Source organism: Pseudomonas sp. R3-41 (assembly GCF_054161485.1).
Genome location: NZ_CP096421.1, coordinates 6,149,552 through 6,207,222 on the forward strand (window position 1 = coordinate 6,149,552; position 57,671 = coordinate 6,207,222).

A 57,671-nucleotide genomic window follows, 5' to 3' on the forward strand; every position below is an offset into this window, starting at 1 on the left:
ATTGGGGTATTGCAGTCGCAGCCAGAGCCAGTCGTCGAGCACCGTCCGCTCGGTAAAACCCAGCGCCAGCCCCTGCTGCACATCCTCCCAGAGCCGGCGGTAATCACGGCCGGTGGAATGGGACCATTGCCACGCGTGACGCTCCAGCAGGCAGCGCTGCAACTGGCCCTGCTGTCGATCGCTGAGGCCGTGCTCCTTCTCCAACGCCGCCACCGGCAATCCGGGGTTGGACAGTTGCTGCCAGCCCTGGCTGCCGATCGCCCGGTCGGCCCATGTGCCGCCGAACCAGCGCAACAGGCTGATCGGACCCAGCCAGCAACTGAGTTCATGGGCGTCGCAACCGTCGAAGAAATAGCTGGCGGTGTGCGGGTTGTAGTAATTCAACAAGGCTTTGTGATGCAGGCCCAGCGTCACCGTCAGCATGCGCCGCAGATGCGCCAGTAATTGCACCGCAGGCTGTGGACAGGCCAGCAACAGCCCTGGCCAGGCGCGCGGGTCCAGGTGGCAAAGACTCGTCAACGCGGGCGATTGGCGCAGATCCACCAACAGCGGGCCGTGGTCGCGAAGCCCATGCAGCTCAGTACCTTCGAACAGGGCAAAGTGCTGGGCATCGGCGAACTGCGCGTGAACACGCTGCACCGCCTCAGGCGCACTCGGTGCGTCCAGCAACAACCACTGCGGCGTCGATCCAGGCACGGCCACGGCGCTCATCGAGCAATGCCCGCGCCGCGGCCCATGAGCATGCGGCAGGTGCACCGGGGTTGGGTGCAAGGGTTGAAAGGCCCGCCTTCGGGCAACAGGCACAACAAGACCAGCGGCTCGGCCTCCCGCAGCGCCGACAACAGCACCGGATCGACCACGGATGGCCCAAGTGTTTCGCCCGAGAATGACTCATCCGCGCCCTCTACCGAGGCAGGCTCGCTCAGAAATGCACTGATCAACGGCCGATCCGGATCGCCTTCGATAAAGCTCACCAGCACCTCGGTACCGTCACCCATCGCGTCCACCCCGCCAGCCGCCAGCTCGGGCGCCAAAGGCAACCAGCAATGGCTGGGACTGGAACCTTCGCCCTGATAGACCCAGTCGAACTCCACCGCCACGCGCCCTGCCCCGAGCACCGGAGGCTCGTCAACCGCCACGACCCAACCGCGTTGCCGGCTTGCCATGCGGGGCTTGACCGGGACGTTGTCCGGCATGAACAGCACGCCCCGGGGAATGGCCCTGAAATGATTGCCATACATGCCCGCCTGGGCGCGATGCTCAACCTTGGTCAACAGCCAGCGCCGGTTCCAGCTGGCAAACGGATGGGCCGTCAGCGTCAGTATCTGGCCCGCGTGCAGGTTCGTCAGGTCGCTACGACCCTGGGCGACTTGCTGCCCCGCCACAGCGGTTTGCACGCTGAAGGTCCGCACCGCGGCAGTCGGCCCGTCGTCCGCATAGACCGCCTGGCCGGCAGGGGGAAAACTGTGCGGGTTGTCCGCGAACACCAGGCAATGCCCGTCGCGGGCGTGTTCGAAATGAAAGTGGATACCCGCTTGGGTGCACACGCGCTGGAGGAACTGCAGGTCCGATTCCCGATACTGGGTACAGAAATCCTGCGGTGGGTAATCGCCACTCAGGTCCAGGCACAGGCTGCGCCCGCTGATGCCATGGGCCTTGAGCACTTGGCGAATGATCTGCGGCACCGAGCGGGCGCTGAACACTCGCTGGTTGAAGCGCTGAGCCAGACAGGCCAGCCTGGGGCTGATACGCACCCGGCAGCCGGCGCCATGGGAATGCTGGACCCACTCATGGATCTGCCCATGAATGCCTCGGCCTGGCGCTCCGAAACTCAACCAGACGCTGCGGTACAGCAAGCCCGCCAAGTCCAGGCTCGGATCGAGCAATGGCAGCTCCGCTTCATAGACGAAGGGTTCGCTGATCGCTTCACTGCCCGTAAAAGCGACCACGTCAACGGGCTCGGGCAGACCGGCTATCTCCAGACGAAAAGCTGGCTCGCGGGCTGAATCGGACATCGGCGTTTCTCTACAGGAGGGGCGACCGGGGATTCTCGCCGACCGACATGGCCGCGTAGAGGGGCCAAGTACAAGTTAGGAAAGGGACTACATGAAATAAGGACATCGCCGATTAAATGAACCGGTGTGAAGAAATAGCCGTGGCATAAACAAAAATGCCCTCCGGGACTGTCCGAAAAAACCGCAATGTACGGTGTTTTTTCTGACAGCCCCGGCGGGCAGTGTTGATCAGCCAAGAGGTGGACCTGATGCAATCCTGTGGCGAGGGAGCTTGCTCCCGCTTGGGTGCGAAGCAGCCACAACGAATGGGTCCGCTGCGCAGCCCAGCGGGAGCAAGCTCCCTCGCCACAGTGAATCGCGCCAACCTTGAGGGAGCGGCTGTGGGGCTATCTTCTATCAGGACGACAGATACGACGAACGCGTCAGCCCCAAACGCAGCGCATCGAGGAACTGGGTGCGCTCGGCGGCGCTGATGCGGGCGCTGGCGCATTTGTCGCGGTAGTGCGTCATCAACTCCTCTGGCGACAAGTGCACGTAGCGCAGCATGTCTTCGATGGTGTCGTGGGTTTCGATGCCTGCGTGGTACACACTGCCGTCGGCGTTCTGGTAGATGTTCACCGAGTCGGTATCGCCGAACAGGTTGTGCATGTCGCCGAGAATTTCCTGGTAGGCGCCCACCAGGAAGATGCCCAGCAGGTAATCTTCACCGGGATTGAGGGCGTGCACCGGCAGGCTGGTCTCGATGCTCTGCTCATCGACGTACTGCTTGATCTTGCCGTCGGAGTCGCAGGTCAGGTCTTGCAGCACGGCGCGGCGCAGCGGCTCTTCGTCCAGGCGATGCAGCGGCAGGATCGGCAGCACTTGGCCGATGGCCCAGGTGTCCGGCAGGCTCTGGAATACCGAGAAGTTGCAGATGTACTTGTCGGCCAGCTTGTCGTTGAGTTCGTCCAGCACCTGGCGGTGCGAGCGCTGGCGGGCCTTCAACGAGTTGTGAAGGCGACGGCACACGGCAAAGTAGCACTGCTCGGCCAAGGCTTTTTCCGCCAGGGTCAGCTTGCCGTCGGCATATTGCGCCGCCACGTCGCTCATGTAGTGCGTGGCGCGCCAGTAGGTCTCGGTGACCATCTCGATGTCGGTGGGGCCCAGCAGGTCAACCAGCCATTGCACGGTTTCCGGCAGTTCCTGCTTGTTGTCGATCGCCGGCACGTCGTCGTTGTGTTTTTCGACGTCGGTCACCTGCACCACCAGCATCGCGTGGTGAGCGGTCAGCGAGCGGCCGCTTTCCGAGAAGATGTGCGGGTGCGGCAGGCCCTGGGCGTCGCAGAATTCCTTGAGCATGCCAACCACGACACCGGCGTAATCGTCCATGTCGTAGTTGATCGAGCTGGCATTGCGCGAGTGCGTGCCGTCGTAGTCCACGCCGAGGCCGCCGCCGACGTCGATGTGATCCACCGGCAGGCCGAGGTTGCGCAGCTCACCGTAGTAACGGATCGCTTCCTTGAAGCCATGCTGGTAGTCCGCCAGGTTGGCGATCTGCGAACCCATGTGGAAGTGCAACAGGCGGATGCCCTGGTCCAGGCCAGCCGCGCGGAAACGCTCGACCACCGACAGCAGTTGCGCGGCCGACAAGCCGAACTTGGACTTCTCGCCACCGGTATCGGCCCACTTGCTCGACGCCAGGGACGACAGGCGCACCCGCAGGCCGACCTGTGGCTTGACCTTGAGCACCGCGGCCTCTTCGATCACCAGGCCGACTTCGGACTCTTTCTCGATGACGATGAAAACGTTGTGGCCAAGCTTCTGGCCCATCAGCGCCAGGCGGATGAACTCGCGGTCCTTGTAGCCGTTGCAGACGATGGTCCCGCCCTTCGGTGCGAGGGCCAGCACCGCCAGCAGCTCCGGCTTGGAACCGGCTTCCAGGCCGATGGAGACGTTCTGGGTGGCAATGATGTTTTCGATCACCGCTTCCTGCTGGTTGACCTTGATCGGGTAGAGCGCGGTGTACTTGCTCTGGTATTCCAGGCGCGCGATGTTGCTGTCGAACGCGCCGGTGAGCTGGCGCACACGGTCTTGCAGGATGTCGGGGAAGCGCACCAGCAACGGCAGCGAGAGGCCGCTCTGGCGCAACTGGTCGACTTGCTCGAACAGGTCGATGGGCGAACTGCCTGGACCGTTCGGACGGACTTCGACGCGACCGGCTTCATTGATCGCGAAATACCCGGCCCCCCAATGGCGAATCCCGTAAACGCTGCGGCTGTCCGCAACTGTCCATTGGCTGCCATCGTCTTTGCGTGTGCGTCGTACGGACATCGAAGTCCCCTATAAAGAAGTCAAAATGCACCATCCGGTCGGAGGCTGGGGCAGTCTAGAGAGTGAAAATGACGAATTGCCTGTTAGCAAGGTAGACCCTGCTCCCAGCGATGAGTTTAGAAACCCGTTCAGAACAGGCTCTGTGAAAACCATGCGGGCGACCTCGGACGGCGAGTCCGGGTCAAGCCGAGGGTGGTTTTCACAGAAGCTGCTAGCCGCCGGATTTCTTTGCCTTGAAGCCGTGCTTGACCAGTTCCGCCAGCAGCAGCTCGACGTGATCGCCCTGGATCTCGATGATGCCGTCTTTCAACGCACCACCGGTGCCACAGCGTTTCTTCAACGTGGTGGCCAGTTCCTTGAGCGCGTCTTCGGCCAACGGCACACCGGTGATCGTGGTCACCGTCTTGCCGCCGCGCCCTTTGCTTTCCCGGCGCACACGGGCAATGCCGTCACCGGCGGGGATGGCGGTCTGTTTGCAGATGCAGGCATCCACCGGCTGACGGCAATCAGGGCAATGACGACCGGCGTCGGTAGAAAATACCAGGCCGCCCAGGGCGGCGAAGGATGCGGCTTTTTTGGCCACCGGCAATCCTCTTGGGAGGACAAAGACTGGTCGAGGGGAGAATGGGCCTCGACCGCGAAACCCCACTCAGGCAGGGGCAGCGCTACTGGACCGCAGACACGGTTCAGCTTGAAAAGTCGCGCAGTGTAACGGCAAAAAGGCGACTTGCTAAGGGCCAATCAGCGCCAATTTATAGCTTCTTTGCGACGCTGCCACCGTGGACGCGCAAATAGCGCTCAAGTGCCGCCAGGGAGTCCGGGCAGTAAGGCATGCGCTGGATTTCATCGAGCACCTGTTCGAGGGGCAGGAAACGCGCTTCGAGGACTTCTTCGGGTTGCAGGACCAATGGGCCGTCCCACACCGCCGAGAACGCCGAGCACCACAGGCGACTGCCGGGGTCTTCGAAATAAAAATGGTCATGGGCGGTCAGTTCCACGCCGCTCACGCCCAGCTCCTCCGCCAGTTCACGGGCCGCCGATTCGGCATAGGTCTCGTCGGCCTGGACCATGCCGCCCGCCGCCACGTCCCAGAACCCCGGGTAGATGGCCTTGCTCAGGGTGCGCCGGTGAACACACAGTTCACCGGCCGAGTTGAACAGCATGATGTAGGTGCCACGTCCGATCAGCCCGCGTTCGCGCAACTCCGAACGCACCAGGCTGCCGAGCAGGTTGTCGTGCTCGTCGACCCACGCGATCAACTCGGCATCCGAGGCCACTCGGTGAGCGACCTCCCGGGGGCTTTCGTTCATGGATCAACCCTGGTTCAGCAGTTGCCGCAAGTCGATGACCGCTGCGTTGGCCCGGGAAATGTAGTTGGCCATGACCAGCGAGTGGTTCGCCAACACACCGAAGCCGCTGCCGTTGAGGATCATCGGGCTCCAGACCGGTTCCTGGGACGCTTCCAGTTCACGAATGATCTGCCGCACGCTGACCGTGGCGTTCTTTTTCGCCAGCACATCGGCGAAGTCCACTTCGATGGCGCGCAGCAGGTGCGACAGCGCCCAGGCCTGGCCGCGGGCTTCATAGAACACGTTGTCGATCTGCAGCCATGGGGTCTCGACCACCTCTTCGTCCACCTGCGGCACCTGGCCCGGGGCCGGAACTTCGGTTTTCAGCGAGGTGTTGAGCTTGACCCGGCCAACGCTGGCCGACAGGCGCTGGGACAACGAACCCAGGCGCGTGCCGACGTCGCCCAGCCAGTTGTTCAAGTTGTCGGCGCGCGCGTAGAACAGCGCGCTTTTCTGGTTCGGGTCGGACAGCCGCGCCTGATAGCGGCTCAGGGAGTTGATGCCTTCCTGGTATTCGGATTCGCTGGAGGGCAGCACCCAGCTGCGGTTGTCGAAGTTGAAGCGCGGCTCGGCCTTGGCCAGGTCGGCGTCCTCGGCGGACTGGGACTGGGAGCGGGCGAAGTCCTTGCGCAGGGCGCGGCTCAGGTCGCGGACCTGCACCAGCACGCCGTATTCCCAGCTCGGCATGTTGTCCATCCACAGGCCCGGCGGGAAGCGGTCGTTGGAGATGTAGCCACCTTGCTTGGTCAGCAAGGTCCCGGCCACGGTCTTGAGGGTCTCGACCGTGGTGTAGCCCACCACCATCTGCCGACCGTCCTTCTCGGCCGCGGCCTGGGCGTTCTGCTGCACAGGGAACAACGCGGGCTCCTGGCTCCAGTACCAGCCGAGGGCAATGGTCACCAGCAGGTAGAGGGCGATCAGCGTGGCCAGTGCGCGGCTGAAAAAAAGCCCACCCAGGTAGCTGCGGGTGGCCGATTTCGGCTCGGCGGCGCGTTCAGGCGCGCTGCCCGCGCGGTTTTTCCAGTCCAGCATGGCGATGTTCCTTCAATCACTTGAGTTCTCGTGTCGACCACAACCCTACGCCATCGTGCCTGATTTGAAACGCGATAATGCGGCGCCAATCATGCCGGGCGCGACAGGGCAATCGAACAGCACTATAAAGGAAGCGTTGCCATCGGCCTACGAGACTGTCCAGTCACAAACTGAATTTCGCGACTGGACAGAATATTGACGTACGACACTCATGCGAGGGAAAAGAGGTGCTAGCATAGAGCCACCAGTCGATCTCAGCATGCACCCTAACTAGTAGTCAGGATATGACCGAGCCAGAAGACCCCAGCCGTGAGCGCCTCAAGCACCACTTTGCCCAGCGGGTAATTCATCAGGCTCGTCAGATCCTGGAGATTTGGCAGCGCCTGCAACGCAGCGAATGGTCAAGCACCGACCTCTCGGAACTCAGCGAAGCCAATCTGCGCCTGCTGCGCTTTGCCGAGCGCTTCGAACAGCCCGAGCACTCCCAACTGGCCCAAGGCATCAGCCAGTCGCTGCAAGCGGTGAATGCCAATCGTGGGCGCCTGAGCAGCCACCTGATCACCGAAATCAACCGCCTGATGCAGCGTTTGTCGCGCACCGGCCTGCGCCACGGCGACCAGCTCGAACAAACCTTCCTGCCGCCGCTGCGCAAACCCATCTACGTGATGCTGCAGGACCATGACCGCGCCGAGCGCCTGGCCAAGCAATTGGAATTCTTCGGCCTCAGCGCCCAGGCGCTGGACAGTGTCGCGGCGTTCCGGGCCTCGATGGTCGAGCGCCTGCCGGCGGCGATTGTCATGGATGTGGACTTCAGCGGCCCCGGCACCGGCCTGAAACTGGCCGCCGAAGCCCAGGAAGGCCTGGAGCAACCTTTGCCGCTGTTGTTCTTCAGTTTGTTGGAAACCGACACGCCGACACGCCTGGCCGCGGTACGCGCCGGCGGGCAGGAATTCCTCACCGGCACCCTCGAAGCCTCGAGCCTGCTGGAAAAGATCGAGGTGCTGACCTGCGTTGCCCAATACGATCCCTACAAAGTGCTGATCATCGATGACTCCCGTGCCCAGGCCTTGCACACCGAGCGCCTGCTCAACAGCGCCGGCATCATTACCCGCACGCTGATCGAACCGATCCAGGCCATGGCCGAGCTGGCGGATTTCCAGCCCGACCTGATCATCCTCGATATGTACATGCCCGCCTGCACCGGCACGGAACTGGCCAAGGTGATCCGCCACAATGACCGCTACGTCAGCGTGCCGATCATCTACCTGTCCGCCGAAGACGACCTGGACAAGCAGCTCGACGCCATGAGCGAAGGTGGCGACGACTTCCTGACCAAGCCGATCAAGCCTCGGCACCTGATCACCACCGTGCGCAACCGTGCGGCCCGGGCGCGCAACCTCAAGGCGCGGATGGTGCGCGACAGCCTCACCGGCCTGTACAACCACACCCACATCCTGCAATTACTCGAAGATTGCAGCTTCCGCGCCCGCCGCGAAGGCAAGCCCCTGAGCTTCGCCATGCTCGACATCGACCACTTCAAACGGGTCAACGACAGCCACGGCCACCCCATGGGCGACCGGGTGATCAAGAGCCTGGCGCTGTTTCTCAAGCAACGCCTGCGCAAGACCGACTTCATCGGCCGTTACGGCGGCGAAGAGTTCGCCATTGTCATGCCCGACACCGACATCGACGCTGCCTGCAAGGTGTTGGATGAGATTCGCCAGCGCTTTGCCGAAATCCATTACCCGGCCCAGCCCCATGATTTGTGGTGCACCTTCAGTGCTGGCGTGGTGGAAATGAGCGATGACTCCGACAGCCTGATGATGGCCAGCCAGGCGGACGAAGCGCTGTATCGCGCCAAGCACGCCGGACGCAACCGGGTACAGAGCGCCCGTCAATCAAAGCAAAGTGCCACTTTTTCATCGGAATCGACTGATTCAGTCATAAACCTGTAACTCAAGCGCAATAAATTCAGGCACTTACGATTCTGCCCCCGGTAGACCCTTGATGCGCCTGAAGCTGCTGACCAATCTCAACACCCTTCTTTTAGTTGCCGTTTGCCTGGGCCTCGGGGCCACCCTATGGTGGTCGCAGATCGCCCTGGAGCGGCCCTACTTGCTGATGGAGCGTTATCTGGGCCTGTCGCGGCAGTTCCAGGGCGAAGTGGCGCGCAACATCGAGGACTACCTGGCCAGCGGCGACGCCTTGCGCCTGAGCGCGGCCACCCAGGCCTTGGAAACGCTGCAAAAAGACCTCGACCAGTTTCCCCTGGAGCTGGCCAAAACCTTGCGTCCGAGCCTGTCGAACCTCGATAGCTTCGGCAAGACCGATCTGCTGGCCGCCGGCAAACTGGCCGGCGATCCGCAGGCGTTGCTGCTGCAGGCCGAGCGCGAACTGAGCGCCAGCCTCGATCAACTGGCCCAATACGCCAACGGTGCCCCGGCCTACTTGCCTCCCTTGTTCGCCGCGTCGCAGCACCTGGGCCGGTTGTCCCTCACGCGGGACAAACTGGTCAGCAGCGGCCGCAGCGAACTGGCCACTGATGTCGAACGGGAACTGGCGAGCATCCGTATCGAAGCCGAACGCCTCGACAGCCTGCCGCTGCTGGGTGTCACCGCCAGCAGCGATTCGGGCAGCGACGATTTCGCCGCGCTGATGGGCCTGGAGACTCAGGAAAAAGCCGCCGCCGAAGACGCTGGCATCGCCCTCAAGCGCGAACTCAACAGCCTGCTCGGCCGTTATCCGGCGGAATTGACCCGCACCCGTGAATTGATCCAGAAACGCACCGAGCTAAGCAGCGCCACGCACCTGAAAATCACCGACGTGCAAACCGCGATCGATACCCTGGAGCCGGCCGTGCGGGCCCAGCATGGGCAGATCCAGGGGGAGGTACGCTTGATTCAGGGGGTGATGATCGGCCTGATCCTGCTGATCGCACTGTTGATCGACACCTTGCAGCGACGCCTGGCCCGCACCTTGACGCACCTGGCTCCGGCCCTGTCGACCTGGGCCGAAGGGGACTTCAGCCGGAGCATCCACGTGGGCGCCAGCAACCGTGAAATGCAAGACATCGAGGCTTCGCTCAATCGCCTGCGCGCTTATCTGGTGGACCTGGTGGGCACCATTCGGGTGAATGCCGAACAGGTCGCGGGCAGCAGCCGGGCCCTGGCCGATCTGAGCGGCGAATTGCACAGCGGGGCCGAGCATCAGGCCGGCGACACGGCGCTGATCCGTGATTCCCTCAGCGAACTGGAAGCGACGATCCAGCAAGTCGCCGGCGACGCCAGCCAGGCCGCAGACGCCAGCCGCAGCGCCGGGCAAGCAGTGGAGCAAGGGCAGAAAGTCATCGGCCTGAGCCTCACGGGCCTGCACGCGCTGGTAGGGGAAGTGCAAGGCAACGCGCAGATGATCGAACAACTGGCCGAGGAGTCGGCCACTATCGGCGGCGTGCTGACGGTGATTCGCTCGATTGCCGACCAGACCAACCTGCTGGCCCTCAACGCCGCCATCGAAGCAGCCCGTGCCGGGGAAATGGGCCGGGGTTTTGCGGTGGTGGCCGAGGAAGTCCGCTCCCTGGCCCAACGCACGGCCGGCGCCACCGCCGAAATCCAGACCCTGATCGCCCGCCTGCAACTGGCCGCGCGCCAATCGGTGGACGGCATGCGCGCCCAGGTCGAACACGCCGAAGCCACCGCCAGCCAGGCGCAAGCGGCCGACGGTGCCCTGGATGAAATCGTCGGCGCCATCCAGACCATCGCCGACACAGCGGTCCGCATCGCCGACGTCACCGCCCAACAAAGCGGCGCCGTCAGCGAAATCCGCGACCATAGCGAGCGGATTCACCAACTGGGCGGGGACAACCTGCTGCGCATCGGCCAGGGCCGGGAGCAAGGCGACCATCTCTTGGTGCTGGGCGGGCAATTGCACACCGCAGTCCAGGCGTTTCGGGTTTAGCACCTAGAAACGGTATGGCTCACTGTGGCGAGGGAGCTTGCTCCCGCTCGGCTGCGCAGCAGTCGTAGAACCTGCCTACTGGTTTTTTCCGACACACCGTGTTGGATGGTCTTGGGGCTGCTGCGCAGCCCAACGGGAGCAAGCTCCCTCGCCACCGGGTCGATTCCGAGAGAAAGTGAACACTCACCGTCAACCGCCACCGCCTGTGGGAGCGAGCTTGCTCGCGATATCGGTGGGTCAGCTTGCATTGGTGTTGGCTGTGCAGCCGTCATCGCGAGCAAGCTCGCTCCCACAGGGGTTCGGTTTCCAACCGTATGACCGGATCACGGGCCTGGGTCATAAATTTCGCGCAAACATCGGTCATCGTGCTGGCTATTGCCGAGAACTGGACAGTCATTAAGGCTTTGCGGCATAGTCGCCGGGTTCTGATACCTGCTCACAGATAACAAGGAACAGCAGATGGCGACCCTATTGGTCCTGCACGGACCCAACCTGAACCTGCTGGGCACCCGCGAACCGGGCGTCTACGGCGCCGTGACCCTGGCCCAGATCAACCAGGACCTGGAACAGCGGGCCCGCAACGCCGGCCATCATTTGCTCTATCTGCAAAGCAACGCCGAATATGAATTGATCGACCGTATCCATGCCGCGCGTGGCGAAGGCGTGGACTTCATTTTGATCAATCCAGCAGCTTTTACACACACAAGTGTCGCATTACGTGACGCGCTGCTGGCGGTGAGCATCCCATTCATCGAAGTGCATTTGTCCAACGTGCACAAACGCGAACCTTTCCGCCATCACTCCTACTTCTCCGATGTAGCAGTGGGAGTGATCTGCGGCCTTGGCGCCAGCGGTTACCGACTGGCCCTGGAGGCCGCCCTAGAGCAGCTTGAGAAACAGGCAACAGCTTGAACAACAAGCGTTAAGCGCCCCTGACCGACCCTTGGGAGTTGATGATTCATGGATATCCGTAAAGTTAAGAAATTGATCGAATTGCTGGAAGAGTCCGGCATCGACGAGCTTGAGATCAAGGAAGGCGAAGAGTCCGTACGCATCAGCCGCCACAGCAAGACCCCGGCCCAGCAGTTCTATGCACCGGCCCCGATGCAGGCTCCGGCCGCCGCGCCAGCTCCAGCAGCCCCGGTTGCCGCCGCAGCCCCCGCCGCACCGGCAGCACCAACCTTGAACGGTACTGTCGCGCGTTCACCAATGGTGGGCACGTTCTATCGCAAGTCTTCGCCATCCTCGCCGTCCTTCGTTGAAGTCGGCCAGACCGTGAAGAAAGGCGACACCCTGTGCATCGTCGAAGCCATGAAGATGATGAACCACATCGAAGCTGAAACCAGCGGTGTGATCGAGTCCATCCTCGTCGAAGACGGCCAGCCGGTTGAGTACGACCAACCGCTGTTCACCATCGTTTGAACCGCGGGGAGCCTTTGATGACTGCGAAGTTGGAAAAAGTTCTGATCGCTAACCGCGGTGAGATCGCCCTGCGGATTCTGCGTGCCTGCAAAGAGATGGGCATCAAGACCGTCGCCGTTTACTCCAAGGCCGACAAAGAACTGATGCACCTGGGCCTGGCGGACGAATCCGTCTGCATCGGTCCGGCGTCGGCTGCGCACTCCTACCTGCACATCCCTGCGATCATCGCCGCTGCCGAAGTGACCGGCGCCACCGCCATTCACCCTGGCTACGGCTTCCTGGCGGAAAACGCCGACTTCGCCGAACAGGTGGAAAACTCCGGTTTTGCGTTCATCGGTCCGAAAGCCGACACCATCCGCCTGATGGGCGACAAGGTGTCGGCCAAGCACGCCATGATTGCCGCCGGCGTGCCGACCGTTCCGGGTTCCGACGGGCCGCTGCCTGAAGACGAAGAAACCGCTTTGCGCATCGGTCGCGAAGTGGGTTATCCGGTGATCATCAAGGCCGCTGGCGGCGGCGGTGGTCGCGGCATGCGCGTGGTGCACAAGGAAGAAGACCTGATTTCCTCGGCGAAACTGACCCGCTCCGAAGCTGGCGCGGCGTTCGGCAACCCGATGGTCTACCTGGAAAAATTCCTGACCAACCCACGTCACGTCGAAGTCCAGGTACTGTCCGACGGCCAGGGCCAAGCCATCCATCTGGGCGACCGCGACTGCTCGCTGCAACGTCGTCACCAGAAGGTCCTCGAAGAAGCGCCAGCACCCGGCATCGACGAGCAGGCTCGCCAGGAAGTCCTGGCACGTTGCGTCAAGGCCTGTATCGACATCGGCTATCGCGGCGCCGGTACCTTCGAGTTCCTCTACGAGAACGGTCGTTTCTACTTCATCGAAATGAACACCCGTGTTCAGGTGGAGCACCCGGTTTCGGAAATGGTCACCGGTATCGACATCGTCAAGGAGATGCTCAGCATCGCCGCCGGCAACAAGCTGTCGTTCACCCAGGATGACGTGGTCATCCGCGGCCATTCGCTGGAATGCCGGATCAACGCCGAAGACCCGAAGACCTTCATGCCAAGCCCAGGCACGGTCAAGCATTTCCATGCCCCGGGCGGCAACGGCGTTCGTGTCGATTCGCACCTGTACAGCGGCTACGCCGTTCCGCCGAACTACGATTCGCTGATCGGCAAGCTGATCACCTACGGGGCGACCCGTGAAGAAGCCATGGCGCGCATGCGCAATGCGCTGGACGAAATCGTAGTGGACGGGATCAAGACCAATATCCCGCTGCACCGCGACCTCGTACGTGACGAAGGCTTCTGCAAAGGCGGCGTCAACATCCATTACCTGGAGCACAAGCTGGGTAACCAGCACTGATGTTCCAAGGGATGTAGAAAAAGACCCCGGCTCATTTGAACCGGGGTCTTTTTTTTACAGCGGTCTCGGAATCAAGGATCAGGTCAACACAACCAGCGAGAACTCGTTCATTTCAAGTTGCGCCGCAGTCGCCGGCCTGCCCTGGCGGGTGCGAACAGCACCATTGGCATTGACCACCAGCGGTTCACTGCGCACGCGCGCCATGAATTTACGCGCACGCGTCGATACGGGGTCGGAACTGTTTTTCGCCCGAGCCAGCACCGGGATGTAATAGCGCTCGACCAGGCTCTGTGATGTCTTGAAGACCGATGTGATACCGTTTTTTAGATCCAGCGAAACACCGTAGGTATTGCCAAAGCAAGACGAATACGACCAGTAATCCCAGGTTGGCTGGAAGCCTTGGCGCCTCATCACCTGCCTGACCGGCTCACCAATGTCCGCCCCCGTCAGCCAGTCTCCGCCCACCAGGGTGACACGAACGTCTTTCGCAGGTCCGCCCAGGCGCGACGTTACAGCCTTGATGCCTCGCTCGATGAGTTTTCGAATGTTGTGATCGAAATGAATGACTGCCCCCATCCGGGTGGCGGGGTTGTACATCGACGCGACCACACAGGTCTGTGCATTCAACGAGAACAGATAATTGTCCGTCGCCGCCTCGCTGAACCTGGCTACGACGGTCTCGCCCTGCATCGCCCCTCTCGTCACGCTGGGGGGGATGCGCCCGGGAAATGCCTCCCGCAAATCATCGACTCGTCCCAAATAGCGCACACCGTCATTGCCGCCCCTCAAGCCGACAATGTTATGCGCCCACTTGCCATTCGCCATTCTGCGGATGGGCAGTTTGTATAACGCGCCGGGCCGGCTGGCGTCCACCAGGCACACGCCACCGAAATAAGGGTCTTCCTTGACTTGGAAATACCGGCCTCGGCTCCGAATGTAATAGGCGGCTCGCGGTTGCGATACGCTGGGCGGGCTACGGTAGGTCCCATAGAAGATACCCTCCTCGGTTACCGGCTTCAGGTTCTCGGGCGTTGCCTTGACTGCCTGCCCTGGCTTCAAGCGCAGGGGCTGGACCAGCGGCCCGGCTTCTTTGGCAGCGGCCGATGGCGCGGTTCTTTTCAAGCGCTGCGCCGACAACGACAGGGGCCTCAGCGCAAGCTTCAGGTTCATCGCCGTCCGCCCGAGTACTGCCGCCATGCTGGCCGCTCCCAGCACGGCGAACAACGCCCCCCAGGACACGGCCAGCCACTGTTCAAGTGCCTCCTGGGTATCGCCTCGCACATGTGCCACGATCGCCTGCCTGGTACTGATGCCGATAAAGGTGAGGTCCAGCAGCAAGACAAAGGGCGGATAGACCATGCACACGGGCACAGCCGCAAGCAGCAGTCCTTTGATGACCTGATGCTTGATGACCTCGGCGCGACTGGTGGTGACATCCTCCACATCGGTTATCGCGCGCTCGATGCAGGCGTCGAACTCTGCACCGATGTCGACCACCCGATTGAACTCTCGCAATGTATCGACGCGCGAAGAACCGGCCGCCAGGGCTCGCAGCGAACCGCCAACCTCGGAACGCGCCGTCAACGCTACCCGCTCCAGCACATAATCATGCAACCGCGCGGCGATGCCCCCGGCGAACGCCAGGTAGTTGCGAAACAGGATGCCGTCCGGGGCATCGGGCATGTAGAGCCAGTAGGAACCCTTGGGGTCAAAGTAGGCAAACACATAGACGCCCAATACCACATGCCCGCCGACGGTAAACTTGAGCACACCTTCACGTGTCACGGCCGTGCCGGGATATTTGGCTCGGTCATCAAGCCCGTTGTCGCTCAATAGCGTGACTTGGCGGGTGAGCCATTTGAATTGATCAGCGCTTAACAAAGACTGGCCATAGGCGATACGCAAGTCACGATCCATCCTCGCCAACAGCATGTGGCGACAAGCGGCGCGACGCTTCGAGTATTCCGGCGCACGGGTGTCGAGGAAGCCGGCGCGAACCTGCCTGGCGTATTGCTCGCCCAGGTACGCCCTGCGAATGTAGCGCGCCAGGTCAGCACTGCGGACCTGCTCCAGCGCCTGCCCAACCGAGGAGCGCACACCTTTGTTGGGATTATCGATGCCTGAGTTATCGTCATAGCCATGAATCGCCAATTCCAACAAGGTGGCGACCTTTCCCTGGCCAGCCAACCCTGGCTGGTAGTCGATAAGCACCGTTTCGGGATCCACGGGCTCGTACACGCCCTTGCTACGCATGTAGGGTTCAATCGCCTGCGCGACGGTACGTTTGGCGAAGCTCAAGAAGACTTCATAATCAGCGAGTTGATCATTGAAAACCTGCTGATGAACCCGGAACTCCTGGCCCAAGCCACTGATGTTCCGTCGCGACTCCAACGGCAACGCCGAATACCAACGAGGCGACTCGCTCATATCCACCTGCATCAGGTTATGGCGCAACCCCGTTAGCACAGCATGTTCGAGGCATGCCGCGAAACCTCGTACCCTCCCCCTGGGATCAGCGTTCAAATCCCATAGGGTTGGTTTCTCCGTCACGTTGACGAAGTATTCCCGGCCCCTGGAACGATCGACCGGTGAAAGTTGCTGTAATAAATACTCGCGACCGGCTTCGGCTGCGGTCCAGCCTCCGATTTCCGCACTGACGGCCCGAAGCGAAGCCAACCTGATCCATTCCTGGCCATTTGGCTTGCCTGGGGCATACAACAACAGCTGGCTGGCTTCCCCACGCACGTCCTGACGGTAAAACAGCAACAGATCGGCGCAGGTCAAGGCACCGGGTAACTGAACGTTGGAGACTTGCAATCCGCCCAAGGTTTGCGCCGAGGGCTCACTCCCCCATAACGCGTTGAGCTCACCGTGGCTGACTACCGTCATCTGACCGGCGCAACGTGCGACATACGCGCTGTACTTCACCCGCGCCATGAACCAATCGAGCATGGCGTCCTTGAGGTCCGCGCGGTTATATCGGCTCGACAATGCGGGCAAATAGTCAGCCGACGCATCCACTACAGCCAGCAATTGGCTGATGAACGCGGGTGCCAGGGGCTGGTTGCGTAACATGTCGCCATTTTCCACCAGCAATACCGAGACGGCATCTGGCCTGATCAGGCCCGCTGCCACCCACTCGCTCAGGCTATTGGTTCGCACGGGTTGGCCAATGACGGTTCGCCACTGCAATTGCACGCGGACATTATCCGGCTCGACATCCATGTCCAGCTCATGCCTGATGTAGTCCTTGGCCTGACGTCGGGCGAATGCTTTCAGCGAGCCGAAGCCGTCGAGCAAATCGTCGACCAGAGCCTGCGCTTGCACGGCGTGCGATTGCAAAGTCTCCAGCCAGTTTCGATCCACTTCGCCCAGCCAGCGTAGCCAATCAGGCAATTGCACGCGCGCCAACGCCGCCAATTGCTGCCGCTCCTGCTGGGTTGCCAACGTGGTCCATTGCACCAGCCGACGCCAGGAAACCTCTAGCTCCTCAATCTCCGCGCGCAGTGTTTCAACGTCCATTGCGGCCAATCGATCGGGTTGGAACATCGCGTCGACTGCCGTTGAATGGCGGGTGAGCTGCTCGCCGATGGACGCTTCAAGGGAGGTATCATCGACTGCCATCCTCCAATGTCGTCGCAGGTAATCCTTGTAGTGGTTGATGAAGCCCGAGACAGTCCCCTCCACCATCTGGGCAACGGCATCCCGGCGCTCCGCCGCAAACCCAAGGTCAGCCCCCCCAGGCCAGCGATACGGCGCATCTCGTTGTTCCTCATAATCCAAGGGTGCCTGGTCGACCATCCGTTGCAGGACCGTGTCGAGCAACGTGGCGATGTAATGTGAATCGACGTTGCCTTGCTGATAACGAGTGCGAAGTTCAACCAGCAGGTACTCTTCCAGCACCTCCAGCAGCCCCAACTGGGTTCGCATTCGTGCACCGATGACGGTTTGCCAGCGCGCCCACTTTTCCAGCGTCAACTGGGGCGAGGGGCCCCTTGACGCAGATACCAGCACCGCGCCATCCCTGTTTCGCTGCCACTCGGTCGTATTGTCCATGCACATCCTTCCCTGTTGTCTGGACCCGCACCTTATCCACCTCGCGACAGGCTATTGGCGTACATATATATATCGGAACACCCATCCGGACCTTCCAGGCCTCCCTTATCCACTTTGATGGCGACCTGGCGTACACTGCGCGCCTTTGCAGCCCCGCTGCTGCCCCCTGTCGATTTTTTCAAAGGTGCCCGCCATGCCTTGGCTGCAAGTACGTCTGGCCATCAGCCCGGAACAAGCCGAAACCTACGAAGACGCGTTTCTTGAAGTAGGTGCCGTATCGGTAACCTTCATGGACGCCGAAGACCAGCCGATCTTCGAGCCGGAGCTCAACACCACGCCGCTGTGGTCCCACACCCACCTGCTGGCCCTGTTCGAAGGCGGCACCGAGGCGGCCAGTGTGCTTGCCCATCTGGAACTGCTGACCGGCGGCCCGCTGCCCGAGCATCACAGCGAAGTGATCGAGGACCAGGACTGGGAACGCAGCTGGATGGACAACTTCCAGCCGATGCGTTTCGGCCAGCGCCTGTGGATCGTCCCGAGCTGGCATGCCGCGCCGGAGCCGGATGCGGTCAACCTGTTGCTGGACCCGGGCCTGGCGTTCGGCACCGGCACCCACCCGACCACCGCGCTGTGCCTGGAATGGCTCGACGGCCAGGACCTGAAGGGTTGCAACGTACTGGACTTCGGCTGTGGCTCGGGGATCCTGGCGATTGCCGCGCTCCTGCTGGGCGCCAAGGAAGCGGTCGGCACCGACATCGACGTCCAGGCCCTGGAAGCCTCACGCGACAACGCCGGTCGCAACAACATCGCCGAATCCCTGTTCCCGTTGTACTTGCCGCAGGACTTGCCCCAGGTCCAGGCCGACGTGCTGGTGGCCAACATCCTGGCCGGCCCGCTGGTGTCCCTGGCGCCGCAACTGTCGAGCCTGGTCAAGCCGGGTGGACGCCTGGCACTGTCGGGCATCCTCGCCGAACAGGGCGAAGAAGTCGCCGCCGCTTATGCCGCGGACTTTGACCTGGACCCGATCGCCAATCGCGATGGCTGGGTGCGCATCACCGGACGTCGGCGCTAGAATGAGCGCCTGTATCCACCGGATTGCCGCATGACTGACAGCTTCGTCACCCAGTGCCCGCATTGCCACACCCGTTTTCGCGTCAGCCATGCTCAATTGAGCGTGGCCCGCGGGGTGGTTCGTTGCGGCTCGTGCCTGCAAGTGTTCAATGCCGCACGACAGCTGCTGGAACAACGCACGGGCAAGCCAGTCGCGCCCGCCGTCGCGCCGCCCGCCAAGCCTGCCGCCGAAGCCCCACCCCGGGCCATCAGCCAGAAACAATGGAGCGCCGCCGAGCTGGACCTGGACGACCTGGACAAGGAACTGGCGCGCCTGGAGCGACGTGACAATCGCGCCCCAGGCAGTGCCGGTCGGCGTCGGGAAGACAACCTGAGCGCGCAACGCGATTCGCTTTCCGGCGAACAACAAGCCTGGCCCGACAGCCTGTACAGCGAAACCTCGGACGAACCCGTCGAAACCGTCCTCGATACGCCCTTCGAACCGTTCGAACCCCACGAACCGGCGCGGCCGCCGCGTACCGAACCGTCCCTGTCCCTGGCCCTCGAACCGCTGGAACCGGACGACGAACCCGTCGCCCCACTCCACCTCGCACCGGACGACGAGCCCGAAGAACACCTCGAGCGCCTGTCCGCTACCGACGACCACGACGACGAACCCGAGCCACCGCTGCCACTGCGCAAGTCACGGGAGCGCCAGGAGCCGGGCATACGCGCCGAAGCCCTCCACGACCTGGACGACGACCCGTTGCATCTGGACTGGCGCAAACGTCGTTCGCCCTGGGGCCGACGCCTGTTGTGGATTCTGCTGATCCTGCTCGCCGCCGCAGCCCTGGGTGGCCAGTACATCGCCTACCATTTCGAAGAACTGGCCCGCCAAGACCAGTACCGGCCATGGTTCCTGCAAATCTGCCCGACCATCGGCTGCGACGTACCGTCCAAGGTCGACATCGCCAAGATCAAGAGCAGCAACCTGGTAGTGCGCAGCCATCCGGAATTCAGCGGCGCCCTGATAGTGGACGCGATCATCTACAACCGTGCGCCCTTCTCCCAACCTTTTCCGTTGCTGGAGCTGCGCTTTGCCGACCTCAACGGGCACCTGATCGCCAGCCGCCGCTTCAAGCCCGGGGAGTACCTGGGCGGCGACCTTGAGGGCCGCGGCGAAATGCCGCCGCAGACGCCCATCCACATCGCACTGGATATCCTGGATCCGGGCCCCAAGGCGGTGAACTACAGTCTGAGCTTCCATTCCCCCGAATGAAGCCGGCCAGGGTCGGCCAATTGACGGCAGCTTTCTGACTGACCCCACCCAGACCAAACCGCTGGCGATAACAAAATAGCTGTTCAGATTTTATCCAATTCGATCTTTATCCAGTCATCGAGAGCGGGTATCATGCCAACCCTTTTTCGAAGTCTCATGATCCGGCCCCACTTCAGGGAAGTCCTATGTCGGCGGTACGCATCGGCCCATATACATTGCAGAACGGCCTGGTTCTCGCCCCCATGGCGGGCGTCACCGACCAGCCCTTTCGTCAGTTGTGCAAACGATTGGGCGCGGGCCTGGTGGTTTCGGAAATGGTCACCAGCGACATGAGTTTGTGGAACACCCGCAAATCGCGTCTGCGCATGATCCACGAAGGCGATCCCGAGCCCCGCTCGGTACAGATCGCCGGTGGCGACGCACAGATTCTGGCGGAGGCGGCCCGGGCGAACGTCGAGCTGGGGGCGCAGATCATCGACATCAACATGGGCTGCCCGGCGAAGAAGGTCTGCAACAAGGCCGCCGGCTCGGCGCTGTTGAAGGATGAAGCGCTGGTCACCGAGATCCTGCAGGCAGTCGTCGCCGCAGTCGATGTGCCGGTGACCCTGAAGATCCGCACCGGGTGGGACCGGGAGAACAAGAATGGCCTGGTGGTGGCGAAGATCGCCGAACAGGCGGGTATCACGGCGCTGGCGGTGCATGGCCGCACCCGTGCCGACCTGTACACCGGCGAGGCCGAGTACGACACCATCGCCGCGATCAAACAGGCGGTGTCGATTCCGGTGTTTGCCAACGGCGACATCGATTCGCCGGAGAAGGCCCGGTACGTGCTGGACGCGACCGGTGCCGATGGGCTGTTGATCGGCCGGGCCGCCCAGGGGCGGCCATGGATTTTTCGTGAGATCGAACATTACCTGCGCACCGGCGAAAAGCTCGCTGCGCCGCAGTTGTCCGAAGTGGAACGTATTCTGCTAGAGCATCTGGCCGCGCTACATGCCTTCTACGGAGAAGTCATGGGCGTACGCATCGCTCGCAAGCATGTGGGCTGGTATCTCGCAACCCTGCCGGGCGCCAGGGAGTTTCGCGCCCGTTTCAATCGTTTGGATGGTACGCAAGCACAATGCGCCGACGTTCAGGCGTTCTTCGCTGAGCGTTACAAGAGCCTGACAGGGGACGAAGGGGTGGCCGCATGACGATGATGACCGAGACTTTAGTGAGTGGAACAACACCCGTGAGCGACAACGTGAATTTGAAACAGCACCTCAATACGCCCAGCGAAGAAGGCCAGACCCTTCGCGGGAGTGTCGAGAAGGCGCTGCACAATTATTTCGCCCACCTTGAAGGCGCTGCCGTCACGGATGTGTACAACCTGGTGCTTTCCGAAGTCGAGGCGCCTCTGCTCGAAAGCGTGATGAACTACGTCAAGGGCAACCAGACCAAAGCCAGTGAGCTGCTGGGCCTGAACCGCGGCACCCTGCGAAAGAAACTCAAGCAGTACGACCTGCTGTAAGCATTCAATCGAACCAGAAAGGCGCCCGCATCAAAAACGGTCGCCTTTTTTGCTGACTTCCCTTGCTTTTGATGGAAATTGAAATGACCGACCAGACCACCCGCCTGCCGATCCGCCGCGCCTTGATCAGCGTTTCCGACAAGACCGGGATCCTCGAATTCGCCCGCGAGCTGCAACAGCTGGGCGTCGAGATTCTCTCCACCGGCGGAACCTTCAAGCTGCTGCAGGACAACGGCGTCGCCGCAGTGGAAGTCGCGGACTACACCGGTTTTGCGGAAATGATGGACGGTCGGGTCAAGACCCTGCACCCAAAAATCCACGGTGGGATTCTCGGCCGTCGCGGCATCGACGATGCCATCATGAACGAACACGGCATCAAGCCAATCGACCTGGTAGCCGTCAACCTCTACCCGTTCGAAGCCACCATCAACAAGCCTGGCTGCGACCTGCCGACCGCCATCGAGAACATCGATATCGGCGGCCCGACCATGGTCCGCTCGGCGGCCAAGAACCATAAGGACGTCGCCATCGTAGTCAACGCCAGCGACTATGCCAGCGTGCTGGAAAGCCTCAAGGCCGGTGGCCTGACCTACGCCCAGCGTTTCGACCTGATGCTCAAGGCCTTCGAACACACCGCCGCCTACGACGGCATGATCGCCAACTACATGGGCACCGTGAACCAGGCTGCCGAAACCCTGGGCACGGAAGGCCGCAGCGAATTCCCGTGCACCTTCAACACCCAGTTCGTCAAGGCCCAGGAAATGCGCTACGGCGAGAACCCGCACCAGAGCGCGGCGTTCTACGTGGAAGCCAAGCCCGCCGAAGTCGGCATTGCCACCGCCACCCAGCTGCAAGGCAAGGAACTGTCGTTCAACAACGTTGCCGACACCGACGCCGCGCTGGAATGCGTGAAGAGCTTCGTCAAGCCGGCCTGCGTGATCGTCAAGCACGCCAACCCGTGCGGCGTGGCCGTGAGCCCGGACGCCGAGGGCGGTATCCGCCAGGCCTACGAACTGGCCTACGCCACCGACACCGAGTCGGCCTTCGGCGGCATCATCGCCTTCAACCGTGAACTGGACGCCGAGACTGCCAAGGCCATCGTCGAGCGCCAGTTCGTCGAAGTGATCATCGCCCCTTCCGTCAGCGAAGAAGCTCGCGCCATTGTCGCCGCCAAGGCCAACGTGCGCCTGCTGGCCTGCGGCCAATGGTCGGCCGACCGTGCGCCGGCCTGGGACTACAAGCGCGTCAACGGCGGCCTGCTGGTCCAGAGCCGCGACATCGGCATGATCGGCAGCGAAGACCTCAAGGTCGTGACCCAGCGTGCCCCGAGCGAACAGGAAATCAATGACCTGATCTTCGCCTGGAAAGTCGCCAAGTACGTCAAGTCCAACGCCATCGTCTACGCCAAGAACCGCCAGACCATCGGCGTCGGCGCCGGCCAGATGAGCCGCGTGAACTCGGCCCGCATCGCCGCCATCAAGGCTGAGCACGCCGGCTTGCAAGTACAGGGCGCGGTCATGGCCTCCGATGCATTCTTCCCATTCCGCGACGGCATCGACAACGCGGCCAAGGTCGGCATCACCGCAGTGATCCAGCCGGGTGGCTCGATGCGTGACGCTGAGGTGATCGCTGCAGCCGATGAAGCCGGCATCGCCATGGTATTCACCGGCATGCGCCACTTCCGTCACTGATCCAACCCGATCGAAATGTGGGAGCGAGCCTGCTCGCGAATGCAATCTGCCAGCGACGTTGATGTTGGCTGACACACCGCTTTCGCGAGCAGGCTCGCTCCCACATAAAGCGCTCCAGCAGCGCCTTATAGAATTTGAGGTTTTTGAAATGAACATTTTGATCATTGGCAGCGGTGGCCGTGAACACGCCCTGGCCTGGAAAGTGGCCCAGGATCCCCGTGTGCAGAAGGTTTTCGTCGCACCGGGCAATGCCGGCACCGCCATCGAAGCCAAGTGCGAAAACGTCGCCATCGACGTCCTGGCCTTGGAACAACTGGCCGATTTCGCCGAGAAGAACGTCTCGCTGACCATCGTCGGTCCGGAAGTGCCGCTGGTCGCCGGCGTGGTCGACCTGTTCCGCTCCCGTGGCCTGGACTGCTTCGGCCCAACCGCCGGTGCCGCGCAGCTGGAAGGCTCGAAAGCGTTCACCAAGGATTTCCTGGCGCGTCACAAGATTCCGACCGCCGACTATCAGAATTTCACTGAAATCGAACCGGCCCTGGCGTATCTGCGCGAGAAAGGCGCGCCGATCGTGATCAAGGCCGACGGCCTGGCCGCCGGTAAGGGCGTAATCGTTGCCATGACCCTGGCCGAGGCCGAGGACGCCGTGCGTGACATGCTCGCGGGCAATGCCTTCGGTGACGCCGGCTCCCGCGTGGTCATCGAAGAGTTCCTCGACGGCGAGGAAGCCAGCTTCATCGTCATGGTCGATGGCAAGAACGTCCTGCCGATGGCCACCAGCCAAGACCACAAGCGTGTCGGCGATGGCGACAGCGGCCCGAACACCGGCGGCATGGGCGCCTACTCCCCGGCCCCGGTGGTGACCGCACAGGTGCACCAGCGCGTCATGGACCTGGTGATCTGGCCTACCGTGCGCGGCATGGCCGAAGAAGGCAATGTCTACACCGGTTTCCTCTACGCTGGCCTGATGATCGACAAGGCTGGTAACCCAAAAGTCATCGAATTCAACTGCCGTTTCGGCGATCCTGAGACCCAGCCGGTGATGCTGCGCCTGCAATCGAGCCTGGTCCTGCTGGTCGAGGCTGCGCTGGCCCAGGCCCTGGACAAGATCGAAGCCCAATGGGATCCGCGCCCAAGCGTCGGCGTCGTATTGGCCGCTGGCGGTTACCCGGGCGACTACGCCAAGGGTAGCGCGATACAGGGCCTGGACGCCGCGGCCCGGCTGGAAGGCAAGGTGTTCCATGCAGGCACGGCATTGAAGGATGGGCAAGTGGTCACGGCCGGCGGTCGTGTGCTGTGCGCCACCGCCTTGGGCGCCAGTGTCGACGCAGCTCAGCAGCAGGCCTACAAGCTTGCCGCCGAGATTGACTGGGAAGGTTGTTTCTACCGCAAGGACATTGGCTACCGTGCCATTGCCCGCGAGCGTGGCGAAAATCTGGAATAACCCAGCCATTCAGCCAGGCAAGGGTCTGCGGCCCTTGCCTGACTGTTCCGGCGCCGCGCATAGTTATAATCTGGCATCAACCTACGAAGGGATTTCGCCGTGCGCTGGCTCAGGATTGCCATAGGCTTTACCGTCACCCTGCTGACGTTGCTCTGCATGCTCCCGGCCCAGGCCGCGCCAGGCAGTGGCTGGGCGGTATTGCTCGACGAGCAGGGCGACCTGACGCTGAGCGATATCCGATCCGCCCGCTATACCAATCAATTCAGCCCCATCGACCTGGACCGCCTCAAGGCCGCCGAGCCTGGTGGTGCATTGTGGCTGCGTTTCCGCCTGGCCCCGGACAGGCACGAACAGATCCTGCGCATCTTCGCACCCGACCTGTCACGCCTGAACCTTTACGTGCTGGACGGCGACGCCCTGGTCGAACAACAAATCAGCGGCAATGTCACGCATACCGAACCGTCGGTGCCCAGCAGTGACTTCATATTGCCCCTGCCGCGCAGCGACAAGTCGCTGGACGTCTACCTGCGATTGGCCTCGCGCCATGAACTGCGCCCCTACGTCACGTTGCAATCGGCCGTCACAGCGGCGGCCGATCAGAACCAGACACTGATTTATGGGCTGCTGTTCGGCTGCATCGCCATGCTGATCCTGCACAACCTTACCCGCTACGCCTATACCCGTTCACGCAGTTGCCTGTGGCTGGCCGCCTGTGAAGGGCTGCTGATGCTCAGCCTGGTGCTGTTGCTGAACCTGGCCGGCCCCTGGCTGCCCGACTGGCCGGCGGTGCAGACGCCCGGGGCCTACCTGGCATTGTTGCTGACGGCGCCTTGCGGCCTGATGTTCGCCTACCGCTTCTTCGCGCCCTTGGGCCCGCACCCGTTGAACCGGCTGCTGCTGGGGGACATTGTGTTCGTCATGCTGTGCAGCCTGCTGCTGTTGTTCGTCAACACGCTGCCACTCAATATCATGACCTATGCCCTGGTGGCCCTGGCCGGCCTGAGCATGCTGTTCGTCAGCGCCTGGCACTGGCAAAAGGGCTACCGCCCGGCCCGGCTGTTCGTCGCGGCCATGGTGGTCTTCAACCTGGGCACGTTGATCATCCTGCCGGCGTTGCAAGGGCTCACGGAGGTCGCACCCCAAGGCTTGATCATTACCCTGCTGGTCTTCATCTGCATCAGTGGCCTGTTGATGAGTGTCGCCCTGGGCGAGCGCCAGCGCTCGATCAACGAAAGCCGTTTCAGCCTCAGCCGCGACCTGGCGGCGAGCAATGCCGAAATCAATGCCAAGGCCGAATTCCTGGCGAAGATCAGCCACGAGATCCGCACCCCGATGAATGGCGTGCTGGGCATGACCGAGTTGCTGCTGGGCACGCCGCTGTCGGTCAAGCAGCGCGACTACGTGCAGACGATCCATAGCGCCGGCAATGAACTGCTGACCCTGATCAACGAGATCCTCGACATTTCCCGGCTCGAATCCGGGCAGATCGAATTGGACGATGTGCAGTTCGACCTCAATGCCCTGATCGAGGATTGCCTGAGCATCTTCCGCGCCAAGGCCGAACAGCAGAACGTCGAGCTGATCAGTTTCATCCAGCCCCAGGTACCACGCGTGATCAGCGGCGACCCTACGCGGCTGCGCCAGGCATTGCTGAGCCTGCTGGAAAATGCCCTGAAGAAGACCGACGAAGGCGAAGTGCTGATCGTCGTCGCCCTCGACGAACGCAGCCATCAGCCCCGCCTGCGCATCGCCGTGCAGGACAGCGGGACGCCGATGGACGCAGAGGAGCGCGACACGCTGATGCACGCCGAGCTGCACAGCAAGAACTTCCTCTCGGCAACACGCCTGGGCGGCAATCTGGGCCTGGTCATCGCCCGCCAACTGATCATCCTGATGCACGGGGAATTCGGCATCAAAAGCGGCAGCAACCAGGGCAGTACCCTGTGGCTGACCTTGCCGCTGGACCCGGATCGCCTCGAACACCCGACTTCCGATCTCGATGGCCCGCTGCAAGGGGCACGGGTGTTGATCGTCGACGACAACGACACCTGCCGCAAAGTACTGGTGCAGCAATGCAGCGCCTGGGGCCTGAACGTCAGCGCGGTGCCCTCGGGCAAGGAAGCCCTGGCACTGCTGCGCACCAAGGCGCACCTGCGCGATTATTTCGACGTGGTGCTGCTGGACCAGAACATGCCGGGCATGACCGGCATGCAACTGGCGGCCAAGATCAAGGAAGATCCGAGCCTGAACCACGACATCCTGCTGATCATGCTCACCGGCATCAGCAACGCGCCGAGCAAGATCGTGGCGCGCAACAGCGGGGTCAAGCGCATCCTCGCCAAGCCGGTGGCCGGCTATACCCTCAAGACCACCCTGGCGGACGAACTGAACCAGCGCAACCGGGGCCAGGCGACGAGCATGCAAGTGAATGCAGGCCCGCCCATCCCGGTGAAAGTGCCGAGCGACTTCCGCATCCTGGTGGCCGAGGACAACAGCATCTCCACCAAGGTCATCCGCGGCATGCTCGGCAAGCTCAACCTGCAACCCGACACCGCCAGCAACGGTGAGGAAGCCCTCAAGGCCATGAAGGAGCAGCGCTACGACCTGGTCCTGATGGACTGTGAAATGCCGATCCTTGATGGTTTTTCCGCTACCCAGCAATTGCGTGCCTGGGAAATGGGTAACCAGCGCACCCGCACGCCAGTGGTAGCGCTCACGGCGCACATCCTGGCCGAGCACAAGGAGCGCGCCCGCCAGGCCGGGATGGACGGGCACATGGCCAAGCCAGTGGAGCTGTCCCAACTGCGCGAGCTGATCGAACACTGGGTAGCCCAGCGCGAACAGCAGAACAAGACCGCCGCGCATTCGTCCTAGGCCTGCGCTAGTGTCCTATATCACAAATACTGTTCCTTTTTGACGGCGTCTGTTGTCGTCATGCTGCGTTGCCGCTCCTCGCCATAGCGGGCTATGACTCGTCGCGGCGCCTTGCCTGACGAAAACAGCCACTCGTCAAAAAGAAACGTATTTGCGAAACAGGACACTAGAAACCGAAGCCTTGTTCAAAACTCCAGTGCATGGATATTGCGGGTTGTTTCGGCGATAACGGACGCCCGCACCCGTTCCCGAAACGTTGAATAATGCAGTGTGCTGAACGTGACAATCGCCATTTCTTCGAGGCTGGTTTGCACCACCTCTTCGATCGGCCAAAAAAGAAAGGTCGAAACCGTTCTACGAATGCTGAATTGCTTGTGATAGAGAGCGATTTCTATTCGTCCTGACGATTTCGGTAGGCAAGGGATCACTTGGAAGAATGCTGATTCCTGCTGCAGGCTAGCTCGTTCGAACACCTCAAGGGCATCGGGATGTCGTTTCAGGGCTCCGATCGATTCAATCGCCGGCTGCGCGAAGCGCTCCTCGAATGACTGGGACAGTTGATGGGAAACACTTTCGGCCATTGATCCCTCGCCAGGCTGTCCAGACCTGAGCGGGCGCGCCGAATCCCACCCCAGGTACCTGAGCTTGTTCGTGTAGTAGCTGAACCAGTCGCCCACCAATCCGTCCCGGTAAGCCGAGCGTGTCGCCAACTGGGCGTACAGGTTGCTCAGGCAGATGTCTTCGCGATCCTGACGGGACAAGCCCTCGCCAAATGAAACGAGACTGCCCGCCACCACGGCCGCTCCTGTGGCGTCGCTGCTATACAGCGCCTGGTCATGATCCTGAAAATATCCGGCACTCACGGGGCTACCTCCGCCGGATCGAGTTCAACAGCGCTCGAAATATCAAAGATATGCTTCGCGGGCTTATCGCCCAGTTTTTGAACGATCGCACCGCGGAGCTGTTCGTAAAGCTCTTTCGATAAGCAGGCCTGGAAGCACTTGGACTGAACATTCCCCACAGCATTGGCGACCGACAGACACTGCCCAAACGGGTTGGAAATATCAGCTTGCGAAGTCTCGTAGTTCAGGTAGACGCTGCTTAGCAGGGTCCCCGGCTGGGCCAGGATCACTTGCAAGCAGATCCTGGCGGCAGATTCGTCGTTTGCTTGTGGCAGCACGACGTGCTCGCGCAACTGCTTCATGGCCGGCAGGGTTCCGGGTAGTTTCGCGATACGATCCAATAAGCAAATGACTTCATCGGCAGCCGTTTGATCGGCAAACTCTTCCAACCGTCGTCCCAGCCATTGCGCTGTAGTTAAGTGGCATTCTTCATCAGGCAGGAAGTTGCCCCATGCAACAGTCTTCTGCAGCCAGGCATTTTTCAAGACTTCACGATACGCTTCATACCATTTCGACACCATGGCATAACCCGGGTACTTTTTATGGGCGACTAGTTGCGCAAACAACAGGGACTCCAGTACATCGTTTTTCTCCTGCTCTGCCATACTCCGCGACAACATCACTACTGCCCCGGCATTAATAAAAACCGAATAACGATCATTCATTGCATTCACCCTTTTTTATGGTTGGCGACTACAACGTAGCCGCCTTAGAGGCTATACAAAATCAGAGTTCGTACGCTTCGATTTTTTTCTGGGCGCGATCGCCCAGTCTTTCAATAATGATATCGCGCGTACGGTTAATAATGGACGGCACCATGGTCATATGACTTTCACCGCGATACAAATCGACCGAGCTGCTGTCCCAATTAACGAACAAGACTTGAGTCTGGTTGGAGCGCTTGATGAAACGCACCGCACCCAGCGCCAGGATGACTTCGCCATCCGGCGTCTCATGGCAGGTTGCTACACCAAAACCACCCGCACCGGACTCTTGGAGGTTCTGATCAAACACCCGAAGCGGCTTGTCACGGCCCTGCAACGCAGCGATTGCATCACCGGCGACCTTGAGCATCAACACTGAGGTGGGACCGGGAATGGCAGCTGCCGCCACCGCCGAACCGAGAATCTGCAACACCAGTTCATCCATAGTGAAGCTTTTGCCCGAAGCCTTAACCGTGTCGTAGTACTTTTTCAGGATCACCCAACCGCAATCCTGCATGACCTGCAGGAAGAGGTGATACCACTCCTTGCCTTGATGGTCATGGGGAAATGCCTTGTTAGCCACTAACGAAGCAAACAGATAAGAATGCTGGATGTCCGCCTGGTTCTGTTCAGACATGCCTGAAACAAAAGCCAGGATACTGTCACCCACGATCGATGCACGATCCGGTTTTTCCGTTTGCTCAACGAACTGGGCGCTACGAACTACAGGCGCCTGCGAAATTATTTCAAAGTCATCTGGCGATACATCGTAGGACTTCAAGCGATTAACGCGATCAGCCAGAGTCAGCACGGAATCATATTTAATGCTCATACTATTTCCTTTTTTGATAAAAGATCCTCCATGGATCCGAAAAGCGAACTTACGCAACCCCCTTCACAACAACAAGTGCACAACTGTAACCGTAGATAATCCGATCCAACTCGCTCATTTAAAATCGGCACAGTCATGAAGTTGCGTTTCGTCCCCACCGCGCACCGACAAATACCCCGACGCCTGATAGACTTCACCTCAAATTCATTCGTCGTGAGCCTCAACCATGCTCCATGTGCTGTTCAGCGTTTACTTGAAGATGCTGGTGCTCTACAGCCCCTTCTTCGTCCTGTCCTGCTTTATCGGGTTGACTCGCGGCTATTCGCGCAAGGAACAACGCCGCCTGGCCTGGAAGGTGGCGACCGCGACGCTGATTTCCAGCGTGTTGCTGTATTTGTTCGGGCGAGTGATTTTCAGCGTGTTCGGCATCACCGTGGACGCATTCCGGATCGGCGCCGGCAGTGTGCTGTTCATTTCGGCCCTGGGCATGGCCCAGGGCAAGTCGGCCGTGCAGACCGACAATGTGCAGCAGGACGTGACCATCGTCCCACTGACCATTCCGTTGACCGTCGGCCCCGGCACCATCGGCGCCCTGCTGGTGATGGGCGTGAGCCAGCCGCACTGGGACGACAAACTCATGGCCATCATCAGCATCGCCCTGGCGAGCTTCACCGTCGGTGTGGTGCTCTACCTGTCCAGCCGCATCGAGCGGATTCTTGGCGACCAGGGCTTGCAGATTGTCAGCCGCCTGATGGGGCTGTTTGTCTGCGCCTTGGCGGCGCAGATCATTTTTACCGGAGTGAAGGGCTACCTGGTGCCCTGAAGCAAAGCCACTTACCCAGCGACTGGCGCCGACGCCAGCAGCTCCTCCAGGGTTGCACTGCCAGTCGCACCAAGGCCCCTTAAGCGCGCCACGAACGTCGATACCGGGCGCGATTGCGCGTCGTTGAAGCCGAGGCCTATTTCACCGCGCAAGACCGGATCGGCGGAACATGCATCACGCAGGATCAAGCAGCGCTCACTGTCCGGATCGACAATGACCAGGTGCGCCTGGACGATCTCGAACACGAGTTTTCCAGGCTCATCGAATGCCCAGATCAACGTGCTCGCCGTAACGGGTACCTCACCCAAGGCATGGCGACAGTCGACAATGACCGACTCCAGCTTCAACCACACCGCTTTCGTCAAATGGCAGGTCACCGCGCCCTGGCCCATACGCAGGACCAACCGGTTGACCTCATCGGGAATCAGCGGCAAGAGGTCGCGGCTGACCTTCTCCCCCTCGACCACCAGCACCTGGGCGCTGCGCTGGACGTAATCGAACGGCCCGATGCTGCGCTTTTCCGGATAGATCCGCACCCGCCCATCCTGGTGCTCGTGCAGGAGCACGTTCTCCCGTGCTTGCGTGCCCAGCAACGTAAAGTCCTTGGGCAGGTTCTTGCCGGTGACTCGCAGCAACCGGGCACTTTGCACGTCATACCATTGCAGGCTTCCAGGCTCGGACTCCACCGACACGAATTCGTCATGTTGCGCAGCGTCCAGCAATCGCTGGAGGGCGTCGACCAAGTGCTCGCCCTGGGCGAGCACCCAGGCGTGGTTGACCCCAGTGATGGTCGCCATTTCCTGATGCCCCAGCGCCAGCGACACACCGTCCACGCTGATCCCGCGCAAGCCGCTGCCTTCGGGGGTGACGTCGGCGAACCGCCAGCCCACCCACTCGCGCTGATAAGCCGGCAGGCTAGCGCCTGGCAACAGTTGCGTGCCGGTGTCGAATACCTGATTCAGTTGCTGTGGGTCGAAGAATACCTGGCTCAATATTTCGCCGCTCGACCTATCGAACAGCCAGACCGACTGATTATCCGGCGCCACGCCCAGCAAGCGAACGTCCTTGTCGAGCCCCGGGTCGCACAACAACAATCGGTGCTTCACGTACCAGGCACAGAGGTTACCGTCACCGGCGGCATTGCGCAGACCGGCAATGGCAAAATCCTTGCCCGGGTATTGCTCGGCCAACGGTTCAAGCGCTTGCCACCACTGCGCACGCCCCTTGAGCCAGTGCTCGCTCACGCCGGCAAACTGCAGCGCGTCTTGCGCCACCAGGTTGAAGAACAACCCGTTTTCATCGAGCGCCACGTAGCCCCCTTCAACGGCCAGGATCTGCTTGAGCCCATCTGGCTGCACCCATTGGCGTGTCCAATGCGCCGTACCGTCCTTCACGCTGCGTTGCAGTCGGCAAAGTGTCTGGTTGGGGGTGACTCGCTGATAGATGAAGAACACGTCGCTGTCGTCCGCCATCGGCAAGAGCATCAGCCCGTCCAGCTTCTTGATCGAGTCATCCCAGCCACGGGCATGATGTTCGGCGGGTTGCGCAAGGATCAGGCGTCGATCGCTGCTGCGTACCCACGCCATGTCTCGGGAATTGGGGGCAATCGTCCAGCAGATCGAAACGTACGGCGCCGGCTGCCAATCGACCGTGGCGAGCCCATTATTCGAAGGTCCGGCGGGCAGTCGCAGAAAGTCGCCGAGCACGGATGACCACTCGGCCAGGGTATCGTTGGCCGATAGCAGCGCCTGCAACTGCGGTGCCGTGTCGTAGGTGACGGAACTCAACAGCAACTGCCCGTCATGAATCACGTATCGGTATTGCCGGACGGTTTGATTGTCGACGATATATTCCTGCACGACATGAATCACACCATGGGCATCCGCCTCGATACTACGAATGGTGCTCTGGCCGTCCTGTATGAGTAACAGATAGCGGCACTTGAGCAAGCCTGTGGCGCACTCCGTCTGCCAGATCTGCAGTTCCTCGGGATCGTAGAAATAGGCGAAGCCATCCAGGACCACCGACAGTTGCGGCTCGCCGAGCACTTCACTGTCGTCGCGAATGTAGAGGAAGCGGTCCTCGGCCGCGTCATACCAGGCCGTGGTGTAGCTCGGTTGCAGGGGATCGTCGAACGGAACCAGATAGCGATGGATAGGCGTATACGGCAGCGCCAATCGATGCTCGCGCGCAAGGGCCTTGTAGTGCTCGAGCAACGCTTGCTCATCGAGCCCCTCGGGCGCCGTCTGCTCGACAAGGTCCAGTTGGCGCTTGTCCCCGGTGACGCTGAACAATTGGTCGGCCGTACGGATCAGCACTTCCTGCCGGCCGTCTCGGGCGACATGGACGGCGCCGATGTACAGTTCACCGGAAGGCTCGATCCGAATATCGCTTTCATTGGCCCAGGTTGCCTGCAACAGCCAGCGACAATACGTCAGGTTCGGCGCGATAAGCCTTATGTCGGCCCCTGGATTGAGCATCACGGTACAGCGCCCGCCCGCGCCCCTGAGCCAATAGGACAACTTGCCTTGCCAGGCATCTGGCAGGACGGGAACCACCAGTGTGCGCTCCAGCACATCCAGATTCACCCGGATGACCGTTTCGCCATACACCGGGTTCAGGCGATTGAGAATGTAGTCGGAGGGAAACGAATAGAACGAGAACAGAAATAGCCAGGAGCCGTCCGCTTGCTGTTTCTCCAGCCGTCGGGCCGTGTCGAAGCCCCGATCATGCCGCAAGCGGGCGAAGGGCAGCGCCTTGTATTCATACCCGTAAGTGGTTTGCGGTGTACAGGGCAGCACGATGGGTTGTCCGGCGGGCGGGGCGAATCCGATCTGCCTGGGTAGCCCCAGCTCCCGGCGAATATCGATGGCTCGCGCGTCATCGGGATCGAAACCCGGCACACCGAAATGATCATGCAAGGGATACAGCTTTGGACTGTTGAGCTGCAACGTTCCGTCGTTCAGATCGATGCTTTTAATCAGCAGTGAAGGACGCGCCACCCACGCGGCCAACTTGTGATCATAGGCGTAGCCCTCGCCACGATAGGCCTGCTCCAGGTCATCGAAAAACTGACCGACTTGCCGGGCCTCGCGGGCGATGGTGGCAAATCCCTGGGCCAGCGCGGCGACCCCGACGGCCAAGCCACCGAGAATCACGCCCGCACCGCCGAGTACCGCCGCGGCGGTCGATGCCCCGGCCAACCCAGCCCCGACGCCGCCCGCCGTCAAGGCCAGGCTGGCGGAATCGAATGTCAGCTGGGTACCGAATTGCGCGGTCTCGATGCCGGTTTGCGCAGTTTTCAACTGGTAGATATCAAAGCCAACATTGGCCAACCCCAACACAGCGCCGACGCCTTCGTTGGCTGCATGTCCTAAGGCCTGGCCGACAATCGGCGCGCAAGTACGGGCAATGATCCGTTCTTCCACCAGAGCGGTGCGGGCCAACTGCACCAGGCCCGCCACGTCCACGACATTGCCGTGCACCAGTTGCGCATAGTTGACGTACGCGTGCAGGCGCACGGCGGTGGTCAGTGTCCGGTCGTCCCCTTCGCGTCCACGTAAGGCATTCATCAACGCCTGGATGGTGAAACCGGCGTTGAGGGTATGGACGCTGCCGGCTTCGGTCGGGTCCAGGACGCCGCCCGTCTGCACGGGTTTGCGCGCCAGGGTCGAAAACTGTTCCGACAGCCAGCTCTTGATCCGCAGTAGGCGTTGATCGTCGCTGAGCACGCGGACCGGCTGTTGTGGGTGCGCGGGGTCGATCAGGCTCACCCGATATTTGCCTTGCGGCGTGATCTCCAGCGTTTCGAACAAGGGCACCAGCGGCGTCGTCGAGCCATGTAGCTCCTGCAAACCGACCGTCGCCTGGGCGATCTGCTGGCCCCACCAGTGGCTGTCCAATTCCAGCAAACTGCTGCCCAGGTGCGCGTTGTCCACCAGGGACCTTCCATGGGCACTGTTCAGGCGCCGGCGAATCGCAAGGGCCGGTTTTCCTGGCAAAGGTTCGGGCTTGAGCAACTGCGCCACGGTGAAGCCCTCGGACAATTCCAAGCTGGCGATCTTTTTGCTGTGCAGATCGATCAGATCGAATTCCGGTCGAGCGTCAGGGCCATAGGCAGCGTAATAACGGGCCATGCCCTCAGTCCGGAAAAAATGCTCCAGCCCACGTTGCAGCCCATCCGGGTGGTCGAATTTGCACAGGCCGAAGTTGGGGTCGAAGAAATGATAAGCGGCACCTTCTGCGCTGACGGTCTTGGACACCAGCATCGAATGGTTATCAGAGTTGAGCATCAGCGTACGGGAGCCGCTGTAATGCTCGAGCAGGTCCCTGACCTGGTCCAGGTTCGTCAGCCCCAGGCGCGTTCCGACGTCACCCAGCGGCACGTCCCGCAGCGTCTCCAGCGTTTGCACAAAAGCCTGGGAATCGGCCTGCCCGGGTTCGAGCACCGCCAGGTAGAAACGTTCGCGCAAGTGCCCGGAAGAAACCTCACCCTTGGCCAGTGCTGCGCTCATCACCAACGCCAGGGGATAGCAGCGCCCGCCAATCGCCTCGCCATCGCTGTTGAGCAGCAAATCCTGAGGGAGCATTTGCACGCCGCTGTGGCCGAACCCGTCCAGCACTTGCCCGGAGCGTTCGACGACTTGGAGACGGTGTTCAAGGGTCGCCACTTTCTGGATCCGTGCAACATGACGGCCCCACTGGAATAACGTTCGCGCCTGTTTCAAGGCCGTTCTCTTCAACTCCAGCGCACTGTCGGACGGCAGTGGCGCATCCGCCGGATCGCTCGACAGGCCGCCCATGAACTCGGCCGCCTTGCGCTTGAATAATTGCCGCTCGATGACCGCGTAACGGCCGGCTACGCCCTGTTCGACAACGCTATTGGCCAAGTTCTCCAGCTCACTCGTAGCCGTGTTGAAGCTCGAGTTCTCCAGGGTGTCCAAGCCGAGCAACACGCCCAGCGACAGCCTTTGCACAGGGCTGGCCTCAATGACGCGCCGGGTGCCACCGGCGATCTCGCCCAAGACGTCGTCGATTCCCAGGCTTTGCATTTTTGCATCGCTCAGGAACACCGGCACCAGTGCATCGGCAGGCTGACGCCGGATACGCTGGCGATCATCGAAACTCAGCGGCAGCGGCTTCTCGAAACGTTTTTCGCCATCATGCCCCTGGCTCATCGCTTCGATGAACGGCTCGCCGAGTCCTTCGACCAAGCGCTCCAGCACATCGGTCAGCAACACGGCTCGGCCTTCGATCAGTGGCCAGCCCTGTTGGAACTCAACGGTTGAATGCTTGAGTAACTGGGCGATGTCGCCGTTGTAGCGTGTGCGGTACTGACCTTCACGCCAGCGTGCCTGCTCGTTGGCGAGCCATTGTTCGGGTTGGTTGCCATTTTCTTTCCAGGAATGATCCTGCTCTTCTTCGGTGGCGCTGTTAATCGTCAGGTGGAGGGCAACACCCGCCTCCTCGCGCAAGGTCTTGGCAACCGCCGCGCTCAAGTGCGCGTTCGCGTAGTCGGCCATACCATCGCGCATGGCACCGGGGCCTGTCAGATGGAGAGTGCCCTCGGTCTCGAAGCGAATACCGTCGCCGAAGTGGGTCGCTACGGCCGATATCCGCGCTAGAGTCCTGAGTACTTCGCCCATCGGCAGATGGCTCAGCGATCCATTAGTTTTTTCGAAGACTTCTTCCACCAGACCCAACATGCCCGCAACGTCGCTCAATGCAACATCGCGCTGGGCAGCCAGCTGAATTGACGCTTCAACCAACTCATGGTTGGAGCCCAGACGATCGATCACGCTTTTGAGAATCTCGGCGCCCGAATGGGCCATCAGAAACGAATTGTTCAATGATCCCTCCACAGCCAAGGCCCGCAGCGCGAAAGGTCGAACCAGCCTCTCTGCCGGCAGTTCGAAGACCTCGCTCAAGCTTGGCCGGCTTTGCGCGAACGCCTCCAGTGCCGACAGATGCTCGGCGGGAATATGCACGCGATAACGGGAGGAAGCCTGGCGACCCGGCATCCATCCGGGGTTCTCGTTCAGCAGCAATTGCAGGGTCCCCAGCCGGGCATCATAGCTAAACCCGCTGATGTCGACGCCGCCCAGGGTTGTCGATAACGGCGGAAGGTGGTCGATGTCGGTATAACTGCCACCTTCGGTAAACAGGACTTCGGCACGCACCACATCCGATGCCGCCGCCATATTGCCGAGCAAGCGCATCTCCCTGTCATAGACCTCCTGCAATCGCAGCGAAACCGCGCCAACGGCGAGGTCACGCAACGCGAAACCGTCCATGTCCAGGACACTGCGACGATTGCGTTCCAACTGTTGGCGCAAGGTTTGTGCATCCTGCCCGTAGGCGCGGGACAGTAAATCGATCCGGGCCTCGTCGGCTGATCCGCCCTTCGCCACAGCGGCAATGATATGGGCCTGCATCTGTTGTTTCAAAACAAGGGCATGTTCGTTGTACAGGGCACCCAGCTCAACCTCACTAATATGTTCATCCACGCCGTGTAAAAAAACATTGGCCTTGGCGGCTTCAACAATAAGCTTATTGGTTTGCCAGGCCAGTAGCGCATCGCTGTCATACCAAAGACTCAGGGTATAACCCTGCCGGGCCAATACGTGTCGCCACACATTGAGGTAATCGCGTTGAATGTCGCCGAGGCCACCGCCGAGCCAGACAAAGTGCAACGTCTTGGACACTTCCGTGGGTAACTTCTTCATCAGCTCAGAACTGAATTGAAGGCGCGCTTCATGCGCTTCGATTTTGTCGTATATCTGCGGCAGGTCAATTCCGGCCACGACGGGAGCGGACACCCGCTCATCCTGGCTGCGCTTGACCCTGCGGCTGCCCAACAGCTGAGCCAGCATGTGCTTCAAGAGCCCCAATGGCTCGAGCAGACTGTGGGAATCCGGCATGCCGACACAGGCAAAGTAATAACGGATGATCGCGTCGTAGTGCTCAGTGTTCTTATAGGGCAACAGTGCCCGCTCGAGGTCGGCCAGTTTGAAAAGGCTGATAAAACCGAGCGCACTGTCGTCCGTCTTGATGTTTGCTTCCTGCATAAAGATACTCCTTGGCCTGTTCCGTTAAAAACAGGCATATAAGAACGGCGCCGCCAGAGCATGTTCCGGCGACCGGTTATTTAATTCGATATTTTGCCAAACGCTTATAAGCGCATGCCGATAACTTAACAGGCACGCAAACTAACGCTTAAGAACAAACAATTCAAATGGGAAGGCTTTCAATGCGTTTCAAAGGCGGACAAAATATATAACTTGCTTTTTACTTATCGGATCGACAAATAAGGAAAGCGTCGATAACGCGATCTTGAAGCCCCCTATTTATCCTGTGGCGAGGGAGCTTGCTCCCGCTGGGCTGCGAAGCGGCCCCCAACCTGACACCTCTGTGCATCAGGTAGATCGAGTCGCTGCTTTTGGGGCTGCTGCGCAGCCCAGCGGGAGCAAGCTCCCTCGCCACAGTAGCTCCCCCCACCACAGAACAGTGTTGCGGTTCAAGAGGCCGGTTTGGCCCCATACCAGCGAGGCGTATACACCCAGTTTCCACCGGATGCACGCGGGAACACACAGGTGGTGGAGGAGCCGATCAGGACCATCGTGCGCATATCCACCTGCTCGGCGGTGAGCTGCCCCAGCGTGGTGACACGCAGGGTCTGGCCCGGGCGACCAATGTCGCGCCCCAACACCACCGGCGTCTGCGGTGTGCGGTGCTGGCCGACGATCTCCAGCGCACGCCCCAATTGCCAGGGGCGCGCACGGGAAATCGGGTTGTAGAAGGCCAGCGCCAGATCGGCTTCGGCAGCCAGGTCCAGGCGTTTTTCAATGATCGACCAAGGCTTGAGATTGTCCGACAGCGACATCACGCAGAAGTCATGCCCCAACGGCGCACCGGCCTGGGCGGCGGTGGCGAGGGACGCGGACACGCCCGGCAGGATCTCCAGCTCAACCTGGTGCCAGGCCGGATCGCTGGACTCGTGCAACGCTTCGAGCACCGCTGCCGCCATGGCGAACACACCCGGGTCACCGGACGACACGACGATCACCGAACGGCCTTGCGCAGCCAACTCAAAGGCGTGTCGGGCGCGCTGCATTTCTTCGCGGTTGTCGGTGCAGTGCAGCACTTGATCATCGCGAAACGGGCCGGCCATGCGTACATAGGTTTCGTAACCCAGCACATCGGTGGCCCGCGCCAACTCGGCTTTCACCGCCGGCACCATCAACTCGGCAGCGCCCGGCCCCAGGCCGATCACCGCCAGGCGTCCGCGCGGGCGGCCGATTTGGGCCACATCCAAGGGTTGAGCGGCAACGGCGATGGCCAGGTTGTCCGTCGTCGAAACAACGGTCGCGCCCGGTACCGAACTGCGGGCCAAGGTGGCGGCATCGCCCGTTGCAGCCACAAAGCGCAGCGCCACCCCGAATTCCAGCGCCGCTTCACGCAAGACCGTGCTGCCCATCAGCGTATCCGCCGCCACCAGACACGCCAGGCTCCGAAGCGCCACGTTCGCTTGCTGCAAAGCGGCACGAACGGCGCCCGGCAGGTCAGCCAACCCGGCGCTCACCACCACCGCGACACTGCGCGGATAAATCAGCAGTTCGTGAGTGCTCGCCTCACGCTCGGCATGGCCGACGTGGATCGTGCGCCGCGCCTGCGGGTCTTGCGGCAACTGCGCCTGATCCAGCCACGGCGCCGCGCCTTCGATACGCACCGGCTCACCGGCCAGCAAGTCGGAGACGAAGCGCTTGCCCTGCTCCAGGTCGCCGAGGCTGTAGCCGCTTGGCGGATTGAGCAGGCAAGTGCCGAAACGCAATTCGCCGCTGGTGGTAATGGCCGGCGCGACTTGCAGCGCTGCCGCGATGTCCCGGGCCATGTCATTCACCCCGCCCAGGCCGCCCAACAGAGGCACCACGGCGCTGCCATCCTCGGCCACCGCCAGCACCGGCGGCTCGGCGCCTTTTTCCAGCAACAGCGGCGCCAGGGTACGGATGACAATGCCCGCGGCGCACAGGGCGATGATCGGTGTGTCCTGTTGGTAGAGTTCGCGCAACGTCGCGCCAAATTCCAGGTACTGCCGATCGCCCTCGACCCGCCCGGCCAAGCCGTGGATCAGGGCGTCGGGGTAGCGCTGCTGGATCCGTCGAGCCGTCGCCAGGCTGCCGGGGCCGAGGATGACGATGGCCGGCGTCTTGGCGGCCATCAACCCTGCCACCGTTCGCCCGGCACGATGATCAGCGAGAAGTACGGCGAAGACATCGGCTCGACGTCATCCAACGGCACGATTTTCTGGTTGGCCATGGTCGCGCGCTCGACATACAGCGCCCGTCCGTCCATGCCCAATTCCTGAAGCACTTGGCGAACCTTGGGGAAATTGCGCCCCAGCTTCATGATCACCGCCGCATCCGCGTCGGCCAGGCGACGCTTGAGATCATCGTGAGGCAGGACGCCCGAGAGCACCGACAGGCTCTGGTTGCGATAGACCAGCGGCGCACCGAGCACCGAGGCTGCGCCGAGCATCGAGCACACGCCGGGGATGACTTGGGCCTCATAACGCCCGGCCAGGCGATCGTGCAGGTACATGTAGGAACCGTAGAAGAACGGGTCGCCCTCACAGATCACCGCCACGTCGCGACCGGCGTCCAGGTGCACGGCCAACTGCTCGGCGGCGGTGTCGTAGAAATCGGCGATCACCTGTTCATAGGACAGCGGCGCCGGCAGCACCTCGGTGGTGACCGGGTAGACCAGCGGCAGCAATGTCTGCGCGTCCTGCAAATGCGCCTCGATGATGCCGAAGGCGTTGCCTTTCTTGCCCTTGGCGACGAAGTACGCCACCACGGGCGATTCGCGCAGCAGGCGCAGGGCCTTGACCGTAATCAGTTCCGGGTCACCGGGGCCCACGCCCAGGCCGATCAGACGTCCAGGCTGCTGCATCATTCAACCTCCGTAGCGAGGGCGTTGACGGCGGCGGCGGCCATGGCGCTGCCGCCCAGGCGGCCTTGCATGATCACGAACGGCACGCCCCGGCTGTTGGCCGCGAGCATCGCCTTGGACTCGGCGGCACCCACGAAGCCCACCGGAAAACCGAGGATCAAAGCCGGCTTCGGCGCGCCGGCGTCGAGCATTTCCAACAGGTAAAACAGCGCGGTCGGCGCGTTGCCGATGACCACGACGCTGCCTTCCAGGTGCGGACGCCACAACTCCAGCGCCGCCGCCGAACGGGTGTTGCCCAGTTCCAGGGCCAAGGCCGGCACGCTCTCGTCGCGCAAGGTGCAGATCACCGGATTGTTGGCCGGCAGGCGAGCGCGGGTCACGCCTTCGGAGACCATCCGCGCATCGCACAGGATCGGCGCACCGGCGGCCAGCGCCTGACGCCCGGCCGTGCCCGCGCCCTCGGAAAACTGCAGGCCATCAATGGCCTCGACCATGCCGCAGGCGTGGATCACCCGCACCGCGAGTTTCTCCAGATCGGCCGGAATGCGCGCCAGGTTGGCTTCGGCGCGGATAATCGCGAAGGAGTTGCGATAGATCTCCTGACCGTCGCGGATGTAATCAAGCATCAAGGGGGCTCCGGGGATGAGCGTCGAGCCATTGGCCGAGCGCTTCAATAGTCAGATTGTGGGCTTGCAACGCGCCGAAACCTGGCAGCGCGGCATCACGAAAATACAGGTCGTAACGACCGGGGGCGACCGCCAGCAAGGTGGCGGGCGCGATATGGGCTGCCGCGCAGGAACGCGGGCAGCCGGACAGATGGACTTTCAGGGTCTGGCCCTGGCGTTGCAGCAGCTCGGCCAATTGACGAGCATCGGCCTTGGTGTCGGCCAGGGCTTTACCGCAGCCACTGGAACCGGTGCAGGCGATGAGCTGCGCCAGGGGTTGGTCGACCGACACCAACAGGCCCAGCGTTTGGAGCCGCGCCAGGACTTCTTCGGCATCCTCGACACACACGTTGGGCACCAACAGGCTTTGCCAGGGCGTGAAACGAAGGCTGCCGTCGCCCTTCTCCCGCGCCAGTTGCGCCGCCCCCCGCAGCATGACCGCATCGAGCCGCCCCAGGGGCGCCGCCGCGCCGACGTAGACGCGGTCGTCGTGCTGGGAATGGATGCCGATGTGCAGTTCGTCGACGGGCTCGTCCCGCTGCCAATCCAGGCAAGCTTGCAGCGGCACGCGGCAGGCCAATCGGGTCATGAATTCATCGTTGGGGATTTCAGCCAACAAGTGACGCATGCGGATCTGGTCCGGGCGGGCCAGGTCGAGGAACAGCTCCAGCACCGCCACCACCAAGGCATGCCCCTGGGCCAGGGGCACCCTGCCCGCCGGTTTATCCAATGGGGAACCGGCCAAGCCGAAGGCCAGCCAGGGCTCGCCATCACGGACCAAGGCCGACAACCACAGGTCGTGGTGATGTTCGAGCATTGCCAGCGCCTCTCCACCGTCCAGTTGCACGGCGAACTTGGCCGACAGTTCGGGGAAGCGTTCGTGGGTTTGCAGGGTGATGAGGATCTGCTCCGCCAACGGGCGGGTGTCAAACAGCATCTGCCGATCGATCCCGGCCGCGGGGCTGAGCATCAGGTTGCGCACGTCATCGCCAGACGGTTTGCGAGGACCAAGCCCGGCGGCCAGCAATGACTGGATCAGCGCGTCGTGCCCGGGGCCGATCCCGCGGATCTGCAGGTTGGCCCGGTTGGTCGCCTCGATCACGCCCCCGGCGAACCGCTCGGCCACCAAGGCCACGACGTCAGCCTGATCCGCCTGGATGGAACCGCCATCGAGCTTGATCCGACAGATCCCCCCGTCCAACGCCTGGACGACACGCAGCAACCCCGGGCAACCGGAGGGGCGGATGACGTTGGAGGATGGACGTTCGTTCAAGGGCAGACCGGCAGCTGAGAAACGCCACATTGGCGAAGGTGCGCCATTATGCCTGCTTTGCCGGTGGTCATGAAAAGCTTGCCTGTCGGATTGAGGCGAGATTGCTCAAGAACACGGGTTGCCTGATCCAATGATGTTATCTGTATCGCCGCCATCGCGAGCAGGCTCGCTCCCACAGTTTTGATCGGGGTGTTCACAAATTCTGTGTTCACCCCCAGATCCCTGTGGGAGCGAGCCTGCTCGCGATAGCGGTCTGTCTGGAAAAGTGATGTTGGATGGACCGCCGCCTTCGCGAGCAAGCCCGCTCCCACAGTTTTGATCGGGGTGTTCACAAATTCTGTGTTCACCCCCAGATCCCTGTGGGAGCGAGCCTGCTCGCGATAGCGGTCTGTCTGAAAAAGTGATGTTGGATGGACCGCCGCCTTCGCGAGCAAGCCCGCTCCCACAGTTTTGGATCGGGGTGTTCACAAATTCTGCGTTCACCCCCAGATCCCTGTGGGAGCGAGCCTGCTCGCGATAGCGGTCTGTCTGAAAAAGTGATGTTGGATGGACCGCCGCCTCGCGAGCAGGCTCGCTCCCACAGTTTTGGCCAGGCTGTTCACAAATTCTGCGTTCAACCCCAAATCCCTGTGGGAGCGAGCCTGCTCGCGATAGCGGTCTGTCTGAAAAAGTGATGTTGGATGGACCGCCGCCTTCGCGAGCAAGCCCGCTCCCACAGTTTTGGCCAGGCTGTTCACAAATTCTGCGTTTGACTCCAAATCCCTGTGGGAGCGGGCTTGCTCGCGAATGCGGTCTCGCAGCCACAATGATGTTGCGCCAGGCGCCTGATCCGCCGGGGCGCGGTATGATGGCGGCCCGGTTCGCGGCGGCAACACGCCTGTCGATCAACCCAACTATTCGAGGAACAGAGATGACCCCCTGGCTGACCGTAGTGGGCATCGGTGAAGACGGCTTCAAGGGCCTGGGCCGAACGGCTCGCCATGCCTTGCTGCGAGCATCGCGGATCCTGGGCAGCCCTCGCCAGTTGGAGCTGTTGCCCCTGTGTATCCGCGGCGAGCGGGAGCTGTGGCCCAGCCCGTTTTCCCTGGAACCGCTGCTCGCTCGGCAGGGCGAACCGGTGTGCGTGCTGGCCAGCGGCGATCCGATGTTCTATGGCGTGGGCGCCAGCCTGGCGAAACAGGTGCCGAGCGACCAGATGCTGGTCATCCCCGCGCCATCCTCCTGTTCACTGGCCGCGGCGCGCATGGGCTGGCCGTTGCAGGAAGTGGTCACGCTGTCGCTGGTGGCGCGTCCCCTGGCGGCGCTCAATGGGCATTTATCCACAGGCGTCAGGCTGTTGCTGCTGAGCAACGACCGCCACAGCCCCGCCGCCGTGGCAAGCTTACTTCGCGAGCGGGGCTTCGGCCCAAGCGCCATGACGGTGCTGGAACACTTGGGCGGCACGGCAGAACGATGGATCGAAAGCACTGCGACACAATGGTCCGACACCACCGTCGCCGACCTGAACCTGATCGCCGTCGAATGCCGGGGCGAACCGTCGACACCGCGCCTGTCACGCCTGGCCGGTTTGCCGGACACCGCGTTCGAACATGACGGCCAGTTGACCAAACGCGACGTGCGCGCCATCACCCTCGCCCGCCTCGCCCCCACACCCGGCGAGTTGCTCTGGGACGTCGGCGCCGGCAGCGGCTCCATCGGCATCGAATGGATGCGCACCCACCCCAGTTGCCGGGCCCTGGCCATCGAAGCCGACGAAGGCCGGCAAGGCTTGATCGAACGCAACCGCGACACCCTCGGCGTACCCGGTCTGCAACTGGTTCGCGGCAGCGCCCCGCTGGCGCTGGAGAACCTGGAGCGACCAGACGCGGTGTTCATCGGCGGCGGCGTCACCCGCGAAGGCGTGCTCGACGCCTGCTGGGCCCAACTCAAGCCCGGCGGTCGGCTGGTCGCCAATGCCGTGACCCTGCAAAGCGAAATGACCTTGATGCACTGGCGAGAACGTCATGGCGGTGAACTGACCCGCATCCACATCGCCCAGGCCCAACCCTTGGGCGGGTTCGACACCTGGCGCCAGGCCTTGCCGATCACCTTGCTCGACCTGGTCAAACCTCTCGATGCGTGACGAAACCGCCGAACAACTCGCCCCCCTGCGCAGCGGCCTGACCACCGGCAGTTGCGCCACCGCCACCAGCCTGGCGGCGGCCCGATTACTGCTGCGCGGCACCGAAGCCGATGCCGTGGAGATCGTGCTGCCGAAGGGCAAGCAGGTGCAGATGCGCCTGGAGTTCTGCCGGTTGACCGAGCAAGGCGCCGAGGCTGGGACGATAAAGGACGCGGGCGATGACCCGGACGTGACCCACGGCGCCCTGTTGTTTTCCCAGGTGCGCTTGATCGCCGAACCCGGCGTGCGTTTCATCGCCGGTCGCGGCGTCGGCACGGTGACGCGCCCCGGGTTGGTGCTGGGTGTCGGTGAGCCGGCGATCAACCCGGTACCACGCAAAATGATCAACGATCACCTGGGTCGCTTGGCCGAAGAATGCGGTTATGCCGGAGGTTTCGAAGTCACGGTCAATGTCGAGGGCGGCGAAGCCCTGGCGTTGAAAACCATGAATCCGCGATTGGGCATCCTCGGCGGCCTGTCGATCCTTGGCACCAGCGGCATTGTCCGGCCGTTTTCCTGCGCGGCCTACATTGCCTCGATCCATCAAGGTATCGACGTGGCGAAGACCAACGGCTACCTGCACATCGCCGCCTGCACCGGCAATGCCAGCGAAGACACGATGCGCCGGGTCTACAACCTGCCGGAAATCGCCCTGATCGAAATGGGCGACTTCGTCGGCGCCGTTCTCAAGCATGTGCGCAAGGTGCCGGTGGAAAAACTCAGCCTCTGCGGCGGCTTTGGCAAGATCAGCAAACTCGCCGCCGGCCACATGGACCTGCACAGCCGCCATTCGAGCATCGACCTGCCGCAGCTGGCCGCATGGGCGGCTGCCATCGGTGCCGATGAGGTCTTGCAGCAAGGCATTCGAGAAGCCAACACCAGCCAACAGGCCCTGGCGATGGCCAGCGCCGCCGGCATCGCCTTGGGCGATGCGGTGTGCGAACACGCGCTGGCCTTCGCCCGCAGCGTGGTGCCGGCCCAGGTCCAGGTCGAAGTCTTTGCCATCGACCGCCAGGGCGGGATCGTTGGCCAGGCGGGAGCCCTGCCATGAAGAGCCTTGAAATGAAACGCATCCTGCTGCTCGGCGGCGTCACCGAAGCCCTGGCCATCGCCCGCACCCTCGGCCCCCAGCACATCTACAGCCTGGCCGGCATCGGCCGCGTCCCCACCGACCTGACCTGCCAGGTGCGCGTCGGCGGCTACGGCGGCGCCGAAGGGCTGGCGCACTTCATCCGCGCCGAGGGCATCGACCTGCTGCTGGACGCCACCCACCCCTACGCCGCCCAGATCAGCCACAACGCCGCCCACGCGGCCCGTGCCTGCGCCATCCCCTGCTGGGCCCTGCGCCGCCCGGCCTGGCAACCCCAGGCCGGCGATGACTGGCGCGAAGTGGCCGACTGGGCCGAACTGATCCAGGCCCTGCAACCCTTCCACCGCCCCTTGTTCACCCTCGGGCGTGAGCCGCTGCAACACCTGCATGAAATTCCGCCAGAGCAATTCTGGACCTTGCGGGCGCTGGACGTTTACCCCGGTAATGAGCGCTGCGAAGTGATTGGGGCCCGTGGTCCTTTTCATATCGAGGGCGAGCGTGAATTGTTCGAACGGCGGCGGATTGATGTGCTTGTGAGCAAGAACAGCGGTAGCACGGCGACTGAACCGAAGCTGGAGGTGGCGCGGGAACGGAGGTTGCCGGTGTTGGTGTTGAAGCGGCCGGTGCTGGCGGGGGTGGATCGGGAGTTTGGGACGGTGGATGAGGTGTTGCAGGGGCTGCGGCAGTTGGTCTGACAGAAAACTGCACCGTCCTACAAGCCTGTCCTGTCAGAACTACGTCAGCAGGCTACATCACCTTGCGTCGCTGCCTACAACTACGCCAGAATCCGCCGGTTTGTGCGCCTTGGAGGCCCTCGGTAACTTGATTCCCGTCACTGCCCTTCAGTGATCGGGTTTAGTTGCCCAAGGTTTTCAGCGGGTTCACAAGCTTCGTCAGTCAGGTATTTCATCCTGCACTTGATGGTGGTTGTGCGCAGGGCGCCTTCGGGCGCGCCGGTAATGCTGGACTCCCCGGTCGACTAACCTGCGCACAGCCGCCACCCTGTGGCGAGGGAGCTTGCTCCCGCTGGGCTGCGCAGCAGTCCCAAAAAAGCGGACGCGATATTCCTGACACACCGCAATGTCCGATTTTAGGGCCGCTCCGCGCCCCAGCGGGAGCAAGCTCCCTCGCCACAAAAGCACTCATTCGAAGATCTGTTGCTACTGTTAACACAAGCCCTGCGACCCTACACCGCACGTGGCTTTTTTACTTCTCAACCCTGATCAGGCTAAATACCGCCACCTGATCGCCCAACCGAGCGGATTGCCCCATGTCCCGACAACGGCTTGCATTTGCCTGGATCGCCTGCTTCGCAGTGCTGTTCAACATGCTTGCCATGCCGCTTTCCAACAGCGGTGGCGCGACTGCTGATGCACCAGCCGAGCAGCTGTTGTGGGGCAGTTTCTGCTCATCCAGCGGCACGAGAATGGTGGCGATTTCCCTGGGCAAGCTCGAACAGGGCACGCCGCAACAGGACAGTCATTCAACGATGCAGCATTGCTGGTGCTGCTCAGGTTCCCCGCCGTTGGTGGCGCTCGCCGGGCATGTCACGCAGTTGTACCTGGATGCACAGCTGGCCCATCGCGGTGCCGTCCATTCGAAGCTCGACAGCCCCACGCCACGCCAGCAATGGCCCAGCCTCAACCCCCGCGCCTCGCCTCTGGCCTGATTCTTCCGCATACACCTGCGCCCTGAATCGTTCCGGAGATTTGCCATGTTGAACAGACTTATCCTGCTGGCCGCCCTGCTGCTTCCTGTCGGCTTCGCCCAAGCTCATCAATACAAAGCGGGTGAGCTTGAAATTGCGCACCCGTGGTCTCAGGAGTTGCCGCCCAATGCGCCGACCGTAGCCGCGTATTTCGTGATTCACAACAGCGGCACGACCGCCGACAAACTGCTCAGCGTCGACTCGCCCATCGCCGGCAAGGCCGAGCTCCATGAGCATGTGATGCAAAACGACCTGATGAAAATGCAACCCGTACCCGTCGTGGCTATCGCCCCCGGTGCGACCGTCACCTTCGCACCAATGGCGTATCACGTGATGCTGCTGGATCTGAAGGACCGCAGCCTGCTCAGCGACGGCAAACGTTTCCCCATGACCCTGCGTTTCGAAAAAGCCGGGGATGTCACGGTGGACGTCAAGGTGCAGAAAAAAGCACCGGACGGCACCAAGACACACATGCACGCTCAGTAGACGTCTCTGCCCAATGCACCCTCGTCGCGCCAGCTTGTCCACTCGCCGTCGTCAGCCCATGAGCCTGACCCGCGGTAGTTGGATCAGCCTGTTCGCCATGCTGATGATCTTTATCGGTCCACTGGTTTCCCAGTCGATGCCGATGGATCAACGCATGTCCATGCCGATGACCATGGACATGAGCATGGACATGGCGGCGCACGAAGCGCCCGCAGCCGAACATTGCCCGCCCCAGAGCGAGCACCATGCGCTGTGGGAAAAGTGCGGCTATTGCAGCCTGTTGTTCAACTGCCCCGCGCTGCCGGGCGGTCACACCTTCGCCGCTTTCGACACCCCGCACTTCAACACCTACACCAGCCTGTCCACACGCCTGGGCCATGCCCGGCTCGCGTTCTTCCCGGGTGCCCGCACCCGCGCACCACCCTTCCCAGCGTAGCTCCCGACACTTACTCAACCGGTCGCAAAAGATAGCCACAGGCTGCCCGACCGTGTCGTCTACGTCTGTTCGATGGAATCATCATGTCCAGGTTTTCTGCCGGCATCGCTTCGGGCTCTGCCCAGGTTAGCTGCCCTTTGAACGAACCACGGGTTCGTTCGCGCCAAACCATTGCCGCACTGTGCGGCCTGCTGCTCACCCCGTTCGCGCTGGCCGATGAGCACGAGCATCACGACCATCCGGTCGAAGAACTCAGCCCGACGGTCATCACCGCCGTCGCCCCCAGCTCGCCGCTGACCGTCGTCACCAACCCCAAGGACCCGCGCCAACCGGTGCCGGCCAGCGATGGCGGCGATTACCTCAAGACCATTCCCGGCTTCGCCCTGGTGCGCAACGGCGGCACCAATGGCGACCCGGTGTTGCGTGGCATGTTCGGTTCGCGGCTGAACATCCTCACCAACGGCAGCATGCTGCTGGGTGCTTGCCCGGGCCGGATGGACGCGCCAACGTCCTACATCTCGCCGGAAACCTACGACACGCTCACCGTCATCAAAGGCCCGCAAACCGTGCTCTGGGGCCCCGGCGCATCGGCCGGGACCGTGCTGTTCGAGCGCGAGCCGGAGCAGTTCGGCGAGCTGGGCACCCGGGTCAATGCCAGTGTGCTGGCCGGCTCCAACGGCCGTTTCGACAAGGTGGTGGATGCCGCCGCCGGTGGGCCTCTGGGCTATGTGCGGGTGATCGGCAACACCGCCCATTCGGACGATTACCGCGACGGCAATAACGATACCGTGCCGTCGCGCTATGACAAATGGAATGGCGACGTCGCCCTCGGCTGGACGCCGGACGCCGATACCCTGCTGGAGCTGACGGCCGGCAAGGGCGACGGTGAAGCGCGCTACGCCGGGCGCGGCATGGACGGTTCGCAGTTCAAGCGCGAAAGCCTCGGGCTGCGTTTCGAGCGTTCGAACATCGGCGAGGTGTTGGATAAAGTCGAAGCCCAGGTCTACTACAACTACGCCGACCACGTGATGGACAACTACACGCTGCGCACGCCGTCCGGCACCGGGATGATGGCCGGGCCCATGGCCTCCAATGTCGATCGTCGCACCCTCGGCGCGCGCATCAAGGCCACTTGGCGCTGGGCCGATGTGCAATTGATCAGCGGCCTGGACGCCCAGACCAACGAGCATCGCCAACGCAGCAGCATGGGCGTGGACACCTACAAGGACCTGCCGTACACCAAGGACGCCGACTTCCACAATTACGGGGTGTTCGGCGAACTGACCTGGTACGCCGCCGACCGCGACCGAGTGATCACCGGCGCCCGGCTCGATCGCGCCTCGGCCAAGGATTACCGCCAGAGCATCGGTTCCGGCATGTCGGCCCGTCCCAATCCTACTGCCGATGACACCCGCGCCGACACGCTGCCCAGCGGTTTCGTCCGCTACGAGCACGACCTGGACGACAGCCCCGCCACCCTCTACGCAGGCATCGGTCACGCGCAACGGTTCCCGGATTACTGGGAGCTGTTCTCGCCGAACACCGGCCCGAGCGGTTCGCTGAATGCTTTCGACGCGATCAAGCCGGAGAAAACCACCCAGCTCGACTTCGGCCTGCAGTACAAGACCGAAACCCTCGAAGCCTGGGCATCGGGATACGTCGGGCAGGTACGCGACTACATCCTGTTCGACTACACGCCGGGGATGATGGGCACCACTTCCCGGGCCGAGAACATCGACGCACGGATCATGGGCGGTGAACTGGGCGCGGCCTACAAGCTCACCGAGCGCTGGAAAGCCGACGCCACCCTGGCCTACGCCTGGGGCAAGAACAGCAGCGACGGCAGCGCCCTGGCGCAGATGCCGCCGCTGGACGCGCGCCTGGGCCTGACCTACAGCGAAGACCGCTGGAGCGCCGGGGCCTTGTGGCGGGTGGTGGCCGCGCAGCACCGGGTCGATGAAAACAAGGGCAACGTGGTGGGCAAGGACTACGGCAAAAGCTCGGGGTTCGGGGTCTTCTCCCTCAACGGCGCCTACCGCATCAACCCGCACTGGAAGGTCAGCAGTGGCGTCGACAACCTGTTCGGCAAAGCCTACGCCGAGCACTTGAACCTGGCCGGCAACGCCGGGTTCGGCTACCCGGCGAGCGACCCCCAGGCCATCAACGAACCGGGGCGTACGCTCTGGACGAAGGTGGATATGAGTTTCTGACAACACAGGCAAGGCCTGACACCTGACCTTGTGGCGAGGGAGCTTGCTCCCGCTCGGTTGCGTAGCAACCGCAAAAAGCCAGGGACTGCTGCGCAGTCCAGCGGGAGCAAGCTCCCTCGCCACGGAGTCTGTGTTTAAGGCTCCCTGCTTATCGGTTGCCTGGCAACCGCACAACATAACAACCCAATTTGCCCTGCGGAGCGCTTTGCAATGAGCCAACCGAAACCGAATTTCTACAACCTGGCCTGGCGCTGGCATTTTTATGCCGGGCTGTTCGTGGCGCCGTTCATGGTGATGCTGGCCCTGACCGGGATCATTTACCTGTTCAAGCCGCAACTCGACCCATTGATGTACGGCAGCCTGCTGAACGTGCCGGCCGGGCATCACGCCCTGGCGGCGGACGACCTGCTCAAGCAGGTCCGCCAGGCTTACCCCGAAGGTCAGGTCAAGCAGTACCTGCCACCGGTCAACGCCGAGCGCAGCGCGCAGTTCGTGGTGATCGACCAGGGCCGGGAGTTGAATGTGTTCATCGACCCGTACCACGGTGATGTCCTCGGCGAGCAGGACGCGAAAGACAATTTGCAAGCCATGGCCCGAGCGATCCACGGCGAGTTATTGATCGGCACGGTGGGTGACCGATTGGTGGAAATGGCCGCCGGCTGGGGCGTGGTGCTGGTGGTCTCCGGTCTCTACCTGTGGTGGCCGCGCGGGCAATCATCGGCGGGTGTGCTGTGGCCGCGCTGGAGCGCGCGCGGTCGGGTGTTCTGGCGCGACGTGCACGTTGTCGTCGGTTTCTGGGGCGCGGCATTCCTGCTGGTGATGCTGCTCAGCGGCATGACCTGGACCGGCTTCTGGGGCAAGCAGTACGCGGATCTCTGGAACCGCTTCCCGGCGGCGATGTGGAATGACGTCCCCAAGTCCGACGTCGAGGCCGGCAGCCTCAACAACGCCCATCGCCAGACTGTGCCGTGGGCCATGGAAAACACGCCGATGCCGATGTCTGGCGACCATGCCGAGCACATGGCCCACGGCGGCATGCACGAGGGTCCCGCCGCCCCGGCCGTCAGCCTGCAAGCGGTGCAGGATATCGCCACCGAGCGCAAGGTCGAGCCTGGCTACAGCATCACGCTTCCAACGACCGCCTCGGGCGTGTTCACCATCGCCGTGTTCGCCGATGACCCGCGCAACGATGCGACCCTGCACGTGGATCAATACACCGGCAAGGTCCTGGCCGATGTGCGCTGGGAACACTACGGCATCGTGGCCCGCGCCACCGAGACCGGCGTAATGCTGCACGAAGGCAAGATGTTCGGCCCGCTGAACCAGATTCTCGTGCTGCTGGTTTGCCTGATGATCCTGCTCAGCGCGGTGAGTGGCCTGGTGATCTGGTGGAAGCGCCGGCCCCAGGGCAAGTTCGGCGTGCCGCCACTGCGCCACGACCTGCCGACCTGGAAGACCGGGGTGTTGATCATGTTGTCCCTGGCGCTGGTGTTCCCGTTGGTGGGCGCTTCGCTGGTGGTGGTGTGGGCGCTGGATCGGCTTGTTACCCGCTTGAATCGCCAGTCTGAAGTCGCTTCATCTTCAAGCTGAAGACAGTGCGTTAACGGAAAGCGGCGCGAAACCTCTACAATCGTGCCCGCTTTCCAAACCACGAACACAGTTAAAACTGTGGGAGCGGGCTTGCTCGCGAATGCGGTGTGTCAGACACATGAATGTTGACTGACACACCGCATTCGCGAGCAAGCCCGCTCCCACAATGAGACTGTGTTTCACACCAAATGCCGAGTAACCGCATGACCTCCCTAACCCTCTCCCACCTCGCCTGGACGCCCCTGGGCCATGGCCACTGTCATCACCAGTTCCAGCTGCGTGATGCCACGCTGCAGGTGGCGGCCGGGGAGTTTGTCGGGTTGATCGGGCCCAACGGCAGCGGCAAGACCAGCCTGTTGCGCTGCGCCTATCGCTTCAGCCGGCCAGAACATGGCGAGGTCAGGCTCGGACATCACAACCTCTGGAAACAGTCCTCGCGCTGGTGCGCCCAACGCATCGCCGTGGTGCTGCAAGAATTTCCCGATGCCTTCGGCCTGACGGTGGAGGAAGTGGTCGCCATGGGCCGCACGCCCCACAAAGGTCTATTCGACAGCGACAATCACGAAGACCGCCGGCTGGTGCTCCAGGCATTGGCATCGGCAGGGCTCGAAGGCTTTGGCGATCATGCTTTCGCCACGCTGTCGGGAGGGGAAAAACAGCGGGTGATCCTCGCCCGTGCCTTGGCCCAGCAGCCGCAGTTGCTGATCCTCGACGAGCCGACCAACCACCTCGACCCGCACTATCAATTGCAATTACTGCAACTGATCAAGGGCCTGGGCATCGGCACCCTCGCCAGCCTCCACGACCTGAACCTGGCCGCCGCTTTCTGCGACCGCCTGTACGTGATCGAACACGGGCGCATCGTCGCCAGCGGCACGCCCAAGGACGTCCTCACGGCAGAGCTGTTGCGCGAGGTGTTCGGCGTCGAAGCCCTGGTGGATGAACACCCGCTGTCCGGCTACCCACGAATCACCTGGATAACCCAACCATGACCTTGCGTTTCCTGTTGTTGCTGCCCCTCCTGCTGGGCAGCACGAATGCCCTGGCCGAAGCCACCCGCTACCCGTTGACGGTCCAGAGCTGCAACCGCCAGGTGGTGTTCAACGAGGCCCCTCGCCATGCGGTCAGCCATGACATCAACATGACGCAGATGATGCTCGCCCTGGGCCTCAAGCCGCGCATGGTCGGCTACAGCGGTATCAGCGGCTGGAAATCGGTGACACCCGAGATGGCGAATATCCTCGACGGCCTGCCGGAACTGGCCGCCAAATATCCCTCGGTGGAAACCCTGCTCGATGCCAACGTCGACTTTTTCTTCGCGGGCTGGGACTACGGCATGCGCGTGGGCGGCGACTTGACGCCGCAGACCTTGCAACCGCTGGGCATCAACGTCTACGAACTGACCGAATCCTGCGCCTTCGTGATGAAACGCCCGGCGGCCTCCCTGGAAGACACCTACAACGACCTGCGCAACCTCGGCAAGATATTCGATGTGCAGGATCGCGCCAATGCGCTGATCGCGACGATGCAGGCCCAGGTGGCCGAAACGCGCAAGCACCTGCCGACCCGACAACCGCGCGTGTTCCTGTATGACAGCGGCGAAGACCGTGCCATGACCTCCGGCCGTCTCGGCATACCTCAGGCGTTGATTGACGCCGCCGGCGGACGCAACATCCTCGAGGACGTGGAAACCAGTTGGACCCGGGTGAACTGGGAGAACGTGGTCGAGCGCAACCCGCAGGTGATCGTGATCGTCGACTACGGCGAAGTCAGCGCCGAGCAGAAGCAACAATTCCTGCTGGATAACCCGGCCCTGCAATCGGTGGATGCCCTCAAGCACCGGCGCTTCATCGTGATCCCTTACGTGCAGGCCACGCCGGGCATCGATAACGTGCTGGCGGTGCAAACCCTGGCACGGGGTTTCCACGACCAATGAATAATCGTCGCTACGGCGCCCTGCTGATGGTCCTCGGCGCGCTGTTGCTGGTGTCGTGCGTGGTGTCCCTGGGCTTTGGCCCGGCGCGGGTGCCGGTGGCCGTGGTCTGGGATCTGCTGCTGCACAAGGCCTTCGGAGTGGGCGAGGTCTATTGGACGCCCGGCCAGGAGCATATCGTCTGGCTGATCCGCGTCCCGCGCCTGCTGCTCGGAGCCCTGGTCGGTGCCGGGCTGGCGCTGATCGGCGCGGTGCTGCAAGCGGTGACGCGCAACCCGCTGGCCGATCCGCACCTGTTGGGTGTCACCTCCGGTGCGACCTTGGGGGCGGTCATCGTGGTGTTGCATGTCGGTGAAATAATCGGTTTGCTGACCCTGCCTCTGGCGGCCTTCATCGGCGCGCTGCTGAGCATGTTGCTGGTGTTGGCCATCGCTGCCCGCCAAGGCCGGCTGGAGAGTGATCGGCTGTTGCTGTGTGGCGTGGCGGTGTCCTTCGTGATGATGGCGGCGGCCAACCTGTTGTTGTTCCTCGGTGATCATCGTGCCAGCTCGGCGGTGATGTTCTGGATGCTCGGCGGCCTGGGCCTGGCCCGCTGGGAACTGCTGGCCGTGCCGGCCGCCAGTGTGCTGCTGGGGCTGGTGTTGCTGCTGGGCATGGCCCGGCCGTTGAACGCGCTGATGGCCGGCGAACAGACCGCCGTGACCCTGGGTTTGAACGCGGCGAAGGTGCGGTTGTGGATTTTCCTGATCGCGTCGCTGATGACCGGCGTGCTGGTGTCCATCAGCGGCTCGATCGGTTTTGTCGGGCTGATGGTGCCGCACATTGCCCGGCGCCTGGTGGGCGCCGAGCATCGGCGGCTACTGCCGGCTTGCGTGCTGCTCGGCAGCCTGTTCCTGGTGTGGGTGGACGTGGCGGCCCGCACGTTGATCGCGCCGGAGGACTTGCCGATTGGGGTCGCCACAGCCGCTATCGGCGGACTGTTCTTTATCGGTCTGATGCGCCGTCGCTGAAAAGATGCTTCTTTTTGTAGACGCCGAATAGCTCGGTCCCAAGGCCTCCATTGCGAAAATGCTCGAGCTCCGCTCGCACCAGTTCAATCACTAAGGCCCGGTCTTCAGCTTGTTCAAGATTGAAATTCCCGCTGTAGGCAAGATTCACCATTCGCCAGAGGAAGCAGTTGGTGCGGTAAACGTCTACCGGCTTCAGCCAACGCTCAAGGAGCGCGGTAATCTCCTCGCTTCGAATCCCCTCGAAACAACCAATCGAATGGTCCTTGTCCGGAATGACAGCATCGACAACCTGAGTGTCGGCATTGAGTCGGTAGCGCGCCGGCAAGGAAGAGAATACGGCGTCAGCGGCGATTATTGCGTCGGGCCACAAGCGATTGCCATTACGTCCCACGGCCTCCCCCACACTCCAGAACTCTCCATCATTTTTCAAACTACGGGAGATAAAGCGCATGACCTTTTCCAGTTCTACCAAATGATGCAATGCCGACACACAAATAATGACATCCCACTGTTCACCGGTAGGCACCAGGTTATTCGCATCCGCCACGATCAAATCGAGGTGGATCCCTGGCGGAAACTGCTTTGCGGCGATTTGAAGCAGATCTTCATTGATATCCAGCAACGACCATTCCACGCCTTCGGGAACAGCCGCTGACAAACCGGCCTCTATCCGCGCGGCGCCACTGCAGATCGACAAGACCTTTATCGCCCCGTGGTCCGTGACTTTCCGGCGTAGCCTCGCTTGAAAATCAGGCGGCATTTGCGGGACGTTCACCCTCAGCAGACGCGTCGCATAAGCGTAGGCGGCCTCTCCTTCAAACGGCTCCAAAATGACCATGTCAGCCGGCGCACCAGGCCCTTGCGCCTGAACCGGTCCATTTAATCGGCGGACGGCGCGAGCAACGCCCATTGCCGTTTCACTCTGTCGCTCCTGGACGTTTGCATAGAACTCATTTCGGTAGACGCTGCTGAAGTGTGCGATCTCGTTTTTCATGCGCATGGGTTGATGGGTTTTCGCCAGAAGCGCTTTTATTTCCCACTGTCTGGCTATGCACAGGTCAGCGATCGCCAGCCAATCTGCCGTTGAATCGTTCTTCGCCCCAGGCCCACACGCTACCAGGAGACGGCCACGCTTGCCCGCCAACCAAGCCAGATCCAAATCCACCGTCCTCCATTCCGACGCGGTATAGCCTCCGCCAACATGAAACGTTCCAAGTTGAAATTCGGCTTGAGCTTGATCATCGAAAAAAACAACTGAGCAGGTGAGGCCATCCGAACTGATGCTGGGTAGAGCCGCCGAAAAACGAACGTGCAAGGTTGTATCAGCAAACACCTGCAACTCGCTGCTTCGAAGGTGCTCTCCAGCGGTGAGAATCAGCGAATACCTGCCTTCTCTCAAATGCGTCACATGCATCCATTTCGGGTGCTCGGCCGGTTTAACGCCAGGCAATACGTCAAAAACCGCCGTCTCGTCGAGAAGAAAACTGCTCGTAGCGCCAGAATCATTCAAACGGATTTCCCCTGTTCAGAATGGCAGAAGAGTCAGCATAGTCGGGCGGTCGAAAATCTCACCTTGAATTGGCCCACATCCACGCCCCAATGCGGAGCGCCGTATTGCACCAGCGTCCGCGAGATGGTCGTTGATGGTGCATTGTCGTTTCCTCTCCCGCCGCCAACCCCGCATTTCAAAGCTCTTTGCCCGACCGGGCACATCCCTTGCAAAAGCGCCTTCAGCGTTTGCATCTGCCACCTAAAACTCATAAGTCCATGGAGATCGCACAATGAAGCGTCGTAGCTTGATCAAGGCTTTTACACTCTCGGCAAGTATTGCCGCGATGGGCATGGCCTGGACCGTCCAGGCCGCCGAGACCATCAAGGTCGGCATCTTGCATTCGCTGTCCGGCACCATGGCGATCTCCGAGACGTCCCTCAAGGACATGGCGTTGATGACCATCGACGAGATCAACGCCAAGGGTGGTGTGAACGGCAAGAAGCTCGAAGCGGTGGTCGTGGACCCGGCGTCGAACTGGCCGCTGTTCGCCGAAAAGGGTCGGCAGTTGCTGACCCAGGACAAGGTCGCCGTGGTGTTCGGCTGCTGGACCTCGGTGTCGCGCAAATCCGTGTTGCCGGTATTCGAAGAACTCAATGGCCTGCTGTTCTACCCGGTGCAATACGAAGGCGAAGAGATGTCGCCCAACGTGTTCTACACCGGCGCGGCGCCAAACCAGCAGGCAATTCCGGCGGTGGAATACCTGATGAGCGAAGAAGGCGGCAGCGCCAAGCGTTATTTCCTGCTGGGCACCGACTACGTCTACCCGCGCACCACCAACAAGATCCTGCGTTCGTTCCTGCACGCCAAAGGCGTGGCGGACAAGGACATCGAAGAGGTCTATACCCCGTTCGGCCACAGCGATTACCAGACCATCGTGGCCAACATCAAGAAATTCTCGGCCGGTGGCAAGACCGCGGTCATCTCCACCGTGAACGGCGACTCCAACGTGCCGTTCTACAAAGAACTGGCGAACCAGGGCCTGAAGGCCA

General features: G+C 61.9%; 42 protein-coding genes (2 of these 42 running past the window's edge). 25 read left to right on the forward strand and 17 right to left on the reverse strand.

All coding sequences use genetic code 11. The features are described 5' to 3' along the window. From M1D99_RS26600 to M1D99_RS26625, 6 genes are all read right to left on the reverse strand, one after another. Window positions 1–711: the 5' portion of a DUF4123 domain-containing protein gene (locus M1D99_RS26600; RefSeq protein WP_186730139.1), read on the reverse strand. 87 nt of this gene lie to the left of the window's left edge; only the first 711 of its 798 coding nucleotides appear in the window; its start codon is at window positions 709–711; the stop codon falls past the left edge of the window. Then, a complete protein-coding gene (locus M1D99_RS26605) occupies window positions 708–2,015 on the reverse strand; it encodes a type VI secretion system Vgr family protein (RefSeq protein ID WP_458131034.1) in 1,308 nt (435 codons plus the stop codon). Before M1D99_RS26605 ends, M1D99_RS26600 begins: the two co-directional genes overlap by 4 nt. A gap of 396 nt (window positions 2,016–2,411) precedes the next feature. Beyond that, the gene (gene speA / locus M1D99_RS26610; RefSeq protein WP_186707901.1) at window positions 2,412–4,325 is read right to left on the reverse strand and encodes an arginine decarboxylase; all 1,914 of its coding nucleotides are present in this window, start codon (window positions 4,323–4,325) and stop codon (window positions 2,412–2,414) included. 211 nt (window positions 4,326–4,536) lie between these two features. Continuing rightward, on the reverse strand, window positions 4,537–4,908 hold the full coding sequence (locus tag M1D99_RS26615; protein ID WP_003197435.1) for a translation initiation factor Sui1: 372 nt from the start codon (window positions 4,906–4,908) through the stop codon (window positions 4,537–4,539). 169 nt (window positions 4,909–5,077) lie between these two features. Then, entirely contained in the window at window positions 5,078–5,635 is a 558-nt protein-coding gene (locus tag M1D99_RS26620; RefSeq protein WP_434572622.1) for an NUDIX hydrolase, read from the reverse strand. A 3-nt stretch (window positions 5,636–5,638) separates the two neighbouring features. Beyond that, a complete protein-coding gene (locus tag M1D99_RS26625; protein ID WP_458131035.1) occupies window positions 5,639–6,706 on the reverse strand; it encodes a DUF2333 family protein in 1,068 nt (355 codons plus the stop codon). Window positions 6,707–6,990: 284 nt separating this feature from the next. Between M1D99_RS26625 and M1D99_RS26630 the strand changes: the two genes are divergently transcribed. The 5 genes from M1D99_RS26630 (at window position 6,991) to accC (ending at window position 13,455) form a co-directional block, all read left to right on the forward strand. Then, window positions 6,991–8,661 (forward strand): GGDEF domain-containing response regulator, encoded by a 1,671-nt coding sequence (locus tag M1D99_RS26630; protein WP_458131036.1) that lies wholly within the window; start codon window positions 6,991–6,993, stop codon window positions 8,659–8,661. A 52-nt stretch (window positions 8,662–8,713) separates the two neighbouring features. Continuing rightward, complete coding sequence (locus tag M1D99_RS26635; protein WP_458131037.1) at window positions 8,714–10,660, forward strand: methyl-accepting chemotaxis protein; 1,947 nt, start codon at window positions 8,714–8,716, stop codon at window positions 10,658–10,660. A 459-nt stretch (window positions 10,661–11,119) separates the two neighbouring features. Further along, the gene (aroQ, locus tag M1D99_RS26640; protein ID WP_018605716.1) at window positions 11,120–11,572 is read left to right on the forward strand and encodes a type II 3-dehydroquinate dehydratase; all 453 of its coding nucleotides are present in this window, start codon (window positions 11,120–11,122) and stop codon (window positions 11,570–11,572) included. A gap of 48 nt (window positions 11,573–11,620) precedes the next feature. Further along, window positions 11,621–12,082 carry an acetyl-CoA carboxylase biotin carboxyl carrier protein gene (gene accB, locus M1D99_RS26645; protein ID WP_060739348.1) on the forward strand — a complete coding sequence of 154 codons (462 nt, stop codon included), beginning with the start codon at window positions 11,621–11,623 and terminating at the stop codon, window positions 12,080–12,082. 17 nt (window positions 12,083–12,099) lie between these two features. Beyond that, window positions 12,100–13,455 (forward strand): acetyl-CoA carboxylase biotin carboxylase subunit, encoded by a 1,356-nt coding sequence (gene accC, locus M1D99_RS26650; RefSeq protein WP_186707891.1) that lies wholly within the window; start codon window positions 12,100–12,102, stop codon window positions 13,453–13,455. Between the two features lie 78 nt (window positions 13,456–13,533). Here accC and M1D99_RS26655 read toward each other — a convergent pair whose 3' ends face one another. Further along, window positions 13,534–17,511, reverse strand: a complete 3,978-nt coding sequence (locus M1D99_RS26655; protein WP_458131038.1) for a dermonecrotic toxin domain-containing protein — start codon at window positions 17,509–17,511, stop codon at window positions 13,534–13,536. A 193-nt stretch (window positions 17,512–17,704) separates the two neighbouring features. On the opposite strand from M1D99_RS26655, the gene prmA reads away from it, so the two are divergent. The 7 genes from prmA to M1D99_RS26690 all read left to right on the forward strand — a co-directional run bounded on the left by prmA (window position 17,705) and on the right by M1D99_RS26690 (window position 27,359). Then, entirely contained in the window at window positions 17,705–18,583 is an 879-nt protein-coding gene (gene prmA, locus M1D99_RS26660; RefSeq protein WP_434572629.1) for a 50S ribosomal protein L11 methyltransferase, read from the forward strand. A gap of 30 nt (window positions 18,584–18,613) precedes the next feature. Further along, a complete protein-coding gene (locus tag M1D99_RS26665) occupies window positions 18,614–19,840 on the forward strand; it encodes a DUF3426 domain-containing protein (RefSeq protein ID WP_458131039.1) in 1,227 nt (408 codons plus the stop codon). Between the two features lie 185 nt (window positions 19,841–20,025). Then, window positions 20,026–21,033 carry a tRNA dihydrouridine synthase DusB gene (gene dusB / locus M1D99_RS26670; RefSeq protein WP_434572633.1) on the forward strand — a complete coding sequence of 336 codons (1,008 nt, stop codon included), beginning with the start codon at window positions 20,026–20,028 and terminating at the stop codon, window positions 21,031–21,033. Beyond that, window positions 21,030–21,350, forward strand: a complete 321-nt coding sequence (fis, locus tag M1D99_RS26675) for a DNA-binding transcriptional regulator Fis (RefSeq protein ID WP_003186237.1) — start codon at window positions 21,030–21,032, stop codon at window positions 21,348–21,350. The genes dusB and fis overlap by 4 nt, the downstream gene beginning before the upstream one ends. 83 nt (window positions 21,351–21,433) lie before the next feature. Continuing rightward, window positions 21,434–23,041, forward strand: a complete 1,608-nt coding sequence (purH, locus tag M1D99_RS26680) for a bifunctional phosphoribosylaminoimidazolecarboxamide formyltransferase/IMP cyclohydrolase (RefSeq protein WP_458131040.1) — start codon at window positions 21,434–21,436, stop codon at window positions 23,039–23,041. A gap of 148 nt (window positions 23,042–23,189) precedes the next feature. Further along, window positions 23,190–24,485 (forward strand): phosphoribosylamine--glycine ligase, encoded by a 1,296-nt coding sequence (gene purD, locus M1D99_RS26685; RefSeq protein WP_458131041.1) that lies wholly within the window; start codon window positions 23,190–23,192, stop codon window positions 24,483–24,485. A gap of 99 nt (window positions 24,486–24,584) precedes the next feature. Continuing rightward, a complete protein-coding gene (locus tag M1D99_RS26690) occupies window positions 24,585–27,359 on the forward strand; it encodes a response regulator (RefSeq protein WP_458131042.1) in 2,775 nt (924 codons plus the stop codon). Between the two features lie 185 nt (window positions 27,360–27,544). Here M1D99_RS26690 and M1D99_RS26695 read toward each other — a convergent pair whose 3' ends face one another. From M1D99_RS26695 to M1D99_RS26705, 3 genes are all read right to left on the reverse strand, one after another. Beyond that, window positions 27,545–28,222 (reverse strand): hypothetical protein, encoded by a 678-nt coding sequence (locus M1D99_RS26695; protein WP_434572639.1) that lies wholly within the window; start codon window positions 28,220–28,222, stop codon window positions 27,545–27,547. Continuing rightward, complete coding sequence (locus M1D99_RS26700) at window positions 28,219–28,926, reverse strand: hypothetical protein (RefSeq protein WP_458131043.1); 708 nt, start codon at window positions 28,924–28,926, stop codon at window positions 28,219–28,221. The genes M1D99_RS26695 and M1D99_RS26700 overlap by 4 nt, the downstream gene beginning before the upstream one ends. 61 nt (window positions 28,927–28,987) lie before the next feature. After that, complete coding sequence (locus M1D99_RS26705; RefSeq protein WP_434572642.1) at window positions 28,988–29,797, reverse strand: hypothetical protein; 810 nt, start codon at window positions 29,795–29,797, stop codon at window positions 28,988–28,990. Window positions 29,798–30,023: 226 nt separating this feature from the next. Here M1D99_RS26705 and M1D99_RS26710 point away from each other — a divergent pair, with 226 nt between their 5' ends. Continuing rightward, entirely contained in the window at window positions 30,024–30,620 is a 597-nt protein-coding gene (locus M1D99_RS26710) for a MarC family protein (RefSeq protein ID WP_060739358.1), read from the forward strand. Between the two features lie 11 nt (window positions 30,621–30,631). Here the strand turns inward: M1D99_RS26710 and M1D99_RS26715 are convergent, their stop codons facing one another. The 6 genes from M1D99_RS26715 to M1D99_RS26740 form a co-directional block, all read right to left on the reverse strand. Next, window positions 30,632–37,687: a TcdA/TcdB pore-forming domain-containing protein gene (locus M1D99_RS26715; protein ID WP_458131044.1), complete on the reverse strand. Its 7,056-nt coding sequence runs from the start codon at window positions 37,685–37,687 to the stop codon at window positions 30,632–30,634. Between the two features lie 449 nt (window positions 37,688–38,136). Next, on the reverse strand, window positions 38,137–39,837 hold the full coding sequence (cobJ, locus tag M1D99_RS26720; RefSeq protein WP_458131045.1) for a precorrin-3B C(17)-methyltransferase: 1,701 nt from the start codon (window positions 39,835–39,837) through the stop codon (window positions 38,137–38,139). Next, window positions 39,837–40,568, reverse strand: coding sequence for a precorrin-2 C(20)-methyltransferase (locus M1D99_RS26725; protein ID WP_434576623.1), 732 nt, complete (start codon window positions 40,566–40,568; stop codon window positions 39,837–39,839). Before M1D99_RS26725 ends, cobJ begins: the two co-directional genes overlap by 1 nt. After that, complete coding sequence (locus tag M1D99_RS26730) at window positions 40,568–41,194, reverse strand: precorrin-8X methylmutase (protein ID WP_186731096.1); 627 nt, start codon at window positions 41,192–41,194, stop codon at window positions 40,568–40,570. Before M1D99_RS26730 ends, M1D99_RS26725 begins: the two co-directional genes overlap by 1 nt. Continuing rightward, entirely contained in the window at window positions 41,187–42,506 is a 1,320-nt protein-coding gene (cobG, locus tag M1D99_RS26735; RefSeq protein ID WP_458131046.1) for a precorrin-3B synthase, read from the reverse strand. Before cobG ends, M1D99_RS26730 begins: the two co-directional genes overlap by 8 nt. Then, window positions 42,503–42,853 (reverse strand): hypothetical protein, encoded by a 351-nt coding sequence (locus M1D99_RS26740; RefSeq protein WP_434572649.1) that lies wholly within the window; start codon window positions 42,851–42,853, stop codon window positions 42,503–42,505. Before M1D99_RS26740 ends, cobG begins: the two co-directional genes overlap by 4 nt. A 563-nt stretch (window positions 42,854–43,416) precedes the next feature. Here M1D99_RS26740 and cbiE point away from each other — a divergent pair. The 11 genes from cbiE (at window position 43,417) to M1D99_RS26795 (ending at window position 55,130) form a co-directional block, all read left to right on the forward strand. Next, window positions 43,417–44,628: a precorrin-6y C5,15-methyltransferase (decarboxylating) subunit CbiE gene (cbiE, locus tag M1D99_RS26745; protein ID WP_458131047.1), complete on the forward strand. Its 1,212-nt coding sequence runs from the start codon at window positions 43,417–43,419 to the stop codon at window positions 44,626–44,628. Continuing rightward, window positions 44,621–45,718, forward strand: a complete 1,098-nt coding sequence (locus tag M1D99_RS26750) for a cobalt-precorrin-5B (C(1))-methyltransferase (protein ID WP_458131048.1) — start codon at window positions 44,621–44,623, stop codon at window positions 45,716–45,718. Before cbiE ends, M1D99_RS26750 begins: the two co-directional genes overlap by 8 nt. An 11-nt stretch (window positions 45,719–45,729) precedes the next feature. Next, complete coding sequence (locus tag M1D99_RS26755; RefSeq protein WP_458132169.1) at window positions 45,730–46,452, forward strand: cobalt-precorrin-6A reductase; 723 nt, start codon at window positions 45,730–45,732, stop codon at window positions 46,450–46,452. Between the two features lie 575 nt (window positions 46,453–47,027). After that, on the forward strand, window positions 47,028–47,426 hold the full coding sequence (locus tag M1D99_RS26760; RefSeq protein ID WP_458131049.1) for a DUF2946 domain-containing protein: 399 nt from the start codon (window positions 47,028–47,030) through the stop codon (window positions 47,424–47,426). Between the two features lie 45 nt (window positions 47,427–47,471). Next, window positions 47,472–47,951, forward strand: coding sequence for a copper chaperone PCu(A)C (locus M1D99_RS26765; protein WP_458131050.1), 480 nt, complete (start codon window positions 47,472–47,474; stop codon window positions 47,949–47,951). Between the two features lie 13 nt (window positions 47,952–47,964). Beyond that, window positions 47,965–48,387 (forward strand): DUF2946 domain-containing protein, encoded by a 423-nt coding sequence (locus M1D99_RS26770; protein WP_434572658.1) that lies wholly within the window; start codon window positions 47,965–47,967, stop codon window positions 48,385–48,387. Window positions 48,388–48,470: 83 nt separating this feature from the next. Continuing rightward, on the forward strand, window positions 48,471–50,597 hold the full coding sequence (locus M1D99_RS26775) for a TonB-dependent copper receptor (protein ID WP_458131051.1): 2,127 nt from the start codon (window positions 48,471–48,473) through the stop codon (window positions 50,595–50,597). Between the two features lie 210 nt (window positions 50,598–50,807). Continuing rightward, window positions 50,808–52,187: a PepSY-associated TM helix domain-containing protein gene (locus M1D99_RS26780; protein ID WP_434572662.1), complete on the forward strand. Its 1,380-nt coding sequence runs from the start codon at window positions 50,808–50,810 to the stop codon at window positions 52,185–52,187. 203 nt (window positions 52,188–52,390) lie between these two features. Next, entirely contained in the window at window positions 52,391–53,179 is a 789-nt protein-coding gene (locus M1D99_RS26785; protein ID WP_434572664.1) for an ABC transporter ATP-binding protein, read from the forward strand. Continuing rightward, complete coding sequence (locus tag M1D99_RS26790) at window positions 53,176–54,123, forward strand: ABC transporter substrate-binding protein (protein WP_434572666.1); 948 nt, start codon at window positions 53,176–53,178, stop codon at window positions 54,121–54,123. The genes M1D99_RS26785 and M1D99_RS26790 overlap by 4 nt, the downstream gene beginning before the upstream one ends. Continuing rightward, on the forward strand, window positions 54,120–55,130 hold the full coding sequence (locus M1D99_RS26795; RefSeq protein ID WP_434572668.1) for a FecCD family ABC transporter permease: 1,011 nt from the start codon (window positions 54,120–54,122) through the stop codon (window positions 55,128–55,130). Before M1D99_RS26790 ends, M1D99_RS26795 begins: the two co-directional genes overlap by 4 nt. Here the strand turns inward: M1D99_RS26795 and M1D99_RS26800 are convergent. Further along, a complete protein-coding gene (locus tag M1D99_RS26800) occupies window positions 55,105–56,640 on the reverse strand; it encodes a class I SAM-dependent methyltransferase (RefSeq protein WP_458131052.1) in 1,536 nt (511 codons plus the stop codon). The genes M1D99_RS26795 and M1D99_RS26800 overlap by 26 nt on opposite strands. 271 nt (window positions 56,641–56,911) lie before the next feature. Between M1D99_RS26800 and urtA the strand changes: the two genes are divergently transcribed. Then, window positions 56,912–57,671, forward strand: partial view of an urea ABC transporter substrate-binding protein gene (urtA, locus tag M1D99_RS26805; protein WP_186730036.1) — the 5' portion only. It continues 506 nt past the right edge of the window; only the first 760 of its 1,266 coding nucleotides appear in the window; the start codon lies at window positions 56,912–56,914; its stop codon lies beyond the right edge, outside the window.

What these genes read in the sequence shown, in the direction of transcription:
- M1D99_RS26605 (WP_458131034.1), bottom strand. Translation starts at nt 2,015, where the DNA reads ATGTCCGATTCAGCCCGCGAGCCAGCTTTTCGTCTGGAGATAGCCGGT.
- speA (WP_186707901.1), bottom strand. Translation starts at nt 4,325, where the DNA reads ATGTCCGTACGACGCACACGCAAAGACGATGGCAGCCAATGGACAGTT.
- M1D99_RS26620 (WP_434572622.1), bottom strand. Translation starts at nt 5,635, where the DNA reads ATGAACGAAAGCCCCCGGGAGGTCGCTCACCGAGTGGCCTCGGATGCC.
- M1D99_RS26625 (WP_458131035.1), bottom strand. Translation starts at nt 6,706, where the DNA reads ATGCTGGACTGGAAAAACCGCGCGGGCAGCGCGCCTGAACGCGCCGCC.
- M1D99_RS26630 (WP_458131036.1), top strand. Translation starts at nt 6,991, where the DNA reads ATGACCGAGCCAGAAGACCCCAGCCGTGAGCGCCTCAAGCACCACTTT.
- M1D99_RS26635 (WP_458131037.1), top strand. Translation starts at nt 8,714, where the DNA reads ATGCGCCTGAAGCTGCTGACCAATCTCAACACCCTTCTTTTAGTTGCC.
- aroQ (WP_018605716.1), top strand. Translation starts at nt 11,120, where the DNA reads ATGGCGACCCTATTGGTCCTGCACGGACCCAACCTGAACCTGCTGGGC.
- accB (WP_060739348.1), top strand. Translation starts at nt 11,621, where the DNA reads ATGGATATCCGTAAAGTTAAGAAATTGATCGAATTGCTGGAAGAGTCC.
- accC (WP_186707891.1), top strand. Translation starts at nt 12,100, where the DNA reads ATGACTGCGAAGTTGGAAAAAGTTCTGATCGCTAACCGCGGTGAGATC.
- M1D99_RS26655 (WP_458131038.1), bottom strand. Translation starts at nt 17,511, where the DNA reads ATGGACAATACGACCGAGTGGCAGCGAAACAGGGATGGCGCGGTGCTG.
- prmA (WP_434572629.1), top strand. Translation starts at nt 17,705, where the DNA reads ATGCCTTGGCTGCAAGTACGTCTGGCCATCAGCCCGGAACAAGCCGAA.
- M1D99_RS26665 (WP_458131039.1), top strand. Translation starts at nt 18,614, where the DNA reads ATGACTGACAGCTTCGTCACCCAGTGCCCGCATTGCCACACCCGTTTT.
- dusB (WP_434572633.1), top strand. Translation starts at nt 20,026, where the DNA reads ATGTCGGCGGTACGCATCGGCCCATATACATTGCAGAACGGCCTGGTT.
- fis (WP_003186237.1), top strand. Translation starts at nt 21,030, where the DNA reads ATGACGATGATGACCGAGACTTTAGTGAGTGGAACAACACCCGTGAGC.
- purH (WP_458131040.1), top strand. Translation starts at nt 21,434, where the DNA reads ATGACCGACCAGACCACCCGCCTGCCGATCCGCCGCGCCTTGATCAGC.
- purD (WP_458131041.1), top strand. Translation starts at nt 23,190, where the DNA reads ATGAACATTTTGATCATTGGCAGCGGTGGCCGTGAACACGCCCTGGCC.
- M1D99_RS26700 (WP_458131043.1), bottom strand. Translation starts at nt 28,926, where the DNA reads ATGAATGATCGTTATTCGGTTTTTATTAATGCCGGGGCAGTAGTGATG.
- M1D99_RS26705 (WP_434572642.1), bottom strand. Translation starts at nt 29,797, where the DNA reads ATGAGCATTAAATATGATTCCGTGCTGACTCTGGCTGATCGCGTTAAT.
- M1D99_RS26710 (WP_060739358.1), top strand. Translation starts at nt 30,024, where the DNA reads ATGCTCCATGTGCTGTTCAGCGTTTACTTGAAGATGCTGGTGCTCTAC.
- M1D99_RS26715 (WP_458131044.1), bottom strand. Translation starts at nt 37,687, where the DNA reads ATGCAGGAAGCAAACATCAAGACGGACGACAGTGCGCTCGGTTTTATC.
- cobJ (WP_458131045.1), bottom strand. Translation starts at nt 39,837, where the DNA reads ATGGCCGCCAAGACGCCGGCCATCGTCATCCTCGGCCCCGGCAGCCTG.
- M1D99_RS26725 (WP_434576623.1), bottom strand. Translation starts at nt 40,568, where the DNA reads ATGCAGCAGCCTGGACGTCTGATCGGCCTGGGCGTGGGCCCCGGTGAC.
- M1D99_RS26730 (WP_186731096.1), bottom strand. Translation starts at nt 41,194, where the DNA reads ATGCTTGATTACATCCGCGACGGTCAGGAGATCTATCGCAACTCCTTC.
- cbiE (WP_458131047.1), top strand. Translation starts at nt 43,417, where the DNA reads ATGACCCCCTGGCTGACCGTAGTGGGCATCGGTGAAGACGGCTTCAAG.
- M1D99_RS26750 (WP_458131048.1), top strand. Translation starts at nt 44,621, where the DNA reads ATGCGTGACGAAACCGCCGAACAACTCGCCCCCCTGCGCAGCGGCCTG.
- M1D99_RS26755 (WP_458132169.1), top strand. Translation starts at nt 45,730, where the DNA reads ATGAAACGCATCCTGCTGCTCGGCGGCGTCACCGAAGCCCTGGCCATC.
- M1D99_RS26760 (WP_458131049.1), top strand. Translation starts at nt 47,028, where the DNA reads ATGTCCCGACAACGGCTTGCATTTGCCTGGATCGCCTGCTTCGCAGTG.
- M1D99_RS26765 (WP_458131050.1), top strand. Translation starts at nt 47,472, where the DNA reads ATGTTGAACAGACTTATCCTGCTGGCCGCCCTGCTGCTTCCTGTCGGC.
- M1D99_RS26770 (WP_434572658.1), top strand. Translation starts at nt 47,965, where the DNA reads ATGCACCCTCGTCGCGCCAGCTTGTCCACTCGCCGTCGTCAGCCCATG.
- M1D99_RS26775 (WP_458131051.1), top strand. Translation starts at nt 48,471, where the DNA reads ATGTCCAGGTTTTCTGCCGGCATCGCTTCGGGCTCTGCCCAGGTTAGC.
- M1D99_RS26780 (WP_434572662.1), top strand. Translation starts at nt 50,808, where the DNA reads ATGAGCCAACCGAAACCGAATTTCTACAACCTGGCCTGGCGCTGGCAT.
- M1D99_RS26785 (WP_434572664.1), top strand. Translation starts at nt 52,391, where the DNA reads ATGACCTCCCTAACCCTCTCCCACCTCGCCTGGACGCCCCTGGGCCAT.
- M1D99_RS26790 (WP_434572666.1), top strand. Translation starts at nt 53,176, where the DNA reads ATGACCTTGCGTTTCCTGTTGTTGCTGCCCCTCCTGCTGGGCAGCACG.
- M1D99_RS26795 (WP_434572668.1), top strand. Translation starts at nt 54,120, where the DNA reads ATGAATAATCGTCGCTACGGCGCCCTGCTGATGGTCCTCGGCGCGCTG.